This is a genomic window from Aeromonas intestinalis (genome assembly GCF_054052485.1).
Genome location: NZ_JBSTYK010000007.1, coordinates 1 through 57671, shown reverse-complemented (window position 1 = coordinate 57671; position 57671 = coordinate 1). Strand labels below are relative to the sequence as shown.

The window sequence follows — 57671 nt, the reverse complement described above, 5'->3', positions numbered from 1 at the left end:
ACGGGCAACTTCACCTTTTGCATAGGGCGCGAATATTATAGGTCCAACAAGGGATAGTCAAAGGAAAAAGTCCTTACCGCCGATGATTTTAACTGCGCAGACCCCTGTTCACAGGAACTTGCGCTCACCGGTGACTGATTATGCCATAAACAGCCGGATCCCACACGGGATCCTGCACGGTACGGGCATGCAGGAGGGGGAAATGCGGACAGATCCCCCCAGCCCCTAGGCTGTGCCAGCTCTGCTGATTTGACCAAATCTGACGCTTTGCTTGAAAACAACCCGCTGAGGCTCGACGTTGTGTCTTAGGATAATCAGGGAGATTAGGCGGGGTTTATCTGGAGGTTATCGATGAGAGTGGTAATTTCTTGGTGGTTTATGCTGATTTTTATCCTATCAGTGATGCAACCTGTGGTTGTCTTCGCCGAAGAGAAGAGCAGCGGTCATGTTTATCTGGATGACAACATGCCGGTCTTCCTCCCCTGCGGTTCGGACAACGCCTTCTTGCTGATTGGCCCGGACAAGCTGCTGCAATCCTTGCAACAGCAATGGCACCAACTCAATGCGCAGCACTCCAGCTCCCCTCGCCCGCTTTACGTGGAAATGACGGGGCATTTTGAAGAGAACCCCGATGCCGAGGGACGCTCGGCAGATTTCGATGGCCGCTATCGTGGAGAATCCCTTCTGCGCAGTCAGGCCGAGAGTCCCGCCACCTGCCCGGTATTGGTGGTTGAGGACTAGATCAGGACGCTCATTTCCCCGGCTACATCAGGGCCTGGCCATGCACGTCGGCTTTTGGGTGAACAGGGAGACCGGACGTTGGGGCGCCGCCTCCATCAACCGGCGAATGGCTTGAAAACTCTCGAGGGCCGCCTTGATGGCAATGGGATTGACTATCCAGCCCGGCAGGTTGTTGCCCGGATTGGTGTAGGTTTCGAGTCGCACCAGGGTGGCACCATCCCCTTGGGGCAGGGCCTCCCAGCGACCGCTGCTGGCCCGGATCCGCACCAGCCCCGGGCGCTCGCGCAAGGCATCGGGTTCGGCCCAGACCTTGAGCACCAGGCCACAATCCGCCCGTCTCGACACATGGGAGCGGGTAATGAGCTCCCTGTCCTGTACCGGCCAGGGGGATTCCAGCCGGGTGTAGACCAGTTCATCATCCTCGCCGGCTCTTGCCAGTACCCGTACCTCGCGGCTCTTGGGCAGCCACTCCCGATGCCGGGCGGTGTCCCGCAGCACCGCCAACAGGGCCTCAGGGGCGGCCTTGACCCGCATCTCCAGGCGCAAGGCCAGGTAGGGACCTGGCGGGCGAGGCTGGGTCCAGAGGCTCACCTTCCCCTCCCCCTGCTGCGGCAACCATTCCTGACCCCAGCTTGCAAAGGAGAGCAAGATCATCACTAGTGCTCCGTATTTGATCATGCCATCTCCCCCGTCCGCCCATTATCCATACCAATGCAAGTGCAGTATGACAGTCACGCCGTGGCATGAGTGTGACCATCGATGTATCCAGTGTCGGAAGCAATGTGCTGTGCTTATCCATGTCGCTGCAGGCAAGCCAGTTTACACCCTGCCCGCTGGCCTTATAAAATCAACCAATTGATTTATCACTGGATATCACCACATGATGGCTGCCACTCTGATCCTTGCCTCCACATCCCGTTATCGCAAGGCCCTGCTGGAAAAACTCGGCCTGCCATTTCAGTGTGCGGCCCCTGACGTGGATGAAACTCCGCAGCCCCAGGAGTCGGCCCAGGCACTGGTAGCAAGGCTGGCACATGCCAAGGCGAGCGCCATCGCAGCGCAGCATGATCACGGCCTGGTCATCGGTTCTGATCAGGTGTGTGTCTGCGATGGGCGCATTCTTGGCAAACCGGGCACGGTAGAAAACGCGGTGGCACAGCTGATGGCCGCCCAGGGTAAAAGCGTCACCTTCTATACGGGGCTGTGCGTACTGGATGCGGCGAGCGGCCGGGCTGAACAGTGGGTGGAACCTTTCACCGTGCACTTCAGAACCCTGGGTGAGGCGGCCATCCTCCGCTACGTAGAGGCGGAACTGCCGCTCGATTGCGCTGGCAGTTTCAAGTGTGAAGGCATGGGTATCGTGCTGTTCAAGGCCTTGGAGGGTCGCGATCCCAATGCACTGATCGGCCTCCCCCTCATCGCCCTGCTCGAGCTGCTCGAGCGCCATGGGCTGGCCCTGCCATGACCCTGGCGAGAGACACGTCGACATAGAAAAACGGGAGCCTTGATGGCTCCCGTTTTATGCTTTCGATGCTGGCTCATGCCAGCAGCTGGCGCAGCTCCGCCATGGTATCGACGATGGCAACGGGTTCGTATTGCGCCAGCCTGGCCCTGTCGTGCACGCCCCAGGTCACCCCGATGCGCGGCATGGCAAGGGCTGCGGCCATCCCCATGTCGTGAATGGAATCGCCGATCATCACCGCCTGCTCAGGTTCCAGGCCCAATTCATCCAGGATCTGGGTCAACATCAAGGGGGCGGGCTTGGAGTGGGCTTCATCTGCTCCGCACGTCGCGGCAAAGAGCGGACGCAATCCCGTCTCGTCCAATATCCTGTCCAGACCCTGCCGGGACTTGCCGGTGGCCACGGCCAGTTGAATGCCCGACTCCCGCCAGTGATGAAGCAGTTCCCTCGCCCCCGCAAACAAGGGGCTCGGCGTGTCATCGTGCAGATAATGGTGGCGATAGCGGGCGATCAGGGCCTGGGCCCGCTCGCTCCCCTCCTGCAGGGTGAACAATCGGGGGATCCCCACCGCCAAGCTGAGGCCGATGATCTGGTGGGTCTGCTGCGCCGACGGCACCGCTTCCCCGCAATCGCGGGCGGCCCCCTGCACACAGGCGACGATCCGCCCCACCGAATCCATCAGGGTTCCGTCCCAGTCGAAGATGGCGAGGCGGATATCCTGCATCAGCGGGCCAGCTTGCCGAGGAAGGTTTCAAGTTCAGGGGCAAGCGGCGCTTCCACCTGCATCTCCCTGTCATCCACCGGGTGAGTAAAGCTCAGCTTCCAGGCGTGCAGGAAGAGTCGCTTCAACCCTTGATTGCGCATACTTTCATCAAACGCCGCCTCACCGTATTTGTCATCACAGGCGATGGGGTGGCCGGCATGCTGGGTATGGACCCGGATCTGGTGAGTCCGGCCGGTGATCGGGCTGCACTCCACCAGGGTCGCTTCGGCAAACTGGCGGGCGATGCGAAAACGAGTCTCGGACGGCTTGCCATCGGCGCTGACCCGCACCACCCGTTCGCCGGATTGCAGATCATTCTTGCGAAGGGGGGCGTTGACCACTTTGACGTGAGGCTGCCATTGGCCGCGTACCAGCGCCAGATATTGCTTGCGCATGGTCTTGACCCGCAGTTGCTCATGCAGACTGCGCAGGGCGCTGCGCTTCTTGGCAACCAGCAACACGCCGGAGGTATCGCGATCGAGGCGATGCACCAGCTCGAGGAAGCGGGCTTCCGGGCGCAGGGCCCGCAGCCCCTCGATCACCCCGAAGGAGAGACCACTGCCGCCGTGTACCGCCATGCCGGAGGGCTTGTTCAGCACTATCATGGCCTCGTCTTCAAACAGGATCTGGCTCTCCAGACGCTGGATGCTGCCAAGGTTGGCCGAGGGCAGCTCGTTCTTCTCGGCAACGCGCACAGGCGGTACCCGTACTTCGTCGCCGGCACAGAGCTTGTATTCAGGTTTGATGCGTTTCTTGTTGACGCGCACTTCGCCCTTGCGAAGGATGCGATAGATCAGGCTCTTGGGGACGCCCTTTAGCTGAGTCTTGAGAAAATTGTCGATGCGCTGCCCTTCATGCTCAGCTTCGATGGTGAGCAGCTGCACTTGTTGATGTATCTGTGTCATGGCGCGGATTTTAACACTGCCGATGGCCCTTGGCTCCATGCTTTGTTAAAAAATGGCGTCTTGCTATAAAAGTGGTTTAAATGGGATAATAAACAAGGTTTTGTCATTGTGTTCAAGCCTTGTACTAAGTGGCCAAAATTTATGCCACCCAATCCCGAAACACCGTGTATACAAGAACATGACGGTTCCCGGGTGCGAGGTACAACGCATGGAGAACGCAAACAGAGCCGCTTTAATTGTCTCCACATCGGTATCCTTAATTCGCGCCTTCGAGAAGGCAGAACCCGAGTGCCCTTAATTAGCGCCTCATGCATACCCCAACCGGGAGGTTGCCCAAGCATGCTGAAGACCCGAGGCCGGCGCCGGCAGGACCCTGTGGAGGGATCAAAATGACAAAATAATGAGAACTCAATGAAAAGAATGCTAATCAACGCGACTCAAGAAGAGGAGTTGCGCGTAGCGCTGGTTGACGGACAACAGCTCTACGATTTGGATATTGAAAGTCCGGGGCACGAGCAGAAGAAAGCGAACATCTACAAGGGCAAAATCACCCGCGTAGAACCCAGTCTCGAAGCTGCTTTTGTCGATTATGGCGCCGAGCGCCACGGTTTCCTGCCGTTAAAGGAAATCGCCCGCAATTATTTCCCCTCCGGTTATTCCTATCAGGGTCGCCCCAACATCAAAGAAGTGGTCCGCGAAGGCCAGGAAGTGATCGTCCAGATCGATAAGGAAGAGCGTGGCACCAAGGGTGCAGCCCTCACCACCTTTATCAGTCTGGCGGGCAGCTACCTGGTGCTGATGCCGAACAACCCCCGTGCCGGCGGCATTTCCCGTCGCATCGAGGGTGACGAGCGGACCGAGTTGAAGGAAGCCCTGAGCGGCCTGACCGTGCCGGACGGCATGGGCCTCATCGTGCGTACCGCCGGTGTGGGCAAGTCCCCGGAAGAGCTGGAATGGGATCTGAACGTACTGCTCAACCACTGGGATTCCATCCACAAGGCCTCCCAGAACCGCTCCGCTCCGGTGCTTATCCATCAGGAAAGCAACGTGATCGTGCGGGCCATCCGTGACTACCTGCGTCGCGACGTCGGCGAGATCCTGATCGACAACCCTGTCATCTTCGAGCGCGCCAAGTCCCACATCGAGCTGGTTCGTCCCGATTTCCTCAATCGCGTGAAGCTGTACAAGGGTGATGTTGCCCTGTTCAACCACTTCCAGATCGAGAGCCAGATCGAGTCGGCCTTCCAGCGCGAAGTGCGCCTGCCCTCCGGCGGCAGCATCGTCATCGACCCGACCGAAGCGCTCACCTCCATCGATATCAACTCCTCCCGCGCCACCAAGGGCGGCGATATCGAAGAGACCGCGCTGCAGACCAACCTGGAAGCGGCCGACGAAATTGCCCGTCAATTGCGTCTGCGCGATCTGGGTGGCCTCATCGTCATCGACTTCATCGACATGACTCCGGTTCGCCATCAGCGCGAAGTGGAAAACCGTCTGCGTGAAGCCGTGCACCAGGACCGTGCCCGCATCCAGCTTGGCCGGATCTCCCGTTTCGGTCTGCTGGAGATGTCCCGCCAGCGCCTGCGCCCCTCCCTCAACGAGTCCAGCAGTCATATCTGCCCCCGTTGCCAAGGACAAGGGGTCATCCGTGACAACGAATCACTGGCCTTGTCCATCCTGCGTCTCATCGAAGAAGAGGCCATGAAGGACAACACCGAGCAGGTTCACGCTCAGGTGCCGGTCGATGTCGCCGCCTATCTGCTCAACGAGAAGCGTGCCTCCATCGCCAGTCTGGAGCAACGCAATGACGTACGCCTGTACATCATTCCGAACCAGCATCTGGAAACGCCGCACTACGAAGTGACCCGCATCCGTCAGAACGAAATTCCGGAAGCGGCCAGCTACGAGCTCAAGACCGAGATTGCCAAGCCGGTTTACCAACCGAAGCAGGCTCAGGTCATTGAGCGCGAGCAACCCCTGCTGCAAGGTTTCGTGCAGGCCCCTCAACCCGCCGCACCGGCTGCCGCCGCCGCGCCTGCTCCCCAGGCTGCTGCTGTCGCCGCCGAGCCGGGCCTGTTCGGCAAGCTGTTCAAGGCCATCTCTGGCTTGTTCAGTTCTGACGCGGCCCCTGAGGTGAAAGCCCCTGCCGAGAAGCCGGTGGCTCGTGAAGCGCGCAAGGAAGAGGGTCATCGTCATCAACGTGACGAGACCCGCAGCCGTGGTCAGCGTGGTCGTCGTGATGACAACCGTGGCAACCGCAACGAAGCCGGTGAGAAACGTGAAGGTTCGGCCAACCGCGAAGGCGGTGAGAACCGTAACCGTCGCCCGCGCAAAGAGCGTGAGCCGCGCCAGGAACGTGAAGGCCGTGGGGAAGCCCGCAGCGAACAGCGTATGGAGCGCGAACCGCGCGAGGCTCGTGAGCCCCGTCAGGAACGTGAACCCCGCGCTCCGCGCCCTGCCCGTGAGCCGCGCGCACCTCGTGAACCCCGCCCCGAGGTGGTGGAAGCCGTCGAAGCCGTTGAGGTGAACGCTGCCGCAGTGCAAGCCGAACCCCGTCAGGAGAAAGAGCAGAAAGTGGCCGAGCGCCGCGAACGTCGCCAACTGCGCAAGCAGGTTCGGGTCGATGTCGCCGCCGCCGACACCCCTGCCCTGCCCGTTGACGAGCCTGCCTCTGATGTCGTGGAAGCCCAGACCGTGGCCGGTGAGCAAGAGGAGCAGACCGACGGTCAGCGCCGTTCTCGCCGTACCCCGCGTGGCCAGCGTATCGAAGGTCAGCGTCGCAAGCGCATCAACGAAGAGGCCCGTGGCCAGCGCGATGATGAGCCTCAGGCCGAAGTTCAGCTGACCGCTGCCGCCCAGGCCGATGCCGCTCATGTGAAGGTGGAAGAGCCGGCCGTGCCGGTGATCACCATCCCGAGTGCCGAAGCCGTGGCTGCTGCCCTGCAGGCCTCCTCTGCGCTGACCGAGCATGTGGTCGCCGAAGCGGTGGCAGAAGAAGCCGCTGAAGCCGCCGCCGCACCTGCCGTTGAGCAAATCGCTGCGGTAGCTGAACCTGTGGTCGCTGACGTTGTGGCCGAGGTCGCCCCTGTCGCTGCCGAGCAGGTCGTAGCTCCCGCCACTGACGTGACTGTGGCCGAAGCAGCCCCTGCCGTTGAAGCTGATGCTGCCGAGGTGGTAGCTGCCGTGGTCGAGACGGCGCCGACTCTCGTCCTCGAAGCTGCGCCCGTGGTTGAACCTCAGGTTGCTGCCGTCGACGTCGAGCCCGCTGTCGTTGAAGCGGTCGATGCCGAACCGGTTGCCGCCCCTGTGGTTGCAGACGTCGCGCCAGTCGTCACTGCTCCTGTGGCCAAGCCGGTCAACAAGGGCGGTGTCCTGGCCCGCGCTCGCAAGGCCTCCGCGCCGATGGCAACACCGGCCGCCGTGCCTGCCCAGCCTGCCCGCGAACCGGTTGCCTACGCACCGCTCGAGCGCAGTGAAGTGACCACCTCCGGTCGCCACGCCGGCAGCACCGCTGCCAGCAACGTGGCAACCAGTCCGGCCGGTCGCCCCTGAGCCAGCTTGCTAGTCTGATGAAAAGGGCCACACATTGTGTGGCCCTTTTTTTACCCGGTACTCTCCACCCTGCCATGTCTGTTTCATCACGCGCCGAGTAGCCACCTGCTTCGTTCAGCGCCTTTCGTGCTACATCACACTGTGCGCTCACAGCAGTGAGATCACCCGCTCCACTTCCAGAGCTTATCTCTGCCTTGTTCGACTAAAGAAATTCATTGCAACTGCTTGATTGCAATTTACAGCATGTTGATGTTTATCCATGTTCAACTATCGGGATTAAGCACTTCCCCTAGCAACCAGCATCTATATCGGCAGTCATTGCCGGTGCTCTCACCCCGGCCATCACGGCAGACCAGCATCCCATGGCGTATCCCTGGCTCACCTTTCCTTCGTAGAAAGGTTTGTCGATGCCTTCCATTCCTCCTGATGCGCCTATCACCCAGTCAGACCCCATATTCCATGGGGCAATGTTCTCTACTGTGAGTATCCAGCCCCTCGCCTCCACCCCTTCATTGGCTCACGTCAGTGTCATCAAATCTCTGCGGAACCGGACCAGACGAGCTCAGCTGCTAGCCAAGGTACTCCCCCTCCTCTCAATCACTCGGGGTGAGCCCTGATGAACTTTGGTTGTGGAACGAGGCAATGAAAGGTGATTGTGGAGCGTAGTGTGAAGAACAATATTTGTTTGATGGCATACAATGATGACTACAGAGGCTTGCTGCCTCAAGGGCGCATCCATCTATGGGATGGAAAAATGGCAATAAAAAAGGGCCCGCAGGCCCTTTGATGATGTCGATGAGACAGTGACTATCAGCCACCAAACAGATGGTTGCTGACGATGAACAGGCCACCGGAGAGCAGCATGGTCAGCGGCAGGGTCAGCACCCAGGCCAGCAAGATGGTCTTGATGGTCTGGCTCTGCAGCCCGGATTTGTTGGCCACCATGGTCCCCGCCACCGCAGAGGAGAGGATATGGGTGGTGGACACCGGCATGCCGGTCAGGCTGGCGACCCCGATGGAGGCGGCGGCGGTGATCTGGGCGGCGATGCCCTGGCTGTACGTCATGCCGGAGGAGCCAATCTTCTCCCCTACCGTGTAGACGATACGGCGCCAGCCCACCATGGTGCCACACCCCAGCGCCAGGGCGATGGAGACGATGACCCAGGTCGGTGCATATTCGGCGGTCGCAGTCAGATCCTTGCGCCATTTGGCCAGATCGGTCAGCTCCTTGGCCGGCAGCGGCAGCTTGGAGACCTTGCGGGCGGTATCGTCGATACAGAGCAGCAGACGACGCACTTCACGGCGATCGGTCAGGCTCATCTCTTCATAGGTACGGACCTTGCCGAGACGATTGTCCAGGGTTGCCATGGCCTGCAGCACTTCACCGGCGGCGCAGTGGGTCATCAGCTCTTCCTGGGAATGGGCAGGCACGTTGAAGTCCACCAGAGTGGAGACCTGCTCCTGATTGCGCTGGTAGATCTCCATGATGCGCTGGTTGGCATCCTGGGTTCTATCCAGATCATAGGAGCGGCTGTTCATGTCCAGGGCGAAGTAGGCGGGCGCCATGCAGATCAGCACCAGCATCACCAGACCTATCCCCTTCTGACCATCGTTGGAGCCGTGCACGAAGCTCACCCCCATGGCGGAGCAGATGAGGGTGACACGGGCCCAGAACGGCGGGTGTTTCTTGCCATCCACCAGCAGACGCTCTTCCGGGGTCTTGTGGATCTTGCTGTTCAGCCAGACGCGTTTCATGGCAAACAGCAGCAATGCCGCGATAACGAAACCGACTGTGGGAGAAATGATGAGGGAGAGCATGATGTCGATGGCTTTACCGACGTTGATGCCCTCCTGCAGGGGCTGATGGGTCATCCAGGCATAGGCGCCGCCTACCCCCAGGATGGAGCCGATCAGGGTGTGTGAGCTGGAGGCCGGGATCCCGAAGAACCAGGTGCCCAGGTTCCACACGATGGCGGAAAACAGCAGGGAGAAGACCATGATCAATCCCTGGGTAGAATCCATCCCGAGCAGCAGATCGATGGGCAGCAGATGCACGATGGCATAAGCAACCCCCAGCCCACCCAGCATGACACCGGCAAAGTTGAACAGACCGGAAGCCACCACCGCCATATGAGCCGGCATCGCCTTGGTATAGATGACCGTTGCTACCGCGTTGGCGGTATCGTGAAAGCCGTTGATGAACTCATAGGCCAGCACAAAAAAAACGGCCAATACCAAACCGATTGACCACCAAAAACCCAAACCACTAAACATTTCAAACATAAAAACGAACCTGTTTATGAGTTGCGGCGGATTATGCCAGAAGGCTCGGTGCGCCATAGCCGTCATTGAAATATTTCAGTAAGAAAAAAAAAGGGCATTCCGTCAGAAAATGTCTTAGGCCCAGTCGGAATGCGCCTTGTCATAGATTAATTAAACGCACGATGCAGCACGAGATCCTGAGTCATATCAAGGCCCTATCTTGCACAAACGCGCCATATTCCCCGCTTTTTGTCACAAAACCTTGATCTTTCGCACACATATCCAGCCACGGAACATGCGGCATCTGTAGGCAGCAAATCAAAAAGGGTGCCGAAGCACCCTTTCATCGTTCACTCGTCACAGGGGTTCAGTCCTGGTTGATGCGGCTGGCGACCGCCCCTTGCTGACTCTTGTACTTCGCATTCTCCCGCTTGTTGTACGGACGAGCCGCAACGCCTGAGAGCATTTCGAAGTTCAGTGCCCCGATCTTCATCTTGGGGCGCAGGGCCAGGGGCAGCTTGCCACCGTTGTAGAACTCCAGCACGATACGGCCGGACCAGCCCGGATCGATACGGTGGGCGGTGACGTGTACCATCAGGCCCAGGCGTGCCAGGGAGGAGCGACCGTCCAGCCAGCCGACGATGTCCGCCGGCAGGGTGACGGATTCGTAGGTCACCGCCAGGGCCAGCTGACCCGGGTGCAGGTAGAAGGCTTCGCCGTCCGGGATGTGGATCTCCTCGCTCATCACCCGCTCGATGGCATCGGCCATCTCGGCACTGGTACCGCCGAGGTCGATATAAGGCGCGGTATGATCGCGAAACACCCGAAACTCGTTGCCGAGCAGCACATCGACGCTGACGCCACTGATCCGCTCGATGCCGGGGCGCGGCTCAATCACTATCTTGCCTTCATCCAGATGGCGTTCGATATCGGTATCACAAAGACGCATTCGGCGACTCTCCTGACAAAAGATTCATTTAAAAAGCCGGGCATCACCCGGCTCTTTCCTGATTAACCGATCAACATGTGGCGGATGCGCGCCTTGAGCATGTCGATGGCGATGCGATTCTTGCCGCCACGGGGCACGATGACATCGGCGTACTGCTTTGACGGATCGATGAACTGCATGAACATGGGGCGTACCGTCTTCTGATATTGCTTGAGGACGGAGTCCATGGTGCGGCCCCGTTCCTGCACATCGCGCACCAGACGGCGCAACAGGCAGATGTCGAGGGGAGTATCCATGAAGATGGAGGCATCCATCAGATCCCGCAGCCGGCTGTCGGTCAGCAGCAATATCCCTTCCAAGATGATCACCCGACGGGGGGCGAAGGGGGTGATCTCGTCCATACGCGTGTGCTCGGAATAGGAGTAACGGGGAATGTTCACCGACTCCCCGCCCACCAGCTGGGTCAGATGCTGCACCAGCAGATCGTGATCAAGGGCATTGGGGTGGTCATAGTTGGTCTTGACCCGCTCTTCCATGGTCATGTGGGTCTGATCACGGTAGTAGCAATCCTCGGTGATCACACCAATCTGACCTGCGCCCAGTTCGGCCACCAGCTCTTCATAGATGGTTTGAGCGATAAGACTCTTGCCGGATGCGGACGCACCAGCAATACCGATGATCACACAAGAATGTTGAGTATCAGACATTGAAAATACCTAAAGAAAGAAGAGCACTGGGGATTGTTTAAACCGATCCATTATATAAAAAAGGGTGAGCCATGCCCACCCTCAAATCCGCAGCAAACGGCCGACAGCCGATTATTCGTCCAGCGCCACCGTATAGAGCGGGGTCGCAATCGGTTTACCACTGAAATAGAGCTCGGCCCCGACCCGTCTGGCCAGTCTCAGATAAGCCTCTGCCAGCTCCCCTTCCGGCGCCCCGAACACGGTCGGGCAGCCTTCGTCCATGTGCTGACGGATATCGATGTGCAGCGGCAACTGGCCAAGCAGCGCCACTTGATATTGCTCTGCCATCTTCTTGCCGCCACCGGTGCCAAACAGCGGCTCGTGGTGACCGCAGGCGCTGCAAACGTGATAACTCATGTTCTCGACGATGCCGAGCACGGGTACGTTCACCTTGTTGAACATGGCGATGCCCTTGCGTGCATCCGCCAGTGCCACATCCTGGGGCGTGGTGACGATCACCGCCGCCGTGGTGGGCACCTGCTGGGCCAGGGTGAGCTGGATGTCGCCGGTACCTGGCGGCATGTCCACCACCAGATAATCCACTTCGCCCCAGCGGGTCTCGTGGAGGATCTGCGCCAGCGCCTTGCTCGCCATGGGACCGCGCCAGATGGTGGCATCCTGCTCATCCACCAGATAGCCGATGCTGTTGCTCTTGAGACCACAGGCCATCACCGGTTCCATGGTCTTGCCATCACGGCTGCTCGGACGCTCCTTCAAGGTGCCCATCATGGTCGGAATGGAGGGGCCGTAGATGTCCGCATCCAGAATGGCGACCCGGGCCCCCTCCTTTTGCAGCGCCAGCGCGAGGTTCACCGCCGTGGTGGACTTGCCCACCCCTCCCTTGCCGGAGGCTACCACCAGGATGTTGCGAATGCCCTGTACTGCCGCTAGCTGCTGGGCGCGGGGCATACTGGCGACCTCTATCTCCCCCAGCCAGTCGATGCGGCTGGCCCCCGTGGCGCTGCGCAGGCGTCCATCGAAGCACTCCTTGAGCTCATCGAACAGGGATTGCCCGGCAAAGGGCAACACCAGTTTGATGGTCAGGGTCTGTTCCTGCTGTTCGATGGCGCGCACGAAACCGGCCGCCACCAGATCCTTGCCCCAGCCGCTTGGCTTAAATTCGGCCAGGATCTGTTTTACTGAATCCATCACCATTAACTCCCCATTATCTTGTCGTTATGCTGAGGTGAAAGGTTACCGCACATAAATCAGTGGGTTGCAGGCTTGTAGCCGAGTGCCGAAGCCCGGGCCTGACGGGCCAGAGCCCTAGGCAGGCTACCCCCAATTCGGGTAACATGCTCGGCACTGTATCATCCCAACAGGCACATAAAGAACGTATTATGGCAACTGATCCTCGTAGAATGCTGGTAACCTGCGCCCTCCCCTATGCCAACGGCTCCATCCACCTTGGCCACATGCTGGAACACATCCAGGCCGATATCTGGGTCCGTTATCAGCGAATGCGCGGCAATCAGGTGCATTTCGTCTGCGCCGATGATGCCCACGGTACCCCCATCATGCTCAAGGCACAGCAGATGGGGATCACGCCGGAGGCGATGATCGCGGCGGTCTCCGAGGAGCATCAGGGCGATTTCGCCGGTTTCAACATCAGCTTCGACAACTATCACTCCACCCACAGCGACGAGAACCGCGAGCTGTCGGAGCTGATCTATGGTCGCCTGAAAGAGTCCGGCAAGATCAAGATCCGCACCATCTCCCAACTGTTCGATCCGGAAAAGTCCATGTTCCTGCCGGACCGTTTCGTCAAGGGTACCTGCCCCAAGTGCAAGTCCCCCGAGCAGTACGGTGACAACTGCGACAGCTGCGGCGCCACCTACAGCCCGACCGAGCTCATCGATCCGAAATCCGCCGTCTCCGGCACGACTCCGGTGATGAAGGATTCCGAACACTACTTCTTCGATCTGCCCCAGTTCGAAGCCTGGCTCGCCGACTGGGTGCGCGGTTCTGGCGCCATCCAGGAAGAGATGGCGAACAAGATGCAAGAGTGGTTCGAATCCGGTCTGCAGCAGTGGGACATCACCCGTGACGCCCCCTACTTCGGCTTCGAGATCCCGGGTGCGCCGGGCAAATACTTCTACGTCTGGCTGGATGCTCCCATCGGCTACATGGCGTCGTTCAAGAACCTGTGCAACAAGCGCGGCGACATCGATTTTGACAGCTACTGGCAGGCCGACTCCGACGCCGAGCTCTATCACTTCATCGGCAAGGACATCGCCTACTTCCACTGCCTGTTCTGGCCGGCCATGCTGGAAGGAGCGGGTTTCCGCAAGCCGACCAAGGTCAACGTGCACGGTTATGTAACCGTCAACGGTGCCAAGATGTCCAAATCCAAGGGCACCTTCATCAAGGCGAGCACCTACTTGAAGCACCTGGATCCCGAGTGCCTGCGTTACTACTACGCCGCCAAGCTCAACAGCCGCATCGACGATCTGGACCTGAACCTCGAGGACTTCGTGCAGCGGGTCAACGCCGACGTGGTCAACAAGCTGGTCAACCTGGCCTCCCGCAACGCCGGCTTCATCGCCAAGCGTTTCGATGGCAAGCTGGCTGATGTGTGCAGCGAACCCGCGCTCTACGCCGAATTCGCCGCTGCCAGCGCCACCATCGCCGAGGCCTACGAGAGCCGTGAATTCAGCCGCGCCATCCGCGAGATCATGGCACTGGCCGACAAGGCCAACCGCTACGTGGACGACAAGGCCCCCTGGGTCATCGCCAAGCAGGAAGGTGCGGACGCCGAGCTGCAAGCGGTCTGCTCCGTCGGCATCAACCTGTTCCGGGTGCTGATGGCCTACCTCAAGCCCGTCATGCCCGAGCTGGCTGCGCGTGCCGAAGCCTTCCTGGGTGAGACCCTCTCCTGGGATGGCATCGCGACCCCGCTCACCGGCCACCAGCTGACCCCGTTCAAGGCCCTGTTTGCCCGTATCGAACCTGCCAAGGTCGAGGCCATGGTGGAAGCGTCCAAGGAAGATCTGGCCAAGGAGCAGAGCAAGAAGCCGGCCGGCCCCCTGGCGGATGACCCCATCAGCGACACCATCGCCTATGAGGATTTCGCCAAGCTGGATCTGCGCGTTGCACTCATCAAGAAGGCCGAAGCCGTGCCGGAAGCGGAGAAGCTGCTGAAACTGCAGCTCGACCTTGGTGGTGAGACCCGTCAGGTGTTCGCCGGCATCAAGTCCGCCTACAACCCGGAAGATCTGGAAGGCAAGATGACCGTGATGGTGGCCAACCTGGCCCCGCGCAAGATGCGCTTCGGCATGTCCGAGGGCATGGTGCTGGCTGCAGGCCCGGGCGGCAAGGATCTCTGGATCCTGGAGCCCCAGGAAGGCGCCCAGCCCGGCATGCGCGTCAAGTAAGCACGCCGTTTCAGGATGCAAAAAGAGAGGCTCAGGCCTCTCTTTCTTATGTCTGCTTGTTATCTGCGTGGACTCAGTCTCAGGCCGGGCGCATCGCCATCCTGAGCCCCACCAGCTCCGCCTGCTGGCAGTTGAGCTGCCGCAACTGACACCCTATCGCCTCTTCCAGCTGTCGCCACTGGCGGCGCCGCTTGTCACTGAGCCCCTTGCGCGCCAGCTGTTTCTGCCACTGGCGTGCATCCTGCAACTGACCCAGTCTGGTCTGCCACTCCACCAGCCGGGCCAGCCAGGCCGGATCCCCTTCCCCCTGCTCCAGCAGCAACTCCACCCCGTAGCGGGTCTGCTTGAGGATGAGGCGCAGCCTGTGCCAGTGACGCAGCTGACGCCTGGCACCGCCCGAGAGTCCATCAAGCCCGTCTACTCCCTCCGCCAGCGTCAGGGCCAGCTGCGTCTGATAGAGCGGCAGGGGATTGAACTCCACAGGCACCTGCGCCAGACGGGTCAGCCAGCGGTCGAGACGCACCGTCAGCAAGGGGACTCGCGGCGTCATGCTCTTTGCAGGCTTGCCGCCGAAGCGTTCGGCATAGACCTGGGCATCGCGCAGCGCGGAGAGCCGACGGGTCGCCCGCAGCAATCGCCGCTCAAGGCCTGGCTGATGGATGAGGGGCCGCCAGAGGGCGAGCAAGGCCAGCAGGCGCCGCGCCGCTATGCGGTAACCGTGCACCTCTTCCACCCCGGCCTGAGCGCGCAGAGCCAGGGTGGCAGCGCAATAGGCGTCGATAAGCTGCCGTGCCTGGTCGTGCCATGTCATCTGCTGCATTCCTTTCCCTCCCTCAGTTGGTATGAAACCCGCGACCCGTGGGCGGCGATGCCTTGGCATACTCCATTTTCTCGACGGTGGCGGTCCGCGGGCCGTGCTCCAGCCAGCCCAGCATCATCTGTACCTGCTGCTCAGGGCCGGCGATGAGGATCTCCACCGAGCCGTCCGCCAGGTTGTAGGCATGACCCCGCAGCCCCAACTGCAACGCCCGCTCCCGGGTGAAGTAGCGAAACCCCACCCCCTGGACCTGACCCCAGACCCGGACGACAAACGATTGCTCTCCCATTTTCAGCACCTTTTTCTCAAGAATATTCACCCCAGGGCGATAATGACGGCGACTCTCTTTTCCCTGCAGGAAGCATATCATTATGAAAGAAGTAAAATTTCGTTGGGTTGACCGCTATCTCATTCACCTCACGATCAGTGAAAAATTCCTCATCACCTTCTGGTGCCCCCTGCTCTTCATCGCCGCCCTCACCTGGTATCTGCTGGCCGATAGCCATGATCAGCAGATGCAGCTGCGACTGGATCAACTCAAGCTGCGGGTCGAGACCACGGCCGCCCTGGTGAGCCAGCAACCGACCCTCACCCTCCCCGCCGAGCTGACCCTGAGCCAGGCTGGCAGCGATGGCCTGCAGCAGCAAGGCGATCGCTACAGCTACAGTGCACGCGCGGGCCAGGCCGGTTTCGTCACCGGCACCCTTGATACCGCCGGGGAGACCATGTGGACGGGCCAAGGCACGGCTCTCACCATCATCGCCGTGCTGGCCGCCCTGCTTGCCCTGCTCACCCATTATCTGATGACCTTCGTCTCCGGGGCGCTCTACTCCACCAACAAGGCACTGCAGACGGTGGCAAACGGGGATCTGACCTTCCGTCTCAACTTCTTCCCGGTGCGGGACGAGTTCTCCGTCCTCGCGGGCAGCATCGACAGGTTCACCGACCGTCAGCACAAGATAGTGCAACTCGTCGATGAGTCCGCCGAGGCCCTGGCCATGGCCGCCGACGAGTTCCGCGAACATGCCAGCGACGGTGAAACCCTGGCCCGTACCCAACGCCAGCACATGGACTCCCTGGCCGCCGCCATGGAGCAGATGTCTGCCGCCATCCGTGAAGTAGCCCGCAATGCCAACGACACCCTGCTGCAGACCCGCCAGTCCAGCGAGGAAGCCGCCAACGGTGCCGAGCGGGTAGCGCGCACCATCAGCGCCATCGGTACCCTGGCGGACGAGATTGGCAACGCCTCCGGCGCCGTCGAGCGGCTCACCCACAACGCCAACCGCATCAACGAAGTGGTCAGCGTCATCAATGCCATCTCCCAGCAGACCAACCTGCTGGCCTTGAACGCCGCCATCGAGGCGGCCCGGGCCGGCGAACAGGGACGCGGGTTCGCCGTGGTGGCCGACGAGGTGCGTACCCTCGCCAGCCGCACCCAGCAGGCCACGGTGGAAATTCAGCAGATGATCGAAGAGCTGCAGGCCGGCACCGGGGCACTCAACGACATCATGGAGAAGACGGTCGGGCGCGCCGCCAGCAGCCAGCAGCTCATCACCGAGGTGGGCCTGGACATCGACAAGCTGAGCCATCACAGCGACGCCGTGCTGGAGATGAGCACCCAGATTGCCACCTCCAGCGAGGAGCAGAGCTCGGTGGCCGAGGAGATCAGCCGCAATCTCGATCAGGTGCGTCAGGAGGCAAACCGAGTCGAAGAGGCCGCCAGTGCCTCGGTCGCCGGAACTGCCGGCATCAAGGCCACCGCGACCGAGTTGACCCAGGCCATGACGGGCCTGCGGATCTGATACTTCTGTTCTGATTTGAGTGACACAGCAAAAGGCCATCCCACGGATGGCCTTTTTGATGGGCGTCAATGCTTGTGGGCGCTGTCTGCATGCCCCCGATCAGCAGGCCGCGCGCCCTCACAACAAAGGGACCCGAAGGTCCCTTGTATTGCACTCATCGCGGCCCCGCTGACTCAGCGGCCGAAGGGCCACCAGGACTTGTCATTGTCCTGGATCTCGACGCTGCTCTGCGGCACGGGCCCGACGTCTGCCCCCTGCAGACGTTGCAGGCTGACCCTGAACTGCTCGGTGGGCTCCACGAACCAGTCGTCGATGATCAGCACCTTGATGGATTTGACCCCTCCCTCACCGGCAGCCCAGCTCACGGACTGACCGAACCAGGGCAGGAAGTCCAGCCCCCAGCGGGCCGTGCCACTGTCCAGCGCCAGCTGGGCGCGGGCCGGCTTGCTCAGATCGCCGCTGCGCACCAGCGGGATCTCTGCCAGCCATTGCCCCTCGCTCACCCTGATCACCGCGCTTTGCAACGAGATGGTCGAGGGGGCCGGTTTGTCCTTGATGGTCACCAGGGTCTGGGACTGGGCCCCCAGGGCCGCTCCGCTCGCATCGTGTAGCACCAGGGTGAAGGTCTCGTCGCCCTCGTTTTTCGTATCGGAAAGGGTCGGGATCTGCAATATTTTGTCCTGCTCATCGCCATCAGACCAGTTCAAGACACCACTGATCGGCGCCACATCCTGACTGTCGGCGCTGCCATATTGCACGCTCCAGCTCACGCTGGCGGCGCCATGGCTGCCTCCCTTGCGCTCTACCGCCAGGGTCAGGGTGCCGCCCTCCTCCACCTGGGCAGCCCCCAGGCTCAGGCCGAGTTCACCGGCAGGGGGCAAGGGGTACTGGATGGCCACCAGCACGGGATCGTGATCGGAGGCGCTGAACGGCCCCTCGGACTTGCCGAGCTGGCCCGAGTACTTGTTGCCGTACTCGAAGAAGTTGCTCTCCACCGAGTTGATGTGCCAATCCTCGATGCCGACCACCTTCTGCGCGAGGCTCGGGTTCGCCAGGGCGTGATCCAGATTGCCGAGCTCCCCCTCATAGCTGTAGGAGTAGGTATCGGTGCCGTGGAACCGGGTGTTGAGGTTGACCAGCCCCGCCCCCTTGCCTACCGCAGTAGCCTGCTCCTCATAAGGCTGGCCCGCCAGCTGGGTGAAGGCGGCACTCATGATCTGGCGGGGTTGGGCGGCGGGATCATAATCCGTCAGCACCCGCACCGGATCCTCCAGCCCGTAGGCGTTGAGATCGCCGATCACCAGCAGATCCCCCGGCTCCTGCTTGAGCCGCTCCCCCAGCACCCTGGCGGCGGAGACCCGCAGGGCGTTGCAATGACCCTGCCCATCCAGGGGGTCGGCATTCACATAATCGGGGTAATCCTCATAACAGGCCGACCCCTTGGATTTGAGGTGATTGACCACCAGGGTCAGGGGCGCATCCCCTTTGGGCGAGGTGAAGCGCTGCAGCAGGGAGTCGCGCATTCCCTGCTGGATGCTGACCGGCTTGCCCGCACTGTCGATGGCCTCGGCCACCTGCACCGGCAGCGGAATGAGCTGGGCCGCGCCCTCCAGGCTGACTCGAGCGGGCCGGTAGATGAGCCCCACCGTGATGGCGTCCGTTCCCATGGGCTGACCATCGGGAGAGTGAACGAAGGCGTAGTGATCCTGCTCATCCGGCAGGGCGGCATTGAGGGCATTCACCAGGTTCGCGATGGCGGAGTTGTCACCGTAACCGTTGTTCTCTATCTCCATCAGCCCCACCACGTCCGCGTTGAGGCGGGTGATGGCGCTGACAATCTTGGTGCGCTGCAACTCGAACTCCCCCACCGTCAGGGCGCCCCGGTTGCTGTTGGTGGGATTGGCATCCCCTCCCACGACTGTGGTGAAGAAGTTCAGCACGTTGAAGCTCGCCACCCGCAGATCCCCCGCCGTGGCGAGCTCAGGGGTCTCAACCCTGTCCCAGCCACGGTGATCCACGTCGCCCTGACTTATCTGGTTGTCCGCCACCAACCGGTAGAAGTCATAGGAGTAGCCAATGGCCCCCTCCAGGTTGTTCAGACGATCGCCGATGCGCAGATACCCCTGCTCGGCATCGAAGGCGGGATACCAGGGCAGCACACCGTCCGGCGCCTTGGCGTCGGTCTCCACCACCAGCTGGTTCACCCGATTGCGATCGCTCCACTGGCTCGCCTCCGTGCTCATGGCCGGGAACTTCTGGGTCGACTTGATGAGGGGTGCCCCGTAGGCCAGCACCAGGTTGTTGCGCTTGCCGTCGTAATCGAAGCTGAAATTGCGGGTCACCACCAGGCTGGAGGCCGGCACCAGCCGCACTCGCATCCCCTCGTGACGCTCCAGCAGGGTTGCCAGGCTCTCACCCGCCACCGGCACCAGATCCACCGCCGGCACCAGGCCCACCATGGGCTCGGTCACCGTCATGGCATCGGCGCTGAGCTGGGTCTGGTTGTAATACTCCTTCACCTTGCCCGAGACGCACACCTCGGCGCCCGGTACCAGATCGGCACTGACCTGATTGCTCTGCACGAAGAGGCCATCCGAGCTCGCGGGATCGCCATCCCCCTGCACGTCCTGGATGAAGAAGCCCTTGTAGAGCCCCTTCACCACCTGGGTCACCACGCCGCGGGTGGCATAGGCGGTTTCGGATTCAAACTTGCCGGCGGGCACCAGGGGGCTGCGATCACCTGTGCCCTGAATGGCGGGCACCGGGATGAGCTGATCGACCGGGCAGACGAAGGCCGGTGGCAGGCTGCCATCACAGTTATCCTCGCCGCTGCAACCGAGCCCGGCCGCTTCATCCCGGGGGAAGGCCAGGTATTCGGCGGCCGGGTCGAAGGACGCCGTCGCATCGTTACGCCCCTGATTGACGCTGGCCTTGCGCCGCAGGGTCATGTCCAGGGTCGAGACGGCGCCGGAGACCCAGGCCGTGCCGGGATCCACCCCGACCTGCCCCAGGCTGTCGACTATCTCGTCGCCGCGATAGAGCACCAGCCCATCGTCGCCGTTGAACACCAGGTTGCCACTGGTCTGACTGGCCTTGGCCAGGGTCGCGGGCAGCGCCGAGGGGTGCGCCAGCACCAGGCTGGCACCGGGAGCCAGGGTGCCTTGCAGCGTCAGGCTGTTGGTGGGGCCGGCCGCCAGGGCGCGGCCATTGGCATAGAGAGCGAGGCGGTATTGTCCGAGATCCAGCGTATTTGCACCGAGGTTGCTCAGCTCCAGCGCCTTGTTGTTGCCGGATCCTTCCAGGTATTCCGTAATGAGCAGCTGGGCCTGGGCCTGGCCGGACAGCGCCAAGGCGACCGAGAGGGCCAGCAGGGAGTGTCTTCCTGACATCGTCAGTTTTCCTTCTTGATTATTGTTGCCAGTTGAATCGCGATCGGGTGATCGCCGCACCTTGTGAACATGCCGTACAAAGAGTCATACGACGCACATATTCTGCCCGTTTTTCCCTTGAGGCACCGCGAGCTGGCTAACAATTGCAGAAGTTTGTTGCTGGCAAGTGACAGATAAGGCTGAGATTTACCCCAGGGTTTAACAACTGTCCCCGTCATGGCGTGCCCCTGAAAGCCTGCGACAAGGCTGGCGTAAAGCCCGGCTTGCCACTAAAATACGCCCCCTCTTATTCTGGTATCGGTAACCCCCATGAGCGCTTCCATCTATCTCGTCAAAGGCCGCGAAAAGTCCCTGCTGCGCCGTCACCCCTGGATCTTCTCCAAGGGGATCGACAAGGTGCAAGGCACCCCCATCGATGGCGACACCGTCGAGATCTACGCCAACGATGGCAAGTGGCTCGCCCGCGGCGCCTGGTCCGGCAGCTCCCAGATCCGCGCCCGGGTCTGGACCTTCGACAAGGACGAGACCGTCGATCTGGGCTTCTTCATCCGCCGTCTCCAGTACGCCCAGGAGTCTCGTGACCCGCTGATCAAGCGCCAGGGTCTGACCGGCTATCGCCTCTGCGCCGCCGAGTCCGACGGCCTGCCAGGCCTGACCATAGACCGCTATGCCAATTTCCTGGTGTGCCAGATCCTCTCGGCCGGCGCCGAGTTCCAGCGCGAGCTCATCACCCAGGCTCTGCGCACCCTCTACCCCGAGTGCAGCATCTATGAGCGCTCAGATGTCGCAGTGCGCAAGAAGGAAGGGCTGAAGGAGCGCACCGGCGTCATCTATGGCGAAACCCCGACCGACCCCGTGGTCATCGAGGAGAACGGCGGCGTCAAGATCCTTGTAGACATTCGTAACGGTCACAAGACGGGTTTCTATCTGGATCAGCGGGACAATCGCCTGGCGGCAGCGAAATACACTGAAGGCAAGCGGGTGCTCAACTGCTTCTGCTACACCGGTGGTTTCGGCGTCTATGCCCTCAAGGGAGGCGCCAGGGAAGTGGTCAACGTGGATCTCTCCCAAAACGCCCTGGACATCGCCCGCCAGAACGCCGAGCTGAACGGTCTGGATACCACCAACACCCAGTTCGTGCGTCACGACGTGTTCAAGCTGCTGCGGGAATACCGCGAGAAGGGCGAGAAGTTCGACGTCATCGTGCTGGATCCGCCGAAGTTTGCCGAGAGCAAGGCCCAGTTGCTGGGTGCCTGCCGCGGCTACAAGGACATCAACATGCTGGCCTTCCAGCTGCTGGCGCCGGGCGGCGTGCTCTTGACCTACTCCTGCTCCGGCCTGATGGAGCAGAGCCTGTTCCAGAAGATAGTGGCGGATGCGGCGCTCGACGCCGGCCGCGACGCCCAGATCCTGGAGCTCTTGTCCCAGGCCTCCGATCACCCCATCGGTACCGCCTACCCGGAAGGCTTCTACCTCAAGGGGCTGGTGGTGCGCGCCCGCTGATCTTCCCCTGATCGGTTAAAGCACCAATACCCTGATCAAACAGGCCCGCCATCGCTGCGGGCCTGTTTCTTATTGAGACTTTCACCTCAGTCCCGCTGGGGCGCTCCCAGGGGGAAGTAGTGGCGATAGGGTCTGGCCTCGTCCACCACCCGGGCAACGCTGGGGCGGGCGAGCAGGCGGGCACGATAGGCCCGAAGCTGGGGGCAGGTGGACGGGATCTCGTGGGCCCAGTCGGCGTAGAAGAGCGCAGGCGCGGCGGCGCAGTCGGCCAGGGTAAAGTACTCCCCCGCCGCCCAGACTCGCCCGGCGAGGTGCTGGTCCAGCCAGGGGTAGATCTTGTCCAGCATGGCCCGCGCCTCGGCCACCCCGAAACTGTCGTACTCGGTCGCCGGGCGCAGCTTGTCCAGCACCACCTTCTGCATGGGGCTCATCACATAGTTGTCGAACAGGCGATCCAGCATGTGTACCTCGATGCCCGCCTCCCCCGCAGGCACCAGGGTGCCAGGGCCGGGGTGGCGCAGTTGCAGGTACTCGATGATGGTGCTGCTCTCGAGCAGGGTACGCCCCTCATCCACCAGCACGGGAAAGCGCTTGAGGGGCCAGAGACTGGCTAGCTCGGTCTTCACCGTGGGGGATTCCAGGTTGTGGTACTCGAACGAGAGAGCATTCTCGTAGAGGGCGATCAACACCTTCTGGCTGTAGGACGAGAAGGGATGGGCATAGAGTTTCATCTCACCGACTCCTTGTATTCTGTTGCATTCCCAGTCTTTGCATATCAGTTACGCCAGACAATCCAAAACTGGCAGTCATTTGTTCCACAAAACGACTATCTCGCCACTAACCTTGCGGCTTGAAGGCGAGCACCATGACCCCGCTGGCGATGAGACCGATGCCGAACCACTCCCGCAGGGAGGGACGCTCCCCCAGAAACAGAACGGCGAACACCACCACCAGCACCAGGCTGAACTTGTCGATGGGGGCCACCTGGGCGGCGTTGCCAAGCTGCAGGGCGCGGAAGTAGCAGAGCCAGGAGGCCCCGGTGGCGAGTCCGGAGAGGCCGAGGAACAGCCAGCTGTGGCCGGAGATCGACAGCGGATTGCTCCACTGCCGGGTGGCGGCCACATAGAGGCAGAGCAGCAGGAAGATGATGGCGGTGCGGATCAGGGTCGCCAGATCCGCATTGATCTGCGCCACCCCCACCTTGGCGCAGATGGCGGTCAGGGCGGCGAAGCAGGCCGACAGCAGGGCCCAGCCAAACCAGTTCAGGTTGGAGAAAAAAGAGGTGAAAAACGTGCTACTCATGGTGATACCTTGCATCCGGGGGGTGAGCTAGTTGTAGCAGAGCCGGCAGAGAGTGACAGGGAACTCGTCGAGGCGCCCCTTGGTGGCCATGAGCGCTCCCCCCTTCAATTGCGGATCGGATCCCTCATCCTCTTTGTGGCATAATGCCCCGTCCCGTGGCCCTGGGTGGCTCAGCCTGGGCCCCTTCAGAGGGCGCGCCGGCTCACTCGTCCCGCCACCCGGACCCACCCGTTTTCTGCGATTGTCCGCAATGGGATGACCGCACCCATATCGCACCGCTTCACGCGAGCTTGAACCAAGAGGGGTCAGTATGTCTTCCATTCGTCTCACCCAATACAGCCACGGCGCTGGCTGCGGCTGCAAAATATCCCCCAAGGTGCTCGACACCATTCTCAAGAGCCAGATCCCGGGATTTGATGACCCGACCCTCATCGTCGGCAACAGCAGCAAGGATGACGCCGCCGTGGTGGACATCGGCAACGGTCAGGGCATCGTCTCCACCACCGACTTCTTCATGCCCATCGTCGATGACCCCTTCACCTTCGGCCGTATCGCCGCCACCAACGCCATCAGCGACATCTACGCCATGGGGGGCAAGCCCATCGTCGCCATCGCCATTCTCGGCTGGCCCATCAATACGCTCGCGCCGGAAGTGGCCCAGCAGGTGATCGACGGCGGCCGCCAGGTGTGCCACGAGGCGGGGATCTCGCTTGCCGGTGGTCACAGCATCGACGCCCCCGAGCCCATCTTCGGCCTGGCGGTGACCGGCATAGTGTCGCTCGATGCCATCAAGCAGAACGACACCGCCAAGGCGGGCGATGTGCTCTACCTGACCAAGCCCCTTGGCATCGGCATCCTCACCACGGCCCAGAAGAAGGGCAAGCTCAAGCCCGAGCACGAACAACTGGCCCCCGCGGCCATGTGTACCCTCAACAAGATTGGCCAGCGCTTCGCCGCGCTCCCGGGCGTGCACGCCATGACGGACGTCACCGGCTTTGGTCTGGCCGGCCATCTGCTGGAGATGTGCGAGGGCTCCCAACTCTCTGCCCGCCTCGACTTCAACGCCCTGCCGCTGTTGCCCGAGGTAGACCACTACCTCAGCGAGGGCTGCGTCCCGGGCGGTACCCTGCGCAATCACGACTCCTACGGCCACAAGCTCGATGCCATGGACGATCGCACCCGCAACATCCTGTGCGACCCGCAGACCAGCGGCGGCCTGCTGGTGGCGGTGAGCAAAGAGAGCGAGGCCGAGCTGCTGGCCATCGCCGCCGAGGCCGGCCTCTCCCTCTCCCCCGTCGGGGTGATGAAACCCCTCGTTGGTGCACGCTTTATCGAGGTCATCCAATGAGTGCCTTGCCCCAGGCGACGGATCTGGCCCGCATCTTCCTGGACGATGTGCCGCTCATCGACCTGCGCGCCCCCATCGAGTTCAACGAAGGGGCCTTCCCCCAGGCCGTCAACCTGCCGCTGATGACCGACGATGAGCGCGCCCAGGTCGGTACCTGCTTCAAGCAGCAGGGCCAGGCCGCCGCCATCGCCCTCGGACACCAACTGGTGGGCGGCGATGTGCGCGCCAAACGCATGGAAGGCTGGCTGGCGCACCTGCGCCAGCAGCCCGATGCCCTGCTCTATTGCTTCCGGGGCGGTCTGCGCTCCCAGACGGTGCAGCAGTGGCTACATGAGGCTGGCGTTACCCGCCCCCGGGTGGCTGGCGGCTACAAGGATCTGCGCCGCTTCCTCATCGATACCCAGGCGAGCGCCTCGGCCGAATGTCACTGGACGGTGCTGACCGGCATGACGGGCTCCGGCAAGACCCACATGCTGGAGCAGGTTGCCCAGGCGGTGGACCTGGAGGGGCACGCCCATCACAGGGGCTCCTCCTTCGGTCAACTGCCGGGTGGTCAGCCCAGCAACATCAACTTCGAGAACAAGCTCGCCATCGAACTGCTCAAGCGTCGCCACCTCGGGGAATCCGCCTTCGTGGTGGAGGATGAGAGCCGCCTCATCGGTCGCTGCGCCCTGCCGCTGAACCTCTATGAGGCCATGTGTCAGGCGCCGCTGGTGGTGGTGGACGTGCCGCAAGCCGAGCGGGCCGAGCAGATCCGCATCGATTACGTGCAAGATCTCTGGCAGCGCTATCAGGAGATGTACGGGGCCGAGGAAGGCTGGCCGCTGTTTGCCAGCTATTTGACCGATGCCCTGGCTCGCCTCAAGCGGCGCCTCGGGGACAAGGATCACCGGGAGCTGGATGCCCTGATGCAGGCCGCCCTCGCCGAGCAGGCCAGCAGTGGCAACACCGAGCTGCATCTGGCCTGGATCCGGCTGCTGCTGACCCGCTACTACGACCCCATGTACCTCTATCAGCTCGACAACAAGCGGGAGCGGATCCGTTTCAGAGGCGATAAAGCGGCGTGCCTCGCCTATTTCGCAGAACAAGTCGCCAGTGGATCTAACGTGGATAGCCAGACATGCTGAAATTTGAAATCATTCCAGTCACTCCCTTTGCCCAGAACTGCTCCCTCATCTGGTGTGACGAGACTCGCCAGGCGGCGCTCATCGACCCGGGTGGCGAGGCAGATCGGCTGCTGGCCGCCATCGAGAAGCACGGGCTGACGCTCTCGATGATCCTGCTGACCCACGGCCATCTGGATCACGTGGGCGCCGCCGCCGAGCTGCGCACCCGCACCGGGGTGAGCATCACGGGCCCCCACCGGGAAGATGCCTTCTGGCTCGACATGCTGCCCAGGCAGAGCCAGATGTTCGGCTTCCCCCACACCCCGGCCTTTGCCCCGGACGTCTGGTTGGCGCAGGGGGACAAGGTGGCGCTTGGCAACTGCGAACTGGCGGTCTATTTCTGCCCGGGCCACACCCCGGGGCACGTGATCCTGCTGAGCCAGGCCGAGCGCCTCGCCTGGGTTGGTGACGTGCTCTTCGCCGGCGGCATCGGCCGCACCGACTTCCCCCGTGGCGATCACGCCACCCTCATTCGCTCGATCACCGAGACCTTGCTGCCGCTGGGAGATGACATCGTCTTCATCCCGGGCCACGGTCCCAGCTCCACTTTCGGCCACGAGCGGGTCAGCAACCCCTACCTCACCCAGCCGGCCTGGTAGGGCTGCTCCCCACAACAGAAGGGCGACCCTTGGGTCGCCCTTCTTTTTAGACTCACGCCTTGGTGCTAACGCCAGAATGCAAAAAGCCACTCCGGGGAGTGGCTTTTCATTCAACGGGACTGACGCAATTAGATGCGTACGAAGTCCAGGTGAACCAGCTTGTAGCGAACCGGGTGACGCTGGATAGCCTTCACGTTCACTTTGACTTCTTCGCCATTGATGACCAGGGTCAGCTCGGAGGAGTAGAACTCCGGCTTCTCTTGGGCCAGGATCAGCTTTTTGTGGTCCAGGGTGATGGACACGGCTTCTTTGCCTGCACCGTAAACGATGGCAGGAACTTGGTCAGCATGACGCAGGCGGCGGCTCGCACCTTTCCCCAGGTCAGAACGGACTTCAGCTTGGAATACGAAAGACATAGTAGTTATCTCTTTTAAGATGAATGTATGGTGTTGACTGCGACCGGTCAGCACCTCGCAAAACGAGCGCGAATACTAGCATGGGGTCTTGGTGGATACAAGCCGCGGGCCGCGCTTCACCGCATTATCCCGAAGGCTCGGCCGATACGGCGCAGCGCCACGGGCGGCAAGGTTCCTCTTCCTTCAGCGCCCCTGCTCCAGGCGGGCAAACTGCTGCTGGCGCTGGGCCGGGCTCATGGCATCGAACTGGGCCAGGGTCTCGGCCCTGGGACAGTAGAGGCGCTGACCGGTCTTGACCCGGATCCCCGCCCCCATGCTGGTGCGATTCTCCTCCACCAGCGCCAGCAGATAGCTGTAGGTATCGTTCCCGCGCCCTCCCTCCTGGGAGACCAGCATGCTCGCGATGCGCCACAGGGTCTCCCCTGCCGCTACCTGATGACAAGGCTGCTCGCCCCCGGCGGCGGGGGGCGACAGTGTCAGCGTGGTCTCCCCGGCTTGCTCCGGGACGCCCATGGGGCGGGAGGCCAGCTGGGTGAGGCTCCCTTGATTGGTGCCATACCCCAGCTTGGCCAGCAGAGGTTCGCCGGCGGTCAACCGCACCCCGCCCCGCACAGGCAAGGAGAATTCGGCAATGAAGGGTTGCATCCCGGGTGCCATGTCCGTGGCAGCCAGCGCCTGAACCGGTGCGCTCTGCTGGGGGGCCACCCCATAGGCCATCTCGTCGATACGCTTGAGGCGCGCCAGATAGGCCTTGGAAAGCTGGGCCTCCCCCTCGAACAGGTCAAACGGGGGCACCAGGCGGGCGGGGAAGAGGATCTGCCAGCGGCCGTTTTTCTGCTTCTGCTCCAGGGGCGGGAACTGATTGCCCCGCCAGGCCACGAAGATGGGCGGCACGGCACGGTGCGCCGGATAATAGTCCGGATTGAGCTGCACCCAGGTCTGCTCCGCGATGGGCTGATAGCCGCTGATATTGACCAGCGCAGCCCCCAACCAGATCCCCCACATAGTTGCACCTCCCCCTCTTTTTTATGCGCACCACTCTCGCTCTTTCCCCTGTTTCTCCGTCCATCACACAATGATTCAGGAAAACAGATAGATAGCAGCTTAGCACTGGGCTATGGCATTGAGCACCCGTTTATCGGAAACCGGATAGGGGGTGCCCAGTTGCTGGGCGAAGAAGGAGACGCGCAACTCCTCTATCATCCAGCGGATGTTGGCGACCTCGACCGGGATCAGCTGGGATTTCGGGATCTTGGCGAGCAGCGCCTTGTATTCAGACTCCACGCTCTGCACTTTCAGCATGTAGACCCGATCCCGGTTCGGATCGATGGCCAGCTTCTCGAGGCGTCGCTCGATGGCGCGCAGGTAGCGCAGCAAGTCCGGCAGCCGCTGCCAGCCGGTCTCGGTGACGAATCCCTTGTGGATGAGCTTGTCCAGCTGCAACTGGATATCCGACATGGCAAAGGCCGTGTCGAGCTGCATCTTGCCCTTGAGCCGCTTCTTGATCTCATGGGACAGCGTCAGCACGGCCTCCACCTGCTTGGCCACCTCTACCACCGCATCGTTGAGCTCGGCGCGCACAAACTCCTTGAGCGACTCGAAACCCGCCTCGTCCCAGGCCAGGCCGCCGTGCTGCTCGATGAGCTTGTCACAGCCGCAGGCGATGCAGTCATCGATGAGATCGGCCACCTTGCCGAAGGGGTTGAAATAGAGGCCGAGCTTGGCTTTGTTTGGCAGCTTCTCCTGCAGGTACTTGATGGGGGATGGCACCCCCAGCAGCACCAGCCGTCGTTGGCCCGCCCACATCAGTTGCTGCTGCGCCGCCGGGCTCTCCACCAGCTGGATGGAGACCGAGTCCTTCTCGTCCACCAATGCCGGATAGGCTTTGACCTCGAATCCGGCCCGCTTCTGGCTGTATTCCCTCGGCAACTCGCCAAAGCTCCACAGGGTGAGGCCGGACTGCTCGATGTCATCGTCCGCCACCTGGGAGAGGGTCTCTTGTACCTTGCCACGCAGGGATTCTTTCAGCGCCTCCAGATCTTTGCCTTCCGCGACCTTTTTCTGTTTCTCGTCCACCACCCGGAAGGTGAGTTTCAGGTGATCGGGCACCGCAGCCCAGTCCCAGGCTTCGCGGGGCACGGTGACCCCGGTCATGCGGCGCAGCTGGCGCTCCATCTCGTCGAGCAGCGGCCCCTGCTCCGGGCTGATGCTGGCGAGCAGGGCATCGGCGTAGTTCGGTGCCGGCACGAAGTTCTTGCGCATGGGTTTGGGCAGGGACTTGATGAGGGCCACCAAGAGCTCGTGGCGCATCCCCGGGATCAGCCACTCGAAACCCTTCACCTCCACCTGATTGAGCAGCGGCAATGGGATATGCAGGGTGACGCCATCGGCCGCCTCCCCCGGTTCAAACTGGTAAGTCAGCTTGAGCTTGAGGCGCCCCTGCTGCCAGAGGTTGGGGTAGTCGAGATCGCTGATGTGGGCCGCATCCCCCTTCATCAACATCTCTTTTTCGAAGTTGAGCCGCTCGGGATCCTGCTTCTGCGCCTCCTTCCACCACTTGTCGAAGTGGCGGGCCGAGATGATCTCCTCCGGCAGGCGCGCATCGTAGAAGCGGAACAAGTCCTCGTCATCCACCAGGATGTCCCGGCGCCGGGACTTGTGCTCCAGCGCCTCCACCTCGGCTAAGAGTTTTCTGTTCTCGCCAAAGAAACGGTGACGGGTCTCGAAATCCCCCTCCACCAGGGCGCGGCGGATGAAGAGCTCACGACACTGGGCGGGATCGATGCGGCTGAAGTTGATGAGGCGCTCGTTGACCAGAGTCAGGCCATAGAGGGTCACCTTCTCCTTGGCCATGACGGCGCCATTTTTCTTCGACCAGTGGGGGTCGCTGTGATGCAGCTTGATGAGATGGCCGGCGAGCGGCTCCACCCACTCGGGTTCAATCTTGCCGTTGATGCGGGCGTAGAGGCGCGAGGTCTCCACCAGTTCAGCGGCCATCACCCATTTGGGCGGCTTCTTGAACAGACCCGACGCCGGGAACAGGTGGAAGCGGCCATTGCGGGCACCGAGAAACTCGGGCTTCTCCAGATCTTTGTTGCCGATATGGCTGAGCAGGCCCGTCAACAGGGCGCAGTGCACCGTCTTGAAATCCGCCGGCTCCGCATTGGTTTTAAAGCCAAGCTCTTTGACCGTCTGGCGCAGCTGGAAGTGGATATCCTGCCATTCGCGCACCCGCAGGTAGGAGAGAAACTCCTTCTGACACAGGCGGCGGAACGGGTTGCTGCCGAGCACATCCTGCTGCTCTTTGAGGTAATTCCAGAGGTTCACGAAGGCGAGGAAGTCGGAATCCTTGTCCTCGAAACGCCGGTGCTGCTCGTCCGCGGCCTGCTTCTTCTCCATGGGGCGCTCGCGGGGATCCTGAATGCTCAGCCCCGCGGTGATCACCATGACCTCACTCAGGCACCCGGTCTGCGCCGCCGTGATCACCATTTTTGCCAATCTCGGATCAAGGGGGATGCGCGACAGCTGGCGACCGGTCTCGGTAAGCTGCAGTTTCTCTTCCAGCTCCCGTCCATTCAGCTGGCGGGCAGGCAGTTCCCTGACTGCTTCCAGTTCCTTGAGCAGGGTCAGGCCGTCCTTGATGTGGCGGGATTCAGGTGGCTCGACGAAGGGGAAGGCTTCCATGTTGCCAAGGCCGAGCGCCAGCATCTGCAAGATGACGGAGGCCAGGTTGGTGCGCAGGATCTCGGGGTCGGTAAACGCCGGGCGATTGTTGAAATCCTCCTCGGCGTAGAGGCGAATACAGATACCGTCGGCTACCCGGCCGCAGCGCCCTTTACGCTGGTTCGCACTCGCCTGGGAGACGGGCTCGATGGGCAGGCGCTGCACCTTGGTGCGCCAGGAGTAGCGACTGATGCGAGCGGTACCGGGATCGATAACGTAACGGATACCGGGCACGGTGAGGGAGGTCTCCGCCACGTTGGTGGCGAGCACGATGCGTCGTCCGGCATGCTGCTGGAACACCTTGTTCTGCTCGGCGTTGGAGAGGCGCGCATAGAGCGGCAGCACCTCGGTGTCTCGCAGGTTCAGCTTGCGCAAGGCATCGGCGGTGTCGCGGATCTCCCGCTCGCCGTTCATGAAGATGAGGATGTCACCGAGCCCTTCCCGGGCCAGCTCTTCCACCGCATCGAAGATGCCCTGCAGCTCGTCGCGATCCCCTTCCCCCTCCATCAGGGGCCGATAGCGCACCTCCACGGGGTAGGTGCGACCGGACACCTCGATGACGGGTGCCTGGTTGAAGTGGCGGGAGAAGCGCTGGGGATCGATGGTGGCCGAAGTGATGATCACCTTGAGATCCGGCCGCTTCGGCAACAGTTGCTTGAGGTAGCCCAGAATGAAGTCGATGTTGAGGCTGCGCTCGTGTGCCTCATCGATGATGATGGTGTCGTACTGGGTCAGCATACGGTCATGCTGGATCTCCGCCAGCAGGATGCCATCGGTCATCAGCTTGATGTGGGTCTGCTCGCTCACCTGATCCGTGAAGCGCACCTTGTAGCCCACGTACTGACCGAGCTCTGACTCCATCTCCTCGGCGATGCGGGCCGCCACGGTGCGGGCCGCCAGGCGCCGCGGCTGGGTGTGGCCGATATAACCTTTCACCCCGCGCCCCAGCGCCAGACAGATCTTCGGGATCTGGGTGGTCTTGCCGGAGCCGGTTTCGCCGGCGATGATCACCACCTGATGATCCTGGATGGCGCGGGCGATCTCCGCCTGCTTCTGGCTGACCGGCAGGTTGTCCGGATAGGTGACCCTGGGGACGCCCGCCAGACGAGACTGGTAGCGCGCTTCGGCCAGGTCCAGATCCGCGGCTATGGTCGCCAGCATGGTGGCCTGTTTGGCCTCTGGCAGCTTCTTGACCCCGTGCAGACGGCTGGAGAGACGACTGGCGTCGAGATTCATGCAGGCGGACAAGCGGCGGCGCAGCGCCTCGAGAGAGAGAGACAAGGTACTGATTCCTTATGAGAAGCCCGCAAGGGGCCGATAGCTGGGGCAGATCCTAAAGAGCGGGGGGAAAGGGTGCAAGCCTTAAAGCACCTCCTGGCGGATGAAGGCAGTTGGCAGAAATAAAAAGAGCAGGTATTCGACCTGCTCCCGTCACGAGCCAGCTTAGGTCACACCCTGGCCTGATGCACGAAGCAGGTGCCGAGCTGGGCATGAATGGCCTGCATCACGTTGTGGCGACTGATGACGCCAAGCAACCGCCCCCCTTCCACCACCGGATAGATCTTGGGCTTCTGGCCCATCATCATCTCCGCCAGCTCCAGAATGCTGGTGTCGGGGTCGACCGCCAGCACCTCCTTGCGCATCACATCCCTGACCTGGGCCACCTGCTCGCAGTGATAGGCCTCCTTGAGCATGACGGCGATGCAGTCCTGCTCCGACACCCAGCCGATCAGGTGGCCCTGGGGATCCACCACGGGGCCCCCGAGCTGATGGCTGTTGAGAAACTTGGTGACGGCGGTCTGTACCATCATGTCTGCGCTGAACGTGATGGGCCGGGTCTGCATATAATCCTTCGCCTTGAGTGATTCCATGACGCTTCCCCCAACTGGCCTCCCGGGCGGGAGGCGCAAGCCGGGCAGGATGTCCGGCTCACTCTAAGCATAGCCTGCCGAAGATCAGGAGATGGACTGCAGCAACAGCAGCAACTCGTTCTGACTGTGGCAATCCGTCTTCTTGAAGACCCCCTTCAGGGTGGATCGCACCGTCTCTACCTTGACCCCGCGCAACACGGCGATGTCATTGCTGCTGTACCCCTTGCTCATCAGCACCAGCAGCTCTTTCTCGCCGATGGTGAGAGGATAGAGGCTGGCCAGGGCTTCGATGTCCGGGTTGAAGGCGTGCTCGGGGTCGCGCAGCACCACTTCCACATAGCGCTCGAAGCGGCTGAGGCCACTCATCAGGGTGCATTGCACCAGCAGCGGTCGCAAATCCGCCTGGCGGGGAATAGACATATAAGCGCTGGCCCCCGGCAACAAATAGGAGAAGCCGTTCAATATCTCCTTGAACTGGCGTTGCTGATCCTTATTTTGCAGCGAAAAAATGCCATTGCTCGCCCGCAGCTCCACATTTTCATCGGAGATACGATTGAACGCCACATTGGAATAATGAATATGCCCTTTATCATCAATGATGGCACTGGGTTTATTATGGTTTTTAACCAGTTGTTGTAGCTGATAATTCTGCGTTTCCAGGGCGAGCAGGTTCCAATAGTGCTGACTCCAGGCCGCCAGGCCGGAATAGATCTCGCCGAGGGAAGAGATATCCTGGGCGCTGAAATCATCCTGGGTGCTGCCACGATAACTGCACAGACTGCTGAGGCCCCGCCCCTTCACCCGGCAGACGCCGCCCGCCGCATATTGGGCACCAAAACTCGCCAGCAGACCCGGTGAGCTGGAGATGGCATTGGCGTTGACGATCCCCTGGCAGCCCTTGTCCAGATAATGATTGAACCACACATCCTGGCGATGGTGTTGCACATAAAACTGCTGTTGGGCCTCGGTCAAGCCGCTCGCAAAGAGCTTGATACCGGCGCTCTTGTCATCATCCCGCAATAAAAACAGGGACGAGCTGCCGGATAGATCAACGCGAAATTGGTCCACCACCAACTTAATGTCAGAATCATTAATACCGCACTCATATAACTGGCTGATATAGGGCGATATCCTTTCTTTTACTAATGCCTTCACACCCGAACTCCTAATTCTTATTTTTATTGAAGAGGCATCTTACTCTGCAATGGGAAACTCGAGAAGCCATCAAATCAATAAAGCCTTTATAACTAATCCATGAATAGTCATGAAAACGATACATATGAAGATGGTAAAAAAAGTTTATAAATCCGAACTAATGTTTCAACTTTTCCTAATCGTTTAAAGACAGTTTCTATTCCAAAGCGCCCCGTCGACGCCACCGCCTGCCTATCCCCTCCTCTTCCCCGAGGCAGCAGCCCTGCCTCATCACTGGCTTCAAGCGATCCCGTCTGGCTCTGGCAGCATGAAATCCATACGACTCTTTCCTTTCAATTTGTTATTTTTTGGTGAATTTTTTGCTTCCATTTTGACCCATGGTCGATATTGTATATACAAATAACCATGCAAAAGGAGTTGACCCATGAGGATCACAAGGAGGAACCATGGAGCCTGAAAATACCCTGACCGCCCCTGCCCGCTCCGGGGCCGGGATCAAACTGCTGCTCACCAGCCTGCTCGGGATCGCCATCTTTTTCATTCCCTTCGAGCTCGCCGGTCGCAGCACCATTTTGGTGGACCACCTGGCCGGCTTTCTGATCGCCAAACGTCCCCTCGCCGTGGGTCTCATCCTGCTGCTTATCGCTTACGGCGCCATCACCCCCCTGCTGGACGGGCGCTGGCGTGCCCGCCCCATCGATCAGGTACTGAGTCTGTTCAAGCTGCTGGGGCTGGTCCTGGCCGTGTTGTATGTCACCGATCTTGGCCCCGCCTGGCTGATGACGCCGGACAGATTGCCCTTCCTGTTCGACAAGCTCGCCATGTCGGTGGGCCTCATCGTGCCCATCGGCGCCATGGCCCTCACCTTCCTGCTCGGATTCGGGTTGCTTGAACTCATCGGCGTCCTGATGCAGCCCGTGATGCGCCCGCTCTGGCGTACCCCCGGCCACTCCGCCATCGATGCGGTGGCCTCCTTTGTCGGTAGCTATTCGGTCGGTCTGCTCATCACCAACCGGGTCTTCCTCTCAGGGAAATACACGGTACGGGAGGCCGTCATCATCGCCACCGGCTTCTCCACCGTCTCCGCCGCCTTCATGATCATCGTGGCCAAGACCCTCAACCTGATGGGGCACTGGAACTTCTACTTCTGGTCCACCCTGGTCATCACCTTTGTCATCACCGCCATCCTGGCCCGTGTTCCCCCCATCAGCACCATGAGCGATGAGGGAGAAACCGACGAGCCACTGCCGGCGGGACAGAGCCGCTGGCAAACGGCCCTCGCTTGCGGGTTGTCCCAATCCCGACAGGCGGACTCCCTTTCCCGCCAGCTCAGGGACAATCTGAAAGATGGCGTCACCATGGCCGCCGCCGTGGTACCCACCATTTTGTCGGTCGGTCTGCTGGGATTGCTGCTGGCCCAGCACACGCCCTTGTTCGATTTGCTCGGCTGGTTGCTGTGGCCGATGACCTGGCTGCTGGATCTGGGTGAGCCGCTTGAAACGGCGCGTGCACTCTCCGCGGGGCTGGCCGAGATGTTCCTGCCCGCCATCCTGCTCAAGGATGCTGACTTGCTGGTGCGCTATGTGACGGCCGTGGTATCGGTGAGCTCCGTGCTCTTCTTCTCCGCCTCCATCCCCTGCATCCTGGCGACCAAGATCCCAATCAGCGTGGGACAGCTGGTGGTGATCTGGCTGCTGCGCACCCTGCTCGGCATATTGCTGGCGGCGCTCTGTGGTCGACTGGCGCTGGCACTCGGCTGGCTGAGCTAGCCCCTGATCTTTTCAAGGTAAAAGCAACAAAGCGCCCGAGGGCGCTTTGTTGCTATCTGGTTCACGAGGTTGCCATGTTTCTCGGTGATGTCTCTCACCGCAACGCGCGGGTTCACGTCATGATTGGCAAACTCTCCTTTCGGCCAAGCGACAGACAAAAAAAAAGAGCGACCCTGAGGTCGCTCTTCTTATCGGTGCAGACTGCGATTACTCGTCGCCGGCTACACCCTCTTCGCTGGCGTCGTCGGCAGCACCGGCGTCTGGCGCGCTGTCCGCACCTTGCGCCTGCTCACCGTCGATGGCGACGACTTCGTTCTCTTCCTCGTCGCTCTCGGCAACGCGCTGCAGGCCGACCACGGTCTCGTCTTCACCGGTACGGATCAGACGCACACCGCCGGTGTTGCGACCGATGATGCTCACCTCGGCGACGCGAGTCCGCACCAGGGTGCCGCCATTGGTGATCAGCATGATCTGGTCGGTATCCTCGACCTGGATCGCATCGATCACCTTGCCGTTGCGCTCATCCACCTTGATGGAGATGACGCCTTGGGTACCGCGGCTCTTGGTCGGGTATTCATCCAGCGCGGTGCGCTTGCCGTAGCCGTTCTCGGTGGCGGTAAGGATGGCGCCCTCGCCACGGGGGACGATGAGGGAAACCACCTTGTTGCCGCTCGGCAGACGAATGCCGCGGACACCGGCGGCGGTACGACCCATGGGACGCACGCCCTTGAAGGTGCCCTTGGTTTCGCCACCTTCGCCGTTGTCACTGCCGTCATCGTCGTTGCCGACATCATCGTCGTTCTCGACGTCGTCACCGGCATCCGCCGCATCGGCGCGGCCGCTGCCTTCTGCGAAGCGAACCACCTTGCCCGCATCGGAGAACAGCATGATCTCGTTGCTGCCGTCGGTGATGTCCACCCCGATCAGCTCATCACCCTCTTTGAGGTTGATGGCGCGAATACCGGAGGAGAGCGGACGGCTGAACGCGGACAGGCTGGTCTTCTTCACGGTACCGTCGGCGGTGGCGAAGAAGACGTACTTGTCATCGCTGTACTCTTTCACCGGCAGGATGGCGGTGATGCGCTCACCCTCTTCCAGCGGCAGCAGGTTGATGATCGGACGGCCACGGGCGCCACGGGACGCCTCCGGCAGCTGATACACCTTGAGCCAGTAGACCTTGCCACGGGTGGAGAAGCACAAGATGGTGTCATGGGTGTTGGCCACCAGCAGACGCTCCACGAAGTCCTCTTCCTTGATCCGGGTGGCCGACTTGCCACGACCACCGCGGCGCTGGGCCTCGTAGTCGGAGAGCGGCTGATACTTCACATAGCCCTGGTGAGACAGGGTGACCACCACGTCTTCCGGGGTGATCAGATCTTCGATGTTGATCTCGGCACTGGACATGCTGATCTCGGTGCGACGTTCGTCGCCGTACTGCTCGCGTACCGCCAGCAGTTCATCGCGGATCACTTCCATCAAGCGTTCCGGGCTTGCCAAGATGTGCAGCAGCTCGGCGATAAGATCCAGCAGAGACTGATACTCTTCCAGGATCTTCTCGTGCTCGAGGCCGGTCAGCTTGTGCAGACGCAGGTCCAGGATGGCCTGGGCTTGCTGTTCGGTCAGGTAGTAGTGACCCTCACGAATGCCGAACTCCGGCTCCAGCCACTCGGGACGGGCCGCGTCGTCACCCGCTTTTTCCAGCATGGAGGCCACGTTGCCGAGCTCCCAGCCACGGGCAACCAGCTTGGCCTTGGCGTCCGCCGGGGTGTCGGAGTGACGGATGAGCTCGATGATGGGGTCGATGTTGGCAAGCGCAACCGCCAGACCTTCCAGGATGTGGGCCCGATCCCGCGCCTTGCGCAGTTCGAACACAGTCCTGCGGGTCACCACCTCACGGCGGTGCAGCAGGAAGGCATCCAGGATCTCTTTAAGGTTCATCACCTTGGGCTGGTTGTTATCGAGCGCCACCATGTTGATGCCGAACGTGGTCTGCATCTGGGTGTGCTTGTAGAGATTGTTCAGCACAATCTCGCCGGACTCGCCGCGCTTGATCTCGATAACGATGCGCATGCCGTCTTTATCAGACTCATCACGCAGGGCGCTGATGCCCTCGATTTTCTTCTCTTTGACCAGCTCGGCTATCTTCTCGATGAGCCGCGCCTTGTTCACCTGATAGGGGATCTCGTGGACGATGATGGTCTCGCGACCGCTCTTGTCGTCCACTTCCACCTCGGCCTTGGCCCGCACATAGACGGAACCACGACCGGTACGGTACGCCTGCACGATGCCGGAGCGACCGTTGATGATACCGCCAGTGGGGAAGTCCGGGCCGGTGACATAGGTCATCAGCTCATCGATGGTGAGTTCACCGTTTTCGATGAGCGCCAGACAGCCGTTCACTATCTCGGTGAGGTTGTGAGGAGGAATGTTGGTCGCCATGCCCACCGCGATACCGGAGGAGCCGTTGATCAACAGGGTGGGAACCTTGGTGGGCATGACAGCCGGGATCATCTCGGTGCCGTCATAGTTCGGCACCCAGTCCACGGTCTCTTTGTCCAGATCGGCCAGCAGCTCGTGGGAGATGCGCGCCATCCGCACTTCGGTATAACGCATGGCGGCGGCGTTATCGCCATCCACCGAACCGAAGTTGCCCTGACCGTCGACCAGCATGTAACGCATGGAGAAATCCTGCGCCATGCGGACGATGGTGTCATACACGGCACTGTCGCCATGCGGGTGATATTTACCGATTACGTCACCGACCACACGGGCCGATTTTTTATAGGGCTTGTTCCAGTCGTTCCCCAACTCGTTCATTGCATACAGAACGCGGCGGTGAACCGGTTTCAAGCCATCACGCACATCCGGCAGAGCTCGTCCTACGATCACGCTCATGGCGTAATCCAGATAGGAACTCTTGAGCTCTTCTTCGATGTTGACCGGCGTGATCTCTCTGGCCAGATCGCTCATAGAAAGCCTTAATCCCTAATTAGTTGTTCTTTGGCTTAAACAGCGCGACATGGTAACACAGCGCGTGAAAGACCTTAAGCCGCAAATCAGGCTGGTTTGACAAAGTGCGTCCGTTATAATGCCCGCCAGGACAATAGATTGCGCGCCTCTCCCCCCTTGCGCGCCCCTGCCACAGGATCCATGAAAATGAACGCTGATGCCAATGTCGATCTGACAGAAATCGCCAAATTTGAAGCCATTGCCTCCCGCTGGTGGGATATGGAGGGCGAGTTCAAGCCGCTGCATCAAATCAACCCCATCCGCCTTGACTGGATCACCGACAAGAGCGGTGGCCTGTTTGGCAAGCGTACCCTCGACATCGGTTGCGGTGGCGGCATCCTCGCCGAGAGCATGGCCCGGCGCGGCGCCAAGGTGGCGGGCATCGACATGGGCAAGGAGCCGCTCGGCGTCGCCCGCCTGCACGCCCTGGAAGCCGGGGTCGAGCTCGAGTATCGCCAGATCACCGCCGAGGCACACGCCGCGGAAGTGACTGAGCAAGGGCCCAGTGGCCAGTATGATGTGGTCACCTGCATGGAGATGCTCGAACACGTGCCGGATCCGGCGTCCGTGATGCGGGCCATCGCCACCCTGGTGCGCCCGGGCGGCCAGGTAGTGGTCTCCACCATCAACCGCAACCCCAAGGCCTATCTGATGATGATCTTGGGCGCCGAGTACCTGATGAAGATGGTGCCCAAGGGCACCCATGACCACAAGAAGTTCATCACCCCGGCGGAGCTGTGCCGCATGGGTGAAGCGGCGGGCCTGGTGGTTGAGGACATGAGCGGGGTGCACTACAACCCCCTCAGCGGCCACTTCAGGCTGGGGGCCAACGTGGACGTCAACTACATGGTGAGCTTCACCCGTCCGGAGCAAGGCTGATGAGCGCCGCCAACCAGGCGCCCCTGCGCTGCGTGCTGTTTGATCTCGACGGCACCTTGCTCGACACGGCTCCGGATCTCGGCGCCGCCGTCAACCATGTGCTGATAAGCGAAGGCTTTGCACCACTCTCTGACGACATCATCCGCCAGACCACCTCCCACGGGGCGCTGGGGCTACTCAGGGCCGGCCTTGGGGACGAGCTGCTTGAAGAACTCGGGGCGACACGCCTTCGCACCGCCCTGCTCGACTACTACGCAGCTCACCTCTGTGTCGGCACCCGCCCCTATGACGGCATGCTGGATCTCATCGAATGGCTCGAAGAACAGCAGCTGCCCTGGGGCATCGTCACCAACAAGCCGGGCTTTCTCACCGAGCCGCTGCTGGCCGCCCTGCCGGCGCTGGCGGGCTGCGGTGTCACCGTCAGCGCCGACACCCTCCCGGTGCGCAAGCCCGACCCCGCCCCCATGTATTTCGCCTGCGAGCAACTCGGGGTGGATGCGGCGCACTGCCTCTATGTGGGGGATCACGTGCGCGACATCGAAGCGGGTCGCAACGCCGGCATGCGCACCGCGGTGGCGGGCTGGGGCTATCTGCACGATGACGAGGATCCCGCCGGCTGGGGCGCGGATCTGCATTTTGACACGGTGCAGGCCCTGCACCACTGGCTGCGCTACGAACTGAGCTGAATCCGGCGCATCGATTGATGGATATGGCCGGCACCTTATCGGGGCCTAGCATCCGTCGATGAACGCGCAAGACTCCACGGCAAAGCTGTTGAACATCACGAGGGGAGCCGGGTCGGGCTCCCCCTTTTCCTGCGTGGCCGTCAGCCATTTCGACCGGATCGGACAGCTTTTGTCCCTTGCCGTTCAAGGGATAACCAGCCTGAATTTGCTAGTAAAACCGACCCATTTTCGCAAGCAAAAAAAGTTATTTTAATTTTCCATCTTCGATCTTCGGACTTGCATTTGACGGATCGGACGCATGAAAACCCACTCACTGTGAGCAGTCACTAACAGATCCCATAACACCCACAATTTATCCACAGCAATGAGGTTATCCACACGTTGCAATACGGGGACGACCTCACTATCTTGTAGTTCGCATTAAAAATAACACTATATCTTGTGATTCATCGCGCAGTACGCCCCCACTCTTTACCAAGCCAGGTCCGTGGGGAGCGTGGCGCGATGGTTTTTCGGGAATCAACCGATGCCGGCAGGTATCAGCTAATAAGGGTCATCAGCCAATGAACTTGTTTGTGACGAAGCGTAACGGACACAAAGAACCCATCGATCTGGATAAGATTCACCGCGTGCTCGACTGGGCTGCCGAGAAGCTCGACAACGTGTCGGTCTCCCAGGTGGAGCTCAAGTCCCACATCCAGTTCTATGACGGTATCCGTACCGCCGACATCCACGAGACCGTCATCAAGGCTGCCGCCGACCTGATTTCCGAACAGAGCCCGGACTACCAGTACATGGCCGCCCGTCTGGCCATCTTCCACCTGCGCAAGAAGGCTTACGGCCAGTTCGAGCCGCCCCACCTCTATCAGCATGTTGCCAAGCTGGTGGACATGGGCAAGTACGACAAGCACCTGCTGACCGACTACACCCAGGCCGAATTCGAAGAGCTCAACGCCTACCTGGATCACTGGCGCGACATGGACTTCTCCTACGCCGCGGTCAAGCAGTTGGAAGGCAAGTACCTGGTACAGAACCGCGTCACCGGCGAGATCTACGAGAGCCCGCAGTTCCTCTATATCCTGGTGGCGGCCTGCCTGTTCTCCAAGTACCCGAAAGATACCCGTCTTGACTACATCAAGCGCTTCTACGATGCGGTCTCGACCTTCAAGATCTCCCTGCCCACCCCCATCATGAGCGGTGTGCGGACCCCGACCCGTCAGTTCAGCTCCTGTGTGCTGATCGAGTGCGATGACAGCCTGGACTCCATCAATGCCACCGCCAGCGCCATCGTGCGTTACGTCTCCCAGCGCGCCGGCATCGGCATCAACGCCGGCCGCATCCGCGGTCTGGGCAGCCCCATCCGTGGCGGCGAAGCCTTCCACACCGGCTGCATCCCCTTCTACAAGTACTTCCAGACTGCCGTGAAGTGCTGCTCCCAGGGCGGCGTGCGCGGCGGTGCGGCCACCCTGTTCTACCCCCTGTGGCACACCGAAGTGGAAAGCCTGCTGGTGCTGAAAAACAACCGCGGCGTGGAAGAGAACCGGGTCCGTCACATGGACTACGGGGTCCAGATCAACAAACTGATGTACCAGCGCCTCATCAAGGGCGGCGACATCACCTTGTTCTCCCCCTCCGACGCCCCTGGCCTGTATGACGCCTTCTTCGCGGATCAGGACAAGTTCGAGGAGCTCTACGTCAAGTACGAGCAGGATCCGGCCATTCGCAAGAAGACCCTGAAGGCCGTGGATCTGTTCTCCCTGATGATGCAGGAGCGTGCCGGCACCGGTCGCATCTACATCCAGAACGTGGATCACTGCAACACCCACAGCCCGTTCGATCCGGCTGTCGCCCCGGTGCGCCAGTCCAACCTCTGCCTCGAAATTGCGCTGCCCACCAAGCCGCTCAACAACGTGGATGACGAGGATGGCGAAATCGCCCTGTGCACCCTGTCCGCCTTCAACCTCGGCGCCATCGAGAAGCTCGAAGACCTGGAAGAGATGGCAGACTTGGCCGTCCGCGCCCTGGATGCCCTGCTCGACTATCAGGATTATCCGCTGAAAGCCGCGCAAAAAGGCAGCATGAATCGCCGCACCCTGGGGATTGGGGTGATCAACTATGCCTATTATCTGGCAAAAAATGGTGCTCGCTACTCCGACGGCTCCGGCCTCGCGCTGACCCACCGCACCTTCGAGGCTATCCAGTACTACCTGCTGAAGGCCTCGGTGCAGCTGGCCCGCGAGTTCGGCCCCTGCCCGGCCTTTGGCGAAACCACCTATGCCCAGGGGATCCTGCCCATCGATACCTATAAAAAGGATCTGGACGCCCTGTGCAACGAGCCCCTGCACCTGGACTGGGAAGCGCTGCGCACCGAGATCAAGACCGTGGGTCTGCGCAACTCCACCCTGACCGCCCTGATGCCGAGCGAGACCTCCAGCCAGATCTCCAACGCCACCAACGGCATCGAGCCGCCCCGTGGTCTGGTCTCCGTCAAGGCCTCCAAGGATGGCATCCTCAAGCAGGTGGTGCCGGAGTATCACCGCCTGAAGGATCAATACGAACTGCTGTGGAAGCAACCGAGCGTCGATGGTTACCTGCAGCTGGTCGGTATCATGCAAAAATTTGTGGATCAGGCGATCTCCGCCAATACCAACTACGATCCCGCCCGTTTCGAAGGCAACAAGGTACCGATGAAGCAGCTGCTCAAGGATCTGCTGACCGCCTACAAATACGGCCTCAAGACCCTGTACTATCACAACACCCGTGATGGTGCGGACGATGCCCAGACCGATCTGCAAGATGACGGTTGTGCTGGCGGGGCTTGTAAAATATAAGCCACTGCAAGATCTGATAACTGGGCGGGAGCATGAAGCTCCCGCCTTCCTGTTTCCCCCATTTCGCGACATTCGACAACCATGGCCTATTCAACCTTCTGCCAGACCCAAAACGATCAACTCAAGGAGCCGATGTTCTTTGGCCAATCGGTCAACGTGGCCCGTTACGATCAACAGAAACACGACATCTTCGAGCGGCTGATCGAGAAGCAGCTCTCCTTCTTCTGGCGCCCGGAAGAGGTGGACGTCTCCCACGATCGCATCGACTATCAGGCTCTGCCTCCCCACGAGCAGCACATCTTCATCTCCAACCTGAAGTACCAGACCCTGCTGGATTCCATCCAGGGTCGCAGCCCGAACGTGGCGCTGCTGCCGCTGGTCTCCATCCCGGAGCTTGAGACCTGGATCGAGACCTGGGCCTTCTCCGAGACCATCCACTCTCGCTCCTACACCCACATCATCCGCAACATCGTCAACAACCCGGGCCAGGTGTTCGATGACATCGTCACCAACGAGCAGATCCTCAAACGCGCTGGCTCCATCAGTCACTACTATGACGATCTGATCGAGGCCACCGCCCTCTATCACCTGCACGGGGAAGGCACCCACAGGGTCGGTGATCGCGAGCTGACCATCACCCTGCGCGGCCTGAAGAAGAAGCTCTATCTGTGCCTGATGAGCGTCAACGCCCTGGAGGCGATCCGCTTCTATGTGAGCTTCGCCTGCTCCTTTGCCTTCGCCGAGCGCGAGCTGATGGAGGGCAACGCCAAGATCATCAAGATGATCGCCCGCGACGAGGCCCTGCATCTGACCGGCACCCAGCACATGCTGAACCTGATGCGCAGCGGCAACGACGATCCGGACATGGCCGAGATCGCGGTCGAGTGCGAGCAGGCCTGCTTCGAGATCTTCAAGGAAGCTGCCATCCAGGAGAAGGAGTGGGCCGAGTACCTGTTCCAGGACGGCTCCATGATCGGCCTGAACAAGGACATCCTCTGCCAGTACGTGGAGTACATCACCAACCTGCGCATGAATGCGGTGGGCCTGCAGCCGGCCTTTGCCGGTGCCAAGCAAAACCCCATTCCCTGGATCAACACCTGGCTGTCGTCCGACAACGTGCAGGTCGCCCCCCAGGAAGTGGAAGTCAGCTCCTACCTGGTCGGCCAGATCGACAGCGAAGTGCACGCCGATGATCTCGGTGATTTCGAGCTGTGATGAGACTTGGGGCTTGTCGCGCCATGACGGGCAGCGGGTGTCGACGCGCTGGCATGCGTGATGAGTGATGCCATCGGCACCCCGTCCCCTGCACTGCGCCATGAGGCCGAGCAGGAAACCCTGACGCCCTTGGTGCACACCCAGGATGGCGTGCTGCACGCCCACCCCGGCGAGAGCGTGCTGGAGACCCTGGAACGCCACGGCCATCAAGTGGAGTTCCAGTGTCGCAGCGGCTATTGCGGCGCCTGCCGCACCCCGCTGCTCGAAGGCCGGGTGTACTACCCCAGTGTGCCGCTGGCCTTCGTCTCCCAGGGAGAGTGCCTGCCCTGCTGCTGCAAGCCGGTGGGGACCATCCGGCTGGATGTGAAGAAGGATTGAGACCCACATCCAGGTCTGGGTGATGCTCGTCACCACCTGCAGCCCACAAAAAAGCCGCCGGATAATCCGGCGGCTTTTTTATTTCTCATGCATGTGCTGCCCGCGTCGGTCAGATCCAGGGCGCGGCAGTGGGGCCGTGGTGCAGACCCAGCTTCCAGACCCGGCCGAAGTGCTTGTAGTGACCCGCGGCCACCCCGGCCTTCTCCCCCATGCCGTGGTAAAGATCCAGGTGCCCCTTCTTGACCGCACCGCCCACGTCCAGGGCGATCAAGAGCCGCAGCTGATGCTTGCCGGTCCAGTTGCCCGCCTTGTCGAGCAGCGGCACCTCCGCCAGTATGGGGGTGCCCATGGGCAGCAGGGTCTTGTCCGCCGCCACCGCCGACATGGGCAGCAACGGAATACCGGCGGCCCCCACTACGTCATTGGTGGGACGGCGTTCGAAGAAGACGTAGGAGGGGTTTTGCTCCACCAGCTCCATGACGTTCGCCTCCGGCTGACGGTTGGCCCAATCCTTGATGGCCTTCATGGACATCTGCTCCTTGGGCACCTCGCCCCTGTCGATCAGCACCCGGCCGATGCTGACATAGCCGTGGCCGTTCTTGCCGCTGTAACCCAGGTATTGCAGCCTGTCGTCATCGCCGTAGTGCACGAACCCCGAGCCCTGCACGTCCATCAGGAAGTTGTCGATGAGAGACTTGCTGTAGCCAAGCTCCAGCCCCCGGTTGGACAAGGCGCCCTGGTGGATCTGGGCCCGGGTCGGGCAACGGCCGCCGCAGTTGGGCATGGCATAGATGGGGTACTTGTACTTGGCATCCGGGCGGTGGCGCACCTCCAGTACCGGTGAGTAGTAGCCGGTGAAGAGCACGTTGCCCATGCGATCGGCGCCGCCAAGCTGGGCCAGGCTGATGCCGTAGCGAGTGATCTGGGCGGGATCGCCCCCGTTGGCTACCCAGCTGGAGAGCTGGCGATAGAGCTCGCCATAGCGGCTCGCCATCCGGCCGGAACGCTCCAGCACCAGTCGGCTCTGGGGGCCGAATCGGCTGAAGTCAGACGACTGGCGGCTGTTGACATACTCCACCCGCACCAGATCATCCGGCAGTGTGCCATCCAGATACTGCTTGCCCAGATTGACTGGCACCTCGCAGTTCAAAAAGCATCTGGCTTCAGGCTTCTTCGGGGGCACCTTGGCGGGCTCGGGATCGCTGGCACAACCTGCCAGCCCAAGCGCCAGGGCACTCAACCAGTACGCGCGTTTGTTCATAATTCCTCGTCTAACCAGAAAACGCTAACTTCATGAAAATAATGATGAATTCAATCAATGACCTGGGCTGAGACATCATCGCCGCTCAAGGCTCGCCCCCGGCCCCGTCATGGGCGGCGCTATCATACAAAAACTCGGGCCCTGTTGACCCCATAAATTGCAAAATTCATCGCACTTGTCGATCCCTGCGACACCAGGGTACGACCAAAGAGGACGGGAGGATGGCGCCGATGCGCCGCACATCAGAAAGAAAGGAGAGGCAGGTTGGCCAACTGCCCTGTCGCAGCGTGGCCAGCCCCGGACTACACGGGATACACGGGATCAGTGGGAGTAAGGCAGCGAGGAGTGATGCAGGATGATGCGCACCTTGCCATCGTCCCCCTTGCGAAAACCCCAGGTCTTGTCCACGTCCACCTCTTTGTTGTCCCGATCGACGAGGTGTACCGTCCCCATGGTCAGCGCCATGTTGCCATCGATGTAGATGGCGGCATTGTCGTAGCGGTAGCGCTGCCAGTTCTTCAGGGCAAAGCCGGTATCCGCCGGATAGGCCGGATCGTGGCCGACGAAATAGGCGAGCGCCCCCGCCTTGGTCAGGCGAAAGGTCTGTGCCCCGCTCGCCAGGGTCGGCTTGAACAGCACGGGCCCGTCGGCATAGCCATAGGCGCTGTCGAGCACGGCGTTGGCGGTCGCCCTGGCCTTGTCGATGCCTCCCGTCCGGTAGTCGTCGCTGATCTGGACCAGGGCCTTGCCCCAGCCATCCTGCGCGGCCTTGACGTCCGCCTCGGTGATGTTGCGATTGACCAGCTCGGCGGCGCCCAATGACCCGCTGGCCACCAGCCATATCAGTGCGAGACCCGATCCTTGGTGAAACCCTTTCATGTTTGTGACTCCAGATAGATGAACCGCATCTCGAAGCTTAGCCGAGGGCCGGGCACCGAGCGCCCTCCCCGGGCAGCCATCATGCCTTGCGGCCAGCACCTTCATGCCAGGTGTTCCTTTGGCTCACCCTCTCTCCCGCCGCCGATCTGGCGCGGCTATGCCCTGCATGGCTTCCCCTTCGCCAACGGGCCACTCTGGGTTATAACAAGGTAACGCGGCGCGAGAGGTGGTGAATGGAACAGCTCGAGATCTTCCCGCTCCAGAGTCCCTGCATCGGGGTCTGTGAGGTCAACAACAAGGGTTACTGCAAGGGTTGCCTGCGCAGTCGGGAGGAGCGTTTCAACTGGCTGACCATGACCCCGGCCGAGCAGCAGGAGGTGATGCGCCTGTGCCGGGGCCGCAAGGCGCGGGTGGAGGCGGCGCGGCGCAAGGCACGGGAGGCGGCCGAGCAGCCCCCATCGCCCCCTGCCGGGTGGGATTTTTAACTGCCCATCATCATTTTTTCGATCCTGTTTATCTACGCGAAGGCATGAGAGCAATAAAAAAGGCGACCATCTGGTCGCCTTTTGCACAATCCAACTACGGATTCATTTCACCCTTGACAGCGTCAACCACTCAGGCCGTTGCCAGCTTGGCCGCCGGTTGCTCCGCCCGCTTGAGCATGGCGTAGGCGACACCGGTCACCAGTGAGCCTGCCGCGATGGCCAGGATATACATGAACACATGGCTGATGGCGTTCGGGATGAAGAGCACGAACAGGCCGCCGTGAGGCGCCACCAGCTCGCAGCCGAACAGCATGGAGAGGGCGCCGGTCAGGGCGCCGCCCACCATGCAGGCCGGAATGACCCGCATCGGATCCTTGGCGGCAAACGGAATGGCCCCTTCGGAGATGAAGCACAGACCCAGCACGAAGGAGGCCTTGCCCGCTTCCTGCTCCGCCTTGATGAACTTCTTGCTGGCGAGGAAGGTGGCGATGCCCATCCCGAGCGCCGGTACCATGCCGGCAGCCATCACGGCAGCCATGGGGGCATAGGTCTTGGAGGCGAGCAGGCCGACCCCGAAGGCATAGGCTGCCTTGTTGACCGGGCCACCCATGTCGAAGCACATCATGGCGCCGATGATGACTCCCAGCAGCACGGCGTTGGCGGAGCCCATGTTGTTGAGGAACTCGGTCATGGCACTCATGATGCCGGCCACCGGGCCGCCCACCACGTAGATCATGACCAGACCGGTGAACAGGCTGGCAAACAGCGGAATGATGAGGATGGGTTTGAGCGCTTCCAAAGTCACCGGCAGGCGCACCTTGTCACTCAGGAACTTGGCGCTGTAACCGGCCAGGAAGCCGCCGACGATGCCACCGAGGAAACCGGCGCCCAGCGAGCTTGCCAGCATACCGGCGATCATGCCGGGAGCCAGACCCGGGCGATCGGCGATGGAGTAGGCGATGTAGCCCGCCAGCACCGGGATCATCAGGGCGAAGGCCGAGCCGCCGCCGATCTGCATCAGAGCGGCAGCCAAGGTCCCCTGCTCCTTGAACGCCTCAATCCCGAAGATGAAGGAGATGGCGATGATGAGGCCACCGGCCACCACCATGGGCAGCATGAAGGAGACCCCGGTCAGCAGGTGCTTGTAGGGGCCGGCCTTTTCTTCCTTCTTGGCAACGGCGGCGCCGCTGTGACGGTAGACGGAGGCCTCGGTCCAGGCCTTGTCCAGCTCGGCGCGAGTCTTCTTGAGGGCCGCCCCCGTGCTGGTGTGATAGACCGGTTTGCCATCAAAGCGAGCCATGTCCACCTCGATGTCGGTGGCGAGGAATACCAGATCCGCGGCGGCAATCTCGTCCGCCGTCAGGGCGTTCTGGGCACCGACCGAGCCCTGGGTCTCGACACGGATCTCATAACCCAGCTGCTTGGCCATGGTTTCCAGCGCTTCCGCCGACATAAAGGTGTGAGCCACCCCGGTTGGGCAGGCGGTGACCGCCACGATGCGCTTGGTGGAGCTGGCAGGCTTGGCCACGACGGCGGTAGCCTGATGGCGATAGACCTTGGCCTCCCCCTCGGCTGCGCTCAGCAGGTTGGCAGGATCCTGCAGGGCGAGATCCAGGCTGCCCTGATAGAGGCGCTTGCCATCATAGGCGGCGAGATCCACCGGGGCGCTGGCCACCACCAGCACCAGATCGGCGGCGGCAATGTCGGCGGCCGAGGGTTGCTGACGGGGCTGCACGCTCGAATGGGTATCGAGTTGCAGTGTCCAGCCCGCCTGTTTGGCCTGCTGTTCTATCCGTTTGGCTACGAGAAAGCTGGTGGCGATGCCCGCGGGGCAAGCCGTGACCAAGATTGCTTTCATTGGGCATCTCCTGAAGGTTCCATGGAATCAAAGTGAGCGGGACTGAGGCGTTGCAGCCGCACCTGCTCGAGTAAAGGGGTCAAGACGGCGATATCACTGAAGCCCACCGCCACCTGGCTCACCGCCAGGGCCGAGACGGCGGTCGCCAGACGCAGGGTCTGCTCGGGTGCCCAGCCGAGGCTGAGACCATGGGCCAGCCCGGCCACCAGGGAGTCACCGGCACCGACTGTGCTGACTACCTGCATGCGTGGCGGCACGGCCTGCCAGACGGCATCCGGGCCAAACCAGACAAGGCCCTCGGCGCCGTTGGAGATCACCACGTGCTCGATGCCATCCGCCTGCAAGGCGCGGGCACACTCGGCCTGCTCTTTCAGGGTCTTGACGGGACGCCCGGCCCACTGCGCAAGCTCCTCGAGGTTGGGTTTGACCAGGGTCGGTGCGGCGGTGAGACCCGCCTTGAGCGCCTCGCCGCTGCAATCGAAGATGACCTTCTTGCCACGGGCCTTGAGCAAATTGATGAGACGGGCGCAGTAGGCGGGCTCCACGCCCTTGGGCAGGCTGCCCGCCAGCACGAACCAGTCCGCGTGCGGGGCCAGCTCGTCGATGGCCGCCTCCAGCTGATGCACCGCCTCGTCGCTGATGTCAAGGCCGGGCAGATTGAGATCGGTGACCCGCCCCGATTGCTCGGAGATCTTGACGTTGATGCGGGTGCTGCCCGCGACCCGCACGAAGTGATCCGCAAGTTCTCGCTCGGCAAAGAGCGACACGAAGCTCTGCTGGTTGGCGTCGCCGAGCCAGCCGCTGAGCCCCACCTCGCGCCCCAGATCTTTCAACACCATGGCGACGTTGATCCCCTTGCCGGCGGCGCGCAGGTTGCCCTCGCTCACCAGGTTCACCTCGCCGGGCACCAGGGCCTCGAGACGAGTGGTGAGATCCAGCGCCGGGTTCAGGGTAATGGTGACGATCTCCATCAGTGCGCCCCCTCTCCCAGGCCGGCGGCGATGGCGGCGCCCAGCCCCTTGAGGGCGGCTTCGGCATCCGGCCCTTCGGCACGGAACGCGAGGCGATGACCGCATTTCACCCCCAGGCCAATGACCTTCATCAGGCTCTTGGCGGAAACCGCCTCGCCGCTGCCATCCAGATTCGCCACCCGGATGTCGGATTCATACTCTTTCGCCACCTTGACCAGCATGGCGCCTGGGCGGGCGTGCAGACCGTGGGGGTTGATGATGGTGAAGGTGTCAGACAGCCCGGATGCTGGGCCCGCTTGCAACATGGCGAGCCCCTCGCTGCCCGCCAAGGTCGCGAGCTGGGATGCGGCGGCCAGTTTGGCAAGATTCTCCAGCTGGGGCAGATGGCCGTTATCGGCGGCGCAGAGCAGCAGCAGGGCGCTCACCGGCAGATCCCCTGCACTTAATGCACTGCTCGGGGTCGCCAGTACCCAGCCAGTCTGGGCCGCTTGCGTGCGGGCCAGCCAGACGCCCTCCCCCAGATAGACGGGATCGTTTGCCAGCAGGGCGCTCACCATGGCGGCGTCCCCCCAACCGGCGGACTTGGCGCGGGCGGCGGCCCCGAGCAGCAGTTGATCCCGATCGTCGGCCGGGAAGTCCGCCAGGGTCAGGAATTGCACCTCTTTCGCAGCCGCTGCCCCGGTCAGGATGTGGATGATGGTCTCTTCATCGGTGGCGTCTTTGAGCTGCGCCGCCGCCTGCTCGTCACCCAGCACATGGGTGAGCTGGCGCAAAATCCCCAGATGTTCGTCGGACTTGGCGGCGATGCCGATGGCCACATAGGCAATCTGGCCATCGTCCCACTCGATCCCTTGCGGGAACTGGGCCACCATGACGCCGGTACTCTTGACCAGGTGGCGGGTGTCCGTGGTGCCGTGAGGAATGGCGATGCCGCTGCCAAGATAGGTGGCGTGCTGCGCCTCCCGGGCCAGCATGCCATCCACGTAACCGGCTTCCACCAGACCGGCCTCGGTCAGTTTGCCTGCCAACAGGGCGATGGCTTCCGCTTTGGTCGCTACCGATTGCCCCAGCAGGATCTGCTGTCGCGCCAACTTCAACATAGAGATTCTCCTAAAGGACCGACCGTCCACAGTAGACTGGTCGGCTCAACACCTGATTTCCATTGACCTGCCAGCCAAAAGTAGACCGGAATGTGTCCCGTCGTGATCCGGAACCCGTTTTTAACCCCGGTCATCGATTGCTTGCTGACAAGCTGAATCGTTTCACCTACACTCAGACTGAATCGTTTCAGCTGATTGTTCAAGTGCCCACGCAGAGTGCTTTTCAATGATATGATCCCGCGCACACTTTTCGCCGTCCCAACCGGGACCCTCGCGGGCCTTGCAACTCAAACAGAGCCAATATGATGAAACTGGATGAAATCGCCGCCCTGGCCGGTGTCTCGCGCACCACCGCCAGCTATGTGATCAACGGCAAAGCCGATCAGTACCGCATCAGTCAGGCCACCCGTGACAAGGTGATGGCGGTGGTCCATGCCCACAACTACCAACCGGACAGCCGCGCCGCCTCCCTGCGCGGCGGCCAGACCCGCACCCTCGGCTTCATCCTGCCGGATCTGGAGAACGCCAGTTACGCCAAGCTCGCCAAGCGGCTCGAACAAGGGGCGCGGGCTCAGGGTTATCAACTGCTGATCGTCTGCTCGGAAGATGAGCCGGATACCGAGAAGGAGCTGGCCCGCATGCTGGTGAGCCGCCACGTGGATGCGCTGCTGGTGGCGAGCTGCCTGCCGCCGGCGGATCCCTTCTATTTGCAGCAGCAGGCCCAGGGGGTGCAGATCCTGGCCATCGACCGGGCCATGGCGGCGGATCACTTCATCACGGTGGCGAGCGAAAACCAGAAGGCGAGCCACTCCCTCACCGCCTCTCTGCTCACGCCCGCCATCGGGCACGTGGCGTTGATCACCGCACTGCCGACTCTCACGATCAGTCAGGAGCGCAAAGCGGGATTCGATCAGGCGCTGACAGAGTACGGCGACGCCGCCACTCCCTCATCCCGCATCTCGTCCCACCTCTGTGAGGGGGAACACTTCTCCCGCGCCGAGGGCTATCGCCTGATCAAGGTTCTGCACAATCAGCTCGGCCAGTTGCCCGAGGCGCTGGTCGCCACCTCCTACATCCTGATGGAGGGGGTGCTCGATTATTTGCTGGAGCAGGAGAGCGACATGAGTCGGCTCGCCATGGCCACCTTCGGTGACGACAGGCTGCTGGACTTTCTCCCCTTTGGCATCAACTCCCTCCCCCAGCAACACGACGCCCTGGCGAATCAGGCGCTGGATCTGGCCATCAAGGCCATCAACGGCGACTATCAGGCGGGCCTGCATTACGTGAGCCGCACCCTCAAACGCCGCCGCTAACCCTCCCGCCGGCCTCCCAACGTCGGCGCCAGACCAGACGCTGACCCCTGCGCCGACGAGATGACTCGTCGGCGAATTTTTCACCACCCCCAGCGCCATACTGTCATCATTTATTTCCACTCATTGTCACCAGGCAGTACAAACCACAGCCTTTATCCCTTGTAACCACTATTTTAATCCGCTAACGTGGCAACCAACTTTTACAATAGACAGGTCTAGTGTACAGATGCGTCCATTCCGATATCCCTAGCCTCCGGCCTCGCCCCCGGAGGCGCCTTGCCACCACCGCCCCTGGCACTCTTTTCCCATTTCGGATGAACCTCATGAACACCAAGACTCTCGGTTGTACCCTGCTCATCGCCGGCACTACCATAGGCGCCGGCATGCTGGCCCTGCCGCTCGCTTCTTCTTCCCTCGGCGGCCCCGCCACCCTGCTGCTGATGGTCGGGCTCTGGGCCCTGATGGCCTTCACCGCCATGCTGCAGGTGGAGGCGAGCCTCAATACCGGCAAGTGGTACCTGCACCAGCTGGCGGATCAACTGCTCGGCCCCTGGGGCAAGCGCGTCGCCTCCTTCTGCATCCTGATGCTGTTCTACTCCCTCGCCTCTGCCTACATCAGTGGTGGCAGCAGCCTGCTGGCACAGGCCCTGGCCGATGCGGGCATGAACGTCAGCCAGGAGCAGGCCGCCTGGGCCTTCACCCTGCTGTTTGGCGGCATGGTGTGCGTCGGCACCAAGCAGGTGGATTACCTCAACCGGCTGATGTTCACCGTCAAACTGGTGATCATGGTAGGGGTGCTGGCCCTGCTGCTGCCCCGCGCCGAAGGCCAGCATCTGCTCTCCATGCCGCTCGGCCAGGGCCTGCTGCTGGCGGGCCTGCCGGTCATCTTCACCTCGTTCGGCTTCCACGGCTCCATCCCGAGCGTGATGCTCTACCTCGGTGATTGCCCCAAGCAGCTGCGCCGGGTCTTCGTGTGGGGCTCAGCCTTGCCCCTCATCCTCTATGTGCTGTGGCAGGTGGCCATCCTGGGCCTGCTCGGCCAAGAGAGCCTGATCCAGACCGGCGGTGCCCTGGACAGCCTGCTCGCCAACGTCGGCAACCTGGTCAGCTGGCCTGCCTTCAATCAGGCGATGCATATCTTTGCAGATCTCGCGCTCGCCACCTCCTTCCTCGGGGTGACCCTCGGCCTGTTTGACTTCATGGCCAAGGTGACCCGCCGCAAGGACAACGCCAGCGGCCGCGTACAGACAGGCATGATCACCTTTGTGCCGCCCCTGCTGTTCGCCCTCTACTTCCCGCAAGGCTTCATCATGGCGCTCGGCTACGCCGCCATCGCGCTGGCGGTGCTGGCGGTGCTGCTGCCGGTGGCCATGGTATGGCAGAGCCGCAAACGGGCCGAGGCGCACCACTACCGCGCTCCGGGTGGCGTGCTGGCCCTCGGGCTCGCCGGTGCCATGGGGGTGCTGATCGTCGGGGTGCAGATAAGCGTGAGCCTCGGCCTCCTGCCCGCGCTCTGATCCTCATCGATTCAGAAGACAAAAGCCCTGCCACATTGGCAGGGCTTTTTGTTGGCCCGTGTCTCTGTTCAGCCATGGACCAACCAGGAGAATCGCCATAACGGCCGCAAACACATGTATTCACCAATGCCTAACAGTGTACATATATGTACAACTCTTCTACACTGATAATCAGGCGACAGGCCATATCATCGCCCTCGCCAGCACAGAATATCAGGAGGCATCATGGTCGCAACAGCACAGATATCCCGGCAAGAGAACGCCATCGATCCCAGCAAGGCGCTGCCGGTGGTGTTTCGGATCCTGGATAAATGGCAGTGCAACACAGATGAACAGCTGACCCTGCTTGGCATTTCCTCGCGCTCAACCTTGAACAAGTACAAGGAGTCGAACGGCGGTATCCGCCTCGGGGTCGACCTGCAGGAGCGGATGAGCTACATCCTCAACATCCACAAGAGCCTGCGACTGCTGTTCAGCCTCGATGAGAGCATCTACGGCTGGGTGCGCAAGCCCAACAGCCACCCCTTCTTCGCAGGGCGCAGCGCCATGGACGTCATGCAGGGGGGGCGTGTGGCCGATCTCTATGAGGTTGCGACCCGCCTGCACGCCTGGCGTGGGGGTCAGGCCTGATGACTGTCTCCCCTCCCTTAAGCGAGTTGGACGATCAACACGCCTTTCGCATCATCCCGAGCCGCTATCCCCCCATCTGCCTCTATGAGGATGTGGCCAATGCCGACGAACTGGAGGCGGTCTGGGCCGTCGAGGCCCTCACCAACGATCGCCTGCGGGAAGAGGCCGGCGAGCTGACGCGAGTGCCGAAAGAGGATTGGCTGGTGGGATTGGCCGGTGGCAGCTATGTGATGGCCGCCTTCACCCATCTGAGCCCCGAGGGGGCCCGCTTCACCACGGGGGACTTTGGCGGCTACTATTGCGCCCCTGTCCTCGATACCGCGGTGAAAGAGACCGTCTATCACCAGGAGCGCGTCTTCGGCTACACCCGGGAGCCGGCCCAGAAGCTGCAGATGCGGGTGCTCCACACCGAGTTTTGCGCCCGCCTCGTCGATATCCGGGGGGAGGGTTATCTCGCCTCCCCCCTCTATCACGCCACCGACTACGGCCACTCCCAGGAGTTTGCGAGAGAGCAGCAGACCCAGGGCCAGGATGGCATCCATTACCGCTCGGTGCGCCACAGCGGCCACGACTGCTACGTGCTCTACCGCCCCCGCCTCATCACCAAGATCCACCAGACCCAGCATCTGGAGTACCACTGGAACGGCAGCGCCATCGCCAATGTGCTCGAGATAAGGCTCTATGGGGAATAATCACATCTCCGACAAGACAAAACCCCACCAGACTGGCAGGACCCTATCAAAAAGATGTGTTCCAATATGCCTAATTAATATCGCTGATACCAACGTCGTACCAACCGCGGCCACTGGAGCAGTGCCGCCCAGTGCTCGGCCACTTCCCGCTTACTCCAGCCTTGCGCCTGCTCGGCACCCACTTTCAGGACCAGGTGGGAGTTTGCTTGAACGACCTGCTTGCCAACATAGCAGGTGGACAATATAAAACACCGGCTAAAGGCCGGTGTTTTATGATAGGCAGATCTTCGCAAATACCCGATTACGCTTCGAACCTACGGGTCTTGGTTTTTCTGTTCCTGTTTCTCTAATAGCTTGTCTTTGATCCAAAGACCAATACCAAATACAGCCCCTCCTGCGATGCCTTGTCTTAGAGAACCATAAAGGAACTCATGCCAATTAAAAATGAAAATCCCTATTTTGAAATACACTATTACCGATGAAATAAAATAACCCAGAGGCCCTGCTGCAATCATAAATAAGGAACAAATAAAAACTAGTTTAATTAGACTGCGCAGATCAATTTTCTTCATTATGGTTATCCGTACCTTTGAGCATTTCTTCGGTATACTTGCTTGTTTTTTCACCTATATATGAGCCAAGAACAGACCCTGATAACTCAGCAGTACTTTCCTTGGTGACTTTGGATAGCCCTACTTTTATTAGCGGCCCACCCAAACCTCCAACTACAGTACCTGCCCCTGCACCTATTACGGAGTTTGTTGGATCTTCCCCCTTGATCAAGCTCCCCAATGCTGCACCACCTGCATTAATACCAATTGATGGCAACATTCCTTTACCTGTTGTTGCCGCTGAAGTAACTCCAGCAACCATAACATCTATGTAGTCAAAGTTCTTGTTCCCAGCCAATTGCACGGCTGTGTTGACACCAGCACCAATTGCAGCATTCGTTAACATTCCAGTTTTAATTGAATTTCCTAGCGGACCTAACCCATATAAGATCACCGGATCACCTATACTGGCATTGGATATATGATACCTCCATTCAGTCATTGTGCTTTTGGCAATGTTTTGTGCTTCTCTATTCGGGGCAGACTTCAATCCATTATCACCTCGTAGCATACCATCAACCAGTGTTTGGATTTGTTCATCAGTTTTGGTAGCTTGCATTTCTGATGCATATATTTTCAAATAGCTGGTCAGCTCTGCTATCTCTGTGGCTGTCATTGATTTTTGATCGATAACATATTTAGCCAAAAGAGCTTCGCTACGTCGATCTGCATTTTCCAGTGCTAAAAACTCTCTCGCTGTCGTCAAAGAGCGGTCACCAGATAGCACTTTGTCTGCCAAAACATCGCGCCTTTCAGATGATTTACTACTCAAGAAGTTATTCTCCACCACCGTCTTGCCGGTCTGAGCGCCTGCCAGCACATCTGTACCATCAGCACCGGTCAAGCCGGCGGAGAGGGTAGCCAGAGTCGAGACGGTCTCCTTCTCTCCTTCGGTCAGCTGGCTTGCATCTTTGTGGTAGAGTTCAGTCGCCAACATGCCGACCAGCTCGCCGGTAGCGCGAGCCAAAGCATTCTTGTTTTGAGTAAACGCTAGAGTGATGCTCCACTACAGAGATAGAAGTAGGGGCTAGCCTCCCAACCCCCAACCTATGACTGCCATTTTTACATCCTTGCAGTCAAATTAACAATTAGACCATCATGAAAAAATATAAATAGAAATATTAAATAAAAAATCTAGAAGCCCAAATGAAGACAGTAAACTTGGATACCTCACATTTAAAAAACAATTCCTTTAAAAAAACTGGCTCACCTGAATTAATTTTCTTCATATAAAAAATATACAATGCAAGAACAAAGAGACTACACCAAGCATGCCAATACAGTAAGAAACAACATTCTCACGTGGTTCACCCATCACCCACGCCAGAGCTATACTAGAAGCACATGATATAAAAAAGAAGATCGAGGACAAATTAGTCAATAAGCCAGACCGAAACATAATCTCGTTCATGAATATCCTGACACCTTTCGCATCATTTGATTTTATTTTATTTTATTTTATTTTTGGTATAAAAATAAATCTGACAAAAAATAAGAAGCGCGAGAAAAAATATCATAAGCGATGTGAAAATAATTTTCATAACACTTTTCCTTTAAAATCGTACGTGTATATTTCCCTACCAATATTTCCGTTCCCTTCTACATCAACCACTTTAATTTCTTTAGATATCACCTAGAAGCAATTTCCATATATCTATCTATCTATCTATCTATCTATCTATCTATCTATCTATCTATCTATCTATCTATCTATCTATCTATCTATCTATCTATCTATCTAT

46 protein-coding genes (1 of these 46 running past the window's edge) are annotated in these 57671 nt (G+C 60.7%); 20 read left to right on the top strand and 26 right to left on the bottom strand.

Annotation, left to right across the window (positions count from 1 at the left end):
• Positions 1-23 carry the 5' portion of a 23S rRNA accumulation protein YceD gene (gene yceD, locus ACW5W7_RS10535; protein WP_456501658.1) on the bottom strand. The gene continues 499 nt to the left of window position 1, outside the view, so 23 of the gene's 522 nt are visible here — the first part of the coding sequence; its start codon is at positions 21-23; its stop codon lies off the left edge, out of view.
• Positions 24-351: 328 nt separating this feature from the next.
• On the opposite strand from yceD, the gene ACW5W7_RS10530 reads away from it, so the two are divergent.
• Positions 352-741 (top strand): hypothetical protein, encoded by a 390-nt coding sequence (locus tag ACW5W7_RS10530; protein WP_456501657.1) that lies wholly within the window; start codon positions 352-354, stop codon positions 739-741.
• Positions 742-768: 27 nt separating this feature from the next.
• Here ACW5W7_RS10530 and ACW5W7_RS10525 read toward each other — a convergent pair whose 3' ends face one another.
• The gene (locus ACW5W7_RS10525) at positions 769-1419 is read right to left on the bottom strand and encodes an START domain-containing protein (protein WP_456501656.1); all 651 of its coding nucleotides are present in this window, start codon (positions 1417-1419) and stop codon (positions 769-771) included.
• A gap of 205 nt (positions 1420-1624) precedes the next feature.
• On the opposite strand from ACW5W7_RS10525, the gene ACW5W7_RS10520 reads away from it, so the two are divergent.
• Complete coding sequence (locus ACW5W7_RS10520) at positions 1625-2206, top strand: Maf family protein (RefSeq protein ID WP_456501790.1); 582 nt, start codon at positions 1625-1627, stop codon at positions 2204-2206.
• Positions 2207-2279: 73 nt separating this feature from the next.
• Here ACW5W7_RS10520 and ACW5W7_RS10515 read toward each other — a convergent pair whose 3' ends face one another.
• Both ACW5W7_RS10515 and rluC read right to left on the bottom strand, forming a co-directional pair.
• A complete protein-coding gene (locus ACW5W7_RS10515; RefSeq protein ID WP_456501655.1) occupies positions 2280-2927 on the bottom strand; it encodes an HAD family hydrolase in 648 nt (215 codons plus the stop codon).
• Positions 2927-3871 carry a 23S rRNA pseudouridine(955/2504/2580) synthase RluC gene (rluC, locus tag ACW5W7_RS10510; protein WP_349922222.1) on the bottom strand — a complete coding sequence of 315 codons (945 nt, stop codon included), beginning with the start codon at positions 3869-3871 and terminating at the stop codon, positions 2927-2929. The genes ACW5W7_RS10515 and rluC overlap by 1 nt, the downstream gene beginning before the upstream one ends.
• A 411-nt stretch (positions 3872-4282) precedes the next feature.
• Here rluC and rne point away from each other — a divergent pair, with 411 nt between their 5' ends.
• Positions 4283-7423, top strand: a complete 3141-nt coding sequence (gene rne, locus ACW5W7_RS10505) for a ribonuclease E (protein ID WP_456501654.1) — start codon at positions 4283-4285, stop codon at positions 7421-7423.
• 810 nt (positions 7424-8233) lie between these two features.
• On the opposite strand, the gene ACW5W7_RS10500 is transcribed toward rne, so the two are convergent.
• The 4 genes from ACW5W7_RS10500 to apbC all read right to left on the bottom strand — a co-directional run bounded on the left by ACW5W7_RS10500 (position 8234) and on the right by apbC (position 12535).
• Positions 8234-9706 carry an inorganic phosphate transporter gene (locus tag ACW5W7_RS10500; RefSeq protein ID WP_349922220.1) on the bottom strand — a complete coding sequence of 491 codons (1473 nt, stop codon included), beginning with the start codon at positions 9704-9706 and terminating at the stop codon, positions 8234-8236.
• Positions 9707-10052: 346 nt separating this feature from the next.
• Positions 10053-10634: a dCTP deaminase gene (gene dcd, locus ACW5W7_RS10495; protein ID WP_349922219.1), complete on the bottom strand. Its 582-nt coding sequence runs from the start codon at positions 10632-10634 to the stop codon at positions 10053-10055.
• 62 nt (positions 10635-10696) lie between these two features.
• The gene (gene udk, locus ACW5W7_RS10490; protein WP_349922218.1) at positions 10697-11341 is read right to left on the bottom strand and encodes a uridine kinase; all 645 of its coding nucleotides are present in this window, start codon (positions 11339-11341) and stop codon (positions 10697-10699) included.
• A gap of 111 nt (positions 11342-11452) precedes the next feature.
• Positions 11453-12535 carry an iron-sulfur cluster carrier protein ApbC gene (gene apbC / locus ACW5W7_RS10485; RefSeq protein ID WP_456501653.1) on the bottom strand — a complete coding sequence of 361 codons (1083 nt, stop codon included), beginning with the start codon at positions 12533-12535 and terminating at the stop codon, positions 11453-11455.
• A gap of 185 nt (positions 12536-12720) precedes the next feature.
• Here apbC and metG point away from each other — a divergent pair, with 185 nt between their 5' ends.
• Positions 12721-14754: a methionine--tRNA ligase gene (gene metG, locus ACW5W7_RS10480; protein ID WP_456501652.1), complete on the top strand. Its 2034-nt coding sequence runs from the start codon at positions 12721-12723 to the stop codon at positions 14752-14754.
• 79 nt (positions 14755-14833) lie between these two features.
• On the opposite strand, the gene ACW5W7_RS10475 is transcribed toward metG, so the two are convergent.
• Complete coding sequence (locus tag ACW5W7_RS10475) at positions 14834-15565, bottom strand: CHAD domain-containing protein (protein WP_456501651.1); 732 nt, start codon at positions 15563-15565, stop codon at positions 14834-14836.
• Between the two features lie 22 nt (positions 15566-15587).
• On the bottom strand, positions 15588-15860 hold the full coding sequence (locus tag ACW5W7_RS10470) for an acylphosphatase (RefSeq protein WP_434668117.1): 273 nt from the start codon (positions 15858-15860) through the stop codon (positions 15588-15590).
• Between the two features lie 82 nt (positions 15861-15942).
• On the opposite strand from ACW5W7_RS10470, the gene ACW5W7_RS10465 reads away from it, so the two are divergent.
• Positions 15943-17373, top strand: coding sequence for a methyl-accepting chemotaxis protein (locus ACW5W7_RS10465; protein ID WP_456501650.1), 1431 nt, complete (start codon positions 15943-15945; stop codon positions 17371-17373).
• Positions 17374-17546: 173 nt separating this feature from the next.
• Here the strand turns inward: ACW5W7_RS10465 and ACW5W7_RS10460 are convergent, their stop codons facing one another.
• Positions 17547-20762, bottom strand: coding sequence for an ExeM/NucH family extracellular endonuclease (locus ACW5W7_RS10460; protein ID WP_456501649.1), 3216 nt, complete (start codon positions 20760-20762; stop codon positions 17547-17549).
• Positions 20763-21071: 309 nt separating this feature from the next.
• On the opposite strand from ACW5W7_RS10460, the gene ACW5W7_RS10455 reads away from it, so the two are divergent.
• Positions 21072-22265 carry a class I SAM-dependent methyltransferase gene (locus ACW5W7_RS10455; RefSeq protein WP_456501648.1) on the top strand — a complete coding sequence of 398 codons (1194 nt, stop codon included), beginning with the start codon at positions 21072-21074 and terminating at the stop codon, positions 22263-22265.
• A gap of 86 nt (positions 22266-22351) precedes the next feature.
• Here the strand turns inward: ACW5W7_RS10455 and ACW5W7_RS10450 are convergent, their stop codons facing one another.
• Together ACW5W7_RS10450 and ACW5W7_RS10445 are read right to left on the bottom strand one after the other, a co-directional pair.
• Complete coding sequence (locus ACW5W7_RS10450; protein WP_456501647.1) at positions 22352-22996, bottom strand: glutathione S-transferase family protein; 645 nt, start codon at positions 22994-22996, stop codon at positions 22352-22354.
• 106 nt (positions 22997-23102) lie between these two features.
• On the bottom strand, positions 23103-23567 hold the full coding sequence (locus ACW5W7_RS10445) for an EamA family transporter (RefSeq protein ID WP_456501646.1): 465 nt from the start codon (positions 23565-23567) through the stop codon (positions 23103-23105).
• Between the two features lie 310 nt (positions 23568-23877).
• Here ACW5W7_RS10445 and selD point away from each other — a divergent pair, with 310 nt between their 5' ends.
• The 3 genes from selD to ACW5W7_RS10430 are packed head-to-tail and all read left to right on the top strand — an operon-like array spanning position 23878 to position 26680.
• A complete protein-coding gene (gene selD / locus ACW5W7_RS10440; RefSeq protein WP_456501645.1) occupies positions 23878-24915 on the top strand; it encodes a selenide, water dikinase SelD in 1038 nt (345 codons plus the stop codon).
• Positions 24912-26042 (top strand): tRNA 2-selenouridine(34) synthase MnmH, encoded by a 1131-nt coding sequence (mnmH, locus tag ACW5W7_RS10435; protein WP_456501644.1) that lies wholly within the window; start codon positions 24912-24914, stop codon positions 26040-26042. The genes selD and mnmH overlap by 4 nt, the downstream gene beginning before the upstream one ends.
• The gene (locus tag ACW5W7_RS10430) at positions 26036-26680 is read left to right on the top strand and encodes an MBL fold metallo-hydrolase (RefSeq protein ID WP_456501643.1); all 645 of its coding nucleotides are present in this window, start codon (positions 26036-26038) and stop codon (positions 26678-26680) included. The genes mnmH and ACW5W7_RS10430 overlap by 7 nt, the downstream gene beginning before the upstream one ends.
• A gap of 128 nt (positions 26681-26808) precedes the next feature.
• Here ACW5W7_RS10430 and rplY read toward each other — a convergent pair whose 3' ends face one another.
• The 5 genes from rplY to ACW5W7_RS10405 form a co-directional block, all read right to left on the bottom strand.
• Entirely contained in the window at positions 26809-27096 is a 288-nt protein-coding gene (gene rplY / locus ACW5W7_RS10425; RefSeq protein ID WP_303804487.1) for a 50S ribosomal protein L25, read from the bottom strand.
• A 183-nt stretch (positions 27097-27279) separates the two neighbouring features.
• Positions 27280-28101, bottom strand: a complete 822-nt coding sequence (locus tag ACW5W7_RS10420) for a hypothetical protein (RefSeq protein WP_456501642.1) — start codon at positions 28099-28101, stop codon at positions 27280-27282.
• A 99-nt stretch (positions 28102-28200) separates the two neighbouring features.
• A complete protein-coding gene (gene hrpA / locus ACW5W7_RS10415; protein WP_456501641.1) occupies positions 28201-32100 on the bottom strand; it encodes an ATP-dependent RNA helicase HrpA in 3900 nt (1299 codons plus the stop codon).
• A gap of 167 nt (positions 32101-32267) precedes the next feature.
• Positions 32268-32690 carry a CBS domain-containing protein gene (locus ACW5W7_RS10410; RefSeq protein WP_349922203.1) on the bottom strand — a complete coding sequence of 141 codons (423 nt, stop codon included), beginning with the start codon at positions 32688-32690 and terminating at the stop codon, positions 32268-32270.
• An 84-nt stretch (positions 32691-32774) separates the two neighbouring features.
• Complete coding sequence (locus ACW5W7_RS10405) at positions 32775-33845, bottom strand: helix-turn-helix transcriptional regulator (RefSeq protein ID WP_456501640.1); 1071 nt, start codon at positions 33843-33845, stop codon at positions 32775-32777.
• Positions 33846-34291: 446 nt separating this feature from the next.
• Between ACW5W7_RS10405 and ACW5W7_RS10400 the strand changes: the two genes are divergently transcribed.
• Entirely contained in the window at positions 34292-35614 is a 1323-nt protein-coding gene (locus tag ACW5W7_RS10400) for a YjiH family protein (protein ID WP_456501639.1), read from the top strand.
• A 207-nt stretch (positions 35615-35821) separates the two neighbouring features.
• Here the strand turns inward: ACW5W7_RS10400 and gyrA are convergent, their stop codons facing one another.
• Positions 35822-38584, bottom strand: coding sequence for a DNA topoisomerase (ATP-hydrolyzing) subunit A (gene gyrA / locus ACW5W7_RS10395; RefSeq protein ID WP_456501638.1), 2763 nt, complete (start codon positions 38582-38584; stop codon positions 35822-35824).
• Between the two features lie 186 nt (positions 38585-38770).
• Between gyrA and ubiG the strand changes: the two genes are divergently transcribed.
• The 5 genes from ubiG (at position 38771) to yfaE (ending at position 44612) form a co-directional block, all read left to right on the top strand.
• Positions 38771-39502 carry a bifunctional 2-polyprenyl-6-hydroxyphenol methylase/3-demethylubiquinol 3-O-methyltransferase UbiG gene (gene ubiG, locus ACW5W7_RS10390; protein ID WP_456501637.1) on the top strand — a complete coding sequence of 244 codons (732 nt, stop codon included), beginning with the start codon at positions 38771-38773 and terminating at the stop codon, positions 39500-39502.
• Positions 39502-40188, top strand: coding sequence for an HAD family hydrolase (locus tag ACW5W7_RS10385; protein WP_349922198.1), 687 nt, complete (start codon positions 39502-39504; stop codon positions 40186-40188). Before ubiG ends, ACW5W7_RS10385 begins: the two co-directional genes overlap by 1 nt.
• A gap of 563 nt (positions 40189-40751) precedes the next feature.
• Complete coding sequence (gene nrdA, locus ACW5W7_RS10380; RefSeq protein ID WP_349922197.1) at positions 40752-43019, top strand: class 1a ribonucleoside-diphosphate reductase subunit alpha; 2268 nt, start codon at positions 40752-40754, stop codon at positions 43017-43019.
• Positions 43020-43100: 81 nt separating this feature from the next.
• The gene (nrdB, locus tag ACW5W7_RS10375; protein WP_349922196.1) at positions 43101-44234 is read left to right on the top strand and encodes a class Ia ribonucleoside-diphosphate reductase subunit beta; all 1134 of its coding nucleotides are present in this window, start codon (positions 43101-43103) and stop codon (positions 44232-44234) included.
• 60 nt (positions 44235-44294) lie between these two features.
• On the top strand, positions 44295-44612 hold the full coding sequence (gene yfaE, locus ACW5W7_RS10370; protein ID WP_349922195.1) for a class I ribonucleotide reductase maintenance protein YfaE: 318 nt from the start codon (positions 44295-44297) through the stop codon (positions 44610-44612).
• Between the two features lie 109 nt (positions 44613-44721).
• On the opposite strand, the gene mltA is transcribed toward yfaE, so the two are convergent.
• Positions 44722-45873: a murein transglycosylase A gene (gene mltA / locus ACW5W7_RS10365; protein ID WP_349922194.1), complete on the bottom strand. Its 1152-nt coding sequence runs from the start codon at positions 45871-45873 to the stop codon at positions 44722-44724.
• A gap of 321 nt (positions 45874-46194) precedes the next feature.
• Complete coding sequence (locus ACW5W7_RS10360; protein WP_456501636.1) at positions 46195-46752, bottom strand: hypothetical protein; 558 nt, start codon at positions 46750-46752, stop codon at positions 46195-46197.
• Between the two features lie 233 nt (positions 46753-46985).
• Here ACW5W7_RS10360 and ACW5W7_RS10355 point away from each other — a divergent pair, with 233 nt between their 5' ends.
• Positions 46986-47237 carry a DUF1289 domain-containing protein gene (locus tag ACW5W7_RS10355; RefSeq protein WP_349922192.1) on the top strand — a complete coding sequence of 84 codons (252 nt, stop codon included), beginning with the start codon at positions 46986-46988 and terminating at the stop codon, positions 47235-47237.
• A gap of 130 nt (positions 47238-47367) precedes the next feature.
• Here ACW5W7_RS10355 and fruA read toward each other — a convergent pair whose 3' ends face one another.
• From fruA to fruB, 3 genes are read right to left on the bottom strand one after another with little or no spacing between them, the layout of a single operon-like run.
• Positions 47368-49095 (bottom strand): PTS fructose transporter subunit IIBC, encoded by a 1728-nt coding sequence (gene fruA / locus ACW5W7_RS10350; protein ID WP_456501635.1) that lies wholly within the window; start codon positions 49093-49095, stop codon positions 47368-47370.
• A complete protein-coding gene (gene pfkB, locus ACW5W7_RS10345; protein WP_456501634.1) occupies positions 49092-50066 on the bottom strand; it encodes a 1-phosphofructokinase in 975 nt (324 codons plus the stop codon). The genes fruA and pfkB overlap by 4 nt, the downstream gene beginning before the upstream one ends.
• A complete protein-coding gene (fruB, locus tag ACW5W7_RS10340) occupies positions 50066-51166 on the bottom strand; it encodes a fused PTS fructose transporter subunit IIA/HPr protein (protein WP_456501633.1) in 1101 nt (366 codons plus the stop codon). Before fruB ends, pfkB begins: the two co-directional genes overlap by 1 nt.
• Positions 51167-51468: 302 nt before the next feature.
• Between fruB and cra the strand changes: the two genes are divergently transcribed.
• The 4 genes from cra (at position 51469) to ACW5W7_RS10320 (ending at position 55318) form a co-directional block, all read left to right on the top strand.
• On the top strand, positions 51469-52479 hold the full coding sequence (gene cra, locus ACW5W7_RS10335; RefSeq protein ID WP_456501632.1) for a catabolite repressor/activator: 1011 nt from the start codon (positions 51469-51471) through the stop codon (positions 52477-52479).
• 323 nt (positions 52480-52802) lie between these two features.
• On the top strand, positions 52803-53996 hold the full coding sequence (locus ACW5W7_RS10330; RefSeq protein ID WP_434668051.1) for an aromatic amino acid transport family protein: 1194 nt from the start codon (positions 52803-52805) through the stop codon (positions 53994-53996).
• 225 nt (positions 53997-54221) lie between these two features.
• On the top strand, positions 54222-54626 hold the full coding sequence (locus tag ACW5W7_RS10325) for an antitoxin Xre-like helix-turn-helix domain-containing protein (RefSeq protein ID WP_434668048.1): 405 nt from the start codon (positions 54222-54224) through the stop codon (positions 54624-54626).
• Complete coding sequence (locus ACW5W7_RS10320) at positions 54626-55318, top strand: RES family NAD+ phosphorylase (RefSeq protein ID WP_456501631.1); 693 nt, start codon at positions 54626-54628, stop codon at positions 55316-55318. The genes ACW5W7_RS10325 and ACW5W7_RS10320 overlap by 1 nt, the downstream gene beginning before the upstream one ends.
• Positions 55319-55632: 314 nt before the next feature.
• Here ACW5W7_RS10320 and ACW5W7_RS10315 read toward each other — a convergent pair whose 3' ends face one another.
• Both ACW5W7_RS10315 and ACW5W7_RS10310 read right to left on the bottom strand, forming a co-directional pair.
• On the bottom strand, positions 55633-55890 hold the full coding sequence (locus ACW5W7_RS10315; RefSeq protein ID WP_438550830.1) for a hypothetical protein: 258 nt from the start codon (positions 55888-55890) through the stop codon (positions 55633-55635).
• On the bottom strand, positions 55877-56896 hold the full coding sequence (locus tag ACW5W7_RS10310; protein WP_456501630.1) for a VENN motif pre-toxin domain-containing protein: 1020 nt from the start codon (positions 56894-56896) through the stop codon (positions 55877-55879). Before ACW5W7_RS10310 ends, ACW5W7_RS10315 begins: the two co-directional genes overlap by 14 nt.
• Between the last annotated feature and the right edge of the window lie 775 nt (positions 56897-57671).

What these genes read in the sequence shown, in the direction of transcription:
- ACW5W7_RS10530 (WP_456501657.1), top strand. Translation starts at nt 352, where the DNA reads ATGAGAGTGGTAATTTCTTGGTGGTTTATGCTGATTTTTATCCTATCA.
- ACW5W7_RS10525 (WP_456501656.1), bottom strand. Translation starts at nt 1,419, where the DNA reads ATGATCAAATACGGAGCACTAGTGATGATCTTGCTCTCCTTTGCAAGC.
- ACW5W7_RS10520 (WP_456501790.1), top strand. Translation starts at nt 1,625, where the DNA reads ATGGCTGCCACTCTGATCCTTGCCTCCACATCCCGTTATCGCAAGGCC.
- ACW5W7_RS10515 (WP_456501655.1), bottom strand. Translation starts at nt 2,927, where the DNA reads ATGCAGGATATCCGCCTCGCCATCTTCGACTGGGACGGAACCCTGATG.
- rluC (WP_349922222.1), bottom strand. Translation starts at nt 3,871, where the DNA reads ATGACACAGATACATCAACAAGTGCAGCTGCTCACCATCGAAGCTGAG.
- rne (WP_456501654.1), top strand. Translation starts at nt 4,283, where the DNA reads ATGAAAAGAATGCTAATCAACGCGACTCAAGAAGAGGAGTTGCGCGTA.
- ACW5W7_RS10500 (WP_349922220.1), bottom strand. Translation starts at nt 9,706, where the DNA reads ATGTTTGAAATGTTTAGTGGTTTGGGTTTTTGGTGGTCAATCGGTTTG.
- dcd (WP_349922219.1), bottom strand. Translation starts at nt 10,634, where the DNA reads ATGCGTCTTTGTGATACCGATATCGAACGCCATCTGGATGAAGGCAAG.
- udk (WP_349922218.1), bottom strand. Translation starts at nt 11,341, where the DNA reads ATGTCTGATACTCAACATTCTTGTGTGATCATCGGTATTGCTGGTGCG.
- apbC (WP_456501653.1), bottom strand. Translation starts at nt 12,535, where the DNA reads ATGGTGATGGATTCAGTAAAACAGATCCTGGCCGAATTTAAGCCAAGC.
- metG (WP_456501652.1), top strand. Translation starts at nt 12,721, where the DNA reads ATGGCAACTGATCCTCGTAGAATGCTGGTAACCTGCGCCCTCCCCTAT.
- ACW5W7_RS10475 (WP_456501651.1), bottom strand. Translation starts at nt 15,565, where the DNA reads ATGACATGGCACGACCAGGCACGGCAGCTTATCGACGCCTATTGCGCT.
- ACW5W7_RS10470 (WP_434668117.1), bottom strand. Translation starts at nt 15,860, where the DNA reads ATGGGAGAGCAATCGTTTGTCGTCCGGGTCTGGGGTCAGGTCCAGGGG.
- ACW5W7_RS10465 (WP_456501650.1), top strand. Translation starts at nt 15,943, where the DNA reads ATGAAAGAAGTAAAATTTCGTTGGGTTGACCGCTATCTCATTCACCTC.
- ACW5W7_RS10460 (WP_456501649.1), bottom strand. Translation starts at nt 20,762, where the DNA reads ATGTCAGGAAGACACTCCCTGCTGGCCCTCTCGGTCGCCTTGGCGCTG.
- ACW5W7_RS10455 (WP_456501648.1), top strand. Translation starts at nt 21,072, where the DNA reads ATGAGCGCTTCCATCTATCTCGTCAAAGGCCGCGAAAAGTCCCTGCTG.
- ACW5W7_RS10450 (WP_456501647.1), bottom strand. Translation starts at nt 22,996, where the DNA reads ATGAAACTCTATGCCCATCCCTTCTCGTCCTACAGCCAGAAGGTGTTG.
- ACW5W7_RS10445 (WP_456501646.1), bottom strand. Translation starts at nt 23,567, where the DNA reads ATGAGTAGCACGTTTTTCACCTCTTTTTTCTCCAACCTGAACTGGTTT.
- selD (WP_456501645.1), top strand. Translation starts at nt 23,878, where the DNA reads ATGTCTTCCATTCGTCTCACCCAATACAGCCACGGCGCTGGCTGCGGC.
- mnmH (WP_456501644.1), top strand. Translation starts at nt 24,912, where the DNA reads ATGAGTGCCTTGCCCCAGGCGACGGATCTGGCCCGCATCTTCCTGGAC.
- ACW5W7_RS10430 (WP_456501643.1), top strand. Translation starts at nt 26,036, where the DNA reads ATGCTGAAATTTGAAATCATTCCAGTCACTCCCTTTGCCCAGAACTGC.
- rplY (WP_303804487.1), bottom strand. Translation starts at nt 27,096, where the DNA reads ATGTCTTTCGTATTCCAAGCTGAAGTCCGTTCTGACCTGGGGAAAGGT.
- ACW5W7_RS10420 (WP_456501642.1), bottom strand. Translation starts at nt 28,101, where the DNA reads ATGTGGGGGATCTGGTTGGGGGCTGCGCTGGTCAATATCAGCGGCTAT.
- ACW5W7_RS10410 (WP_349922203.1), bottom strand. Translation starts at nt 32,690, where the DNA reads ATGGAATCACTCAAGGCGAAGGATTATATGCAGACCCGGCCCATCACG.
- ACW5W7_RS10400 (WP_456501639.1), top strand. Translation starts at nt 34,292, where the DNA reads ATGGAGCCTGAAAATACCCTGACCGCCCCTGCCCGCTCCGGGGCCGGG.
- gyrA (WP_456501638.1), bottom strand. Translation starts at nt 38,584, where the DNA reads ATGAGCGATCTGGCCAGAGAGATCACGCCGGTCAACATCGAAGAAGAG.
- ubiG (WP_456501637.1), top strand. Translation starts at nt 38,771, where the DNA reads ATGAACGCTGATGCCAATGTCGATCTGACAGAAATCGCCAAATTTGAA.
- ACW5W7_RS10385 (WP_349922198.1), top strand. Translation starts at nt 39,502, where the DNA reads ATGAGCGCCGCCAACCAGGCGCCCCTGCGCTGCGTGCTGTTTGATCTC.
- nrdA (WP_349922197.1), top strand. Translation starts at nt 40,752, where the DNA reads ATGAACTTGTTTGTGACGAAGCGTAACGGACACAAAGAACCCATCGAT.
- nrdB (WP_349922196.1), top strand. Translation starts at nt 43,101, where the DNA reads ATGGCCTATTCAACCTTCTGCCAGACCCAAAACGATCAACTCAAGGAG.
- yfaE (WP_349922195.1), top strand. Translation starts at nt 44,295, where the DNA reads ATGAGTGATGCCATCGGCACCCCGTCCCCTGCACTGCGCCATGAGGCC.
- mltA (WP_349922194.1), bottom strand. Translation starts at nt 45,873, where the DNA reads ATGAACAAACGCGCGTACTGGTTGAGTGCCCTGGCGCTTGGGCTGGCA.
- ACW5W7_RS10360 (WP_456501636.1), bottom strand. Translation starts at nt 46,752, where the DNA reads ATGAAAGGGTTTCACCAAGGATCGGGTCTCGCACTGATATGGCTGGTG.
- ACW5W7_RS10355 (WP_349922192.1), top strand. Translation starts at nt 46,986, where the DNA reads ATGGAACAGCTCGAGATCTTCCCGCTCCAGAGTCCCTGCATCGGGGTC.
- fruA (WP_456501635.1), bottom strand. Translation starts at nt 49,095, where the DNA reads ATGAAAGCAATCTTGGTCACGGCTTGCCCCGCGGGCATCGCCACCAGC.
- pfkB (WP_456501634.1), bottom strand. Translation starts at nt 50,066, where the DNA reads ATGGAGATCGTCACCATTACCCTGAACCCGGCGCTGGATCTCACCACT.
- fruB (WP_456501633.1), bottom strand. Translation starts at nt 51,166, where the DNA reads ATGTTGAAGTTGGCGCGACAGCAGATCCTGCTGGGGCAATCGGTAGCG.
- cra (WP_456501632.1), top strand. Translation starts at nt 51,469, where the DNA reads ATGATGAAACTGGATGAAATCGCCGCCCTGGCCGGTGTCTCGCGCACC.
- ACW5W7_RS10330 (WP_434668051.1), top strand. Translation starts at nt 52,803, where the DNA reads ATGAACACCAAGACTCTCGGTTGTACCCTGCTCATCGCCGGCACTACC.
- ACW5W7_RS10325 (WP_434668048.1), top strand. Translation starts at nt 54,222, where the DNA reads ATGGTCGCAACAGCACAGATATCCCGGCAAGAGAACGCCATCGATCCC.
- ACW5W7_RS10320 (WP_456501631.1), top strand. Translation starts at nt 54,626, where the DNA reads ATGACTGTCTCCCCTCCCTTAAGCGAGTTGGACGATCAACACGCCTTT.
- ACW5W7_RS10315 (WP_438550830.1), bottom strand. Translation starts at nt 55,890, where the DNA reads ATGAAGAAAATTGATCTGCGCAGTCTAATTAAACTAGTTTTTATTTGT.